General features: G+C 58.9%; 52 protein-coding genes and 1 pseudogene (2 of these 53 running past the window's edge). 39 read left to right on the top strand and 14 right to left on the bottom strand.

Annotation, left to right across the window (positions count from 1 at the left end):
- A protein-coding gene (locus ABD806_RS14390) for a patatin-like phospholipase family protein (protein WP_344959213.1) crosses the window boundary here: on the top strand, positions 1-991 show its end. It extends 1,253 nt beyond the left edge of the window; the window shows 991 of its 2,244 coding nt (coding positions 1,254-2,244); its start codon lies beyond the left edge, outside the window; the stop codon is at positions 989-991.
- A 407-nt stretch (positions 992-1,398) separates the two neighbouring features.
- Positions 1,399-3,996 carry a bifunctional aconitate hydratase 2/2-methylisocitrate dehydratase gene (gene acnB / locus ABD806_RS14395; RefSeq protein WP_344959215.1) on the top strand — a complete coding sequence of 866 codons (2,598 nt, stop codon included), beginning with the start codon at positions 1,399-1,401 and terminating at the stop codon, positions 3,994-3,996.
- A gap of 153 nt (positions 3,997-4,149) precedes the next feature.
- Here acnB and ABD806_RS14400 read toward each other — a convergent pair.
- Positions 4,150-4,950 (bottom strand): annotated as a pseudogene (locus ABD806_RS14400) (solute carrier family 23 protein); the annotation flags it as partial.
- 454 nt (positions 4,951-5,404) lie between these two features.
- Here ABD806_RS14400 and ABD806_RS14405 point away from each other — a divergent pair.
- Together ABD806_RS14405 and ABD806_RS14410 are read left to right on the top strand one after the other, a co-directional pair.
- Complete coding sequence (locus tag ABD806_RS14405) at positions 5,405-6,433, top strand: sterol desaturase family protein (protein WP_344959396.1); 1,029 nt, start codon at positions 5,405-5,407, stop codon at positions 6,431-6,433.
- A 59-nt stretch (positions 6,434-6,492) separates the two neighbouring features.
- Complete coding sequence (locus tag ABD806_RS14410; protein ID WP_344959217.1) at positions 6,493-6,852, top strand: YacL family protein; 360 nt, start codon at positions 6,493-6,495, stop codon at positions 6,850-6,852.
- Between the two features lie 53 nt (positions 6,853-6,905).
- Here ABD806_RS14410 and arfB read toward each other — a convergent pair whose 3' ends face one another.
- Positions 6,906-7,322 (bottom strand): alternative ribosome rescue aminoacyl-tRNA hydrolase ArfB, encoded by a 417-nt coding sequence (gene arfB / locus ABD806_RS14415; RefSeq protein WP_344959219.1) that lies wholly within the window; start codon positions 7,320-7,322, stop codon positions 6,906-6,908.
- Between the two features lie 177 nt (positions 7,323-7,499).
- Here arfB and ABD806_RS14420 point away from each other — a divergent pair, with 177 nt between their 5' ends.
- The 6 genes from ABD806_RS14420 (at position 7,500) to ABD806_RS14445 (ending at position 14,121) form a co-directional block, all read left to right on the top strand.
- On the top strand, positions 7,500-7,838 hold the full coding sequence (locus ABD806_RS14420) for a P-II family nitrogen regulator (RefSeq protein ID WP_344959221.1): 339 nt from the start codon (positions 7,500-7,502) through the stop codon (positions 7,836-7,838).
- 15 nt (positions 7,839-7,853) lie between these two features.
- The gene (locus tag ABD806_RS14425) at positions 7,854-9,080 is read left to right on the top strand and encodes an ammonium transporter (RefSeq protein ID WP_344959223.1); all 1,227 of its coding nucleotides are present in this window, start codon (positions 7,854-7,856) and stop codon (positions 9,078-9,080) included.
- Positions 9,081-9,389: 309 nt separating this feature from the next.
- On the top strand, positions 9,390-10,403 hold the full coding sequence (locus tag ABD806_RS14430) for a Fe(3+) ABC transporter substrate-binding protein (protein ID WP_344959225.1): 1,014 nt from the start codon (positions 9,390-9,392) through the stop codon (positions 10,401-10,403).
- A gap of 34 nt (positions 10,404-10,437) precedes the next feature.
- On the top strand, positions 10,438-12,060 hold the full coding sequence (locus ABD806_RS14435) for an ABC transporter permease (RefSeq protein ID WP_344959227.1): 1,623 nt from the start codon (positions 10,438-10,440) through the stop codon (positions 12,058-12,060).
- Positions 12,060-13,142, top strand: a complete 1,083-nt coding sequence (locus tag ABD806_RS14440; RefSeq protein WP_344959231.1) for an ABC transporter ATP-binding protein — start codon at positions 12,060-12,062, stop codon at positions 13,140-13,142. Before ABD806_RS14435 ends, ABD806_RS14440 begins: the two co-directional genes overlap by 1 nt.
- Before the next feature lie 64 nt (positions 13,143-13,206).
- The gene (locus tag ABD806_RS14445; protein WP_344959234.1) at positions 13,207-14,121 is read left to right on the top strand and encodes a Dyp-type peroxidase; all 915 of its coding nucleotides are present in this window, start codon (positions 13,207-13,209) and stop codon (positions 14,119-14,121) included.
- Positions 14,122-14,195: 74 nt separating this feature from the next.
- Here ABD806_RS14445 and argR read toward each other — a convergent pair whose 3' ends face one another.
- Complete coding sequence (gene argR / locus ABD806_RS14450) at positions 14,196-14,696, bottom strand: transcriptional regulator ArgR (protein ID WP_425583146.1); 501 nt, start codon at positions 14,694-14,696, stop codon at positions 14,196-14,198.
- Positions 14,697-14,829: 133 nt separating this feature from the next.
- On the opposite strand from argR, the gene ABD806_RS14455 reads away from it, so the two are divergent.
- The 6 genes from ABD806_RS14455 (at position 14,830) to pgi (ending at position 20,576) form a co-directional block, all read left to right on the top strand.
- Entirely contained in the window at positions 14,830-15,567 is a 738-nt protein-coding gene (locus ABD806_RS14455) for an ATP-binding cassette domain-containing protein (protein WP_344959238.1), read from the top strand.
- 20 nt (positions 15,568-15,587) lie between these two features.
- Complete coding sequence (locus ABD806_RS14460) at positions 15,588-16,325, top strand: transporter substrate-binding domain-containing protein (protein ID WP_344959241.1); 738 nt, start codon at positions 15,588-15,590, stop codon at positions 16,323-16,325.
- Position 16,326: 1 nt separating this feature from the next.
- Positions 16,327-16,974 carry an arginine ABC transporter permease ArtQ gene (gene artQ / locus ABD806_RS14465; RefSeq protein ID WP_344959243.1) on the top strand — a complete coding sequence of 216 codons (648 nt, stop codon included), beginning with the start codon at positions 16,327-16,329 and terminating at the stop codon, positions 16,972-16,974.
- On the top strand, positions 16,967-17,644 hold the full coding sequence (artM, locus tag ABD806_RS14470) for an arginine ABC transporter permease ArtM (RefSeq protein WP_344959245.1): 678 nt from the start codon (positions 16,967-16,969) through the stop codon (positions 17,642-17,644). The genes artQ and artM overlap by 8 nt, the downstream gene beginning before the upstream one ends.
- A gap of 124 nt (positions 17,645-17,768) precedes the next feature.
- A complete protein-coding gene (mdh, locus tag ABD806_RS14475) occupies positions 17,769-18,707 on the top strand; it encodes a malate dehydrogenase (RefSeq protein ID WP_344959247.1) in 939 nt (312 codons plus the stop codon).
- 249 nt (positions 18,708-18,956) lie between these two features.
- Positions 18,957-20,576, top strand: a complete 1,620-nt coding sequence (gene pgi / locus ABD806_RS14480; RefSeq protein WP_344959249.1) for a glucose-6-phosphate isomerase — start codon at positions 18,957-18,959, stop codon at positions 20,574-20,576.
- 51 nt (positions 20,577-20,627) lie between these two features.
- Here the strand turns inward: pgi and ABD806_RS14485 are convergent, their stop codons facing one another.
- From ABD806_RS14485 to ABD806_RS14510, 6 genes are all read right to left on the bottom strand, one after another.
- On the bottom strand, positions 20,628-21,527 hold the full coding sequence (locus tag ABD806_RS14485) for a hydroxymethylglutaryl-CoA lyase (RefSeq protein WP_344959251.1): 900 nt from the start codon (positions 21,525-21,527) through the stop codon (positions 20,628-20,630).
- On the bottom strand, positions 21,524-23,521 hold the full coding sequence (locus ABD806_RS14490; RefSeq protein WP_344959253.1) for an acetyl/propionyl/methylcrotonyl-CoA carboxylase subunit alpha: 1,998 nt from the start codon (positions 23,519-23,521) through the stop codon (positions 21,524-21,526). The genes ABD806_RS14485 and ABD806_RS14490 overlap by 4 nt, the downstream gene beginning before the upstream one ends.
- Positions 23,487-24,326 (bottom strand): enoyl-CoA hydratase/isomerase family protein, encoded by an 840-nt coding sequence (locus ABD806_RS14495; RefSeq protein WP_344959255.1) that lies wholly within the window; start codon positions 24,324-24,326, stop codon positions 23,487-23,489. The genes ABD806_RS14490 and ABD806_RS14495 overlap by 35 nt, the downstream gene beginning before the upstream one ends.
- Before the next feature lie 9 nt (positions 24,327-24,335).
- Positions 24,336-25,943, bottom strand: coding sequence for a carboxyl transferase domain-containing protein (locus ABD806_RS14500; RefSeq protein ID WP_344959257.1), 1,608 nt, complete (start codon positions 25,941-25,943; stop codon positions 24,336-24,338).
- 200 nt (positions 25,944-26,143) lie between these two features.
- Positions 26,144-27,310, bottom strand: a complete 1,167-nt coding sequence (locus ABD806_RS14505; RefSeq protein WP_344959259.1) for an isovaleryl-CoA dehydrogenase — start codon at positions 27,308-27,310, stop codon at positions 26,144-26,146.
- Between the two features lies 1 nt (position 27,311).
- Positions 27,312-27,761, bottom strand: coding sequence for a MerR family transcriptional regulator (locus tag ABD806_RS14510; protein WP_344959261.1), 450 nt, complete (start codon positions 27,759-27,761; stop codon positions 27,312-27,314).
- 231 nt (positions 27,762-27,992) lie between these two features.
- On the opposite strand from ABD806_RS14510, the gene ABD806_RS14515 reads away from it, so the two are divergent.
- From ABD806_RS14515 to ABD806_RS14545, 7 genes are all read left to right on the top strand, one after another.
- Positions 27,993-29,174, top strand: a complete 1,182-nt coding sequence (locus tag ABD806_RS14515) for a thiolase family protein (RefSeq protein WP_344959263.1) — start codon at positions 27,993-27,995, stop codon at positions 29,172-29,174.
- Between the two features lie 138 nt (positions 29,175-29,312).
- Complete coding sequence (locus tag ABD806_RS14520) at positions 29,313-30,806, top strand: CoA-acylating methylmalonate-semialdehyde dehydrogenase (RefSeq protein ID WP_344959265.1); 1,494 nt, start codon at positions 29,313-29,315, stop codon at positions 30,804-30,806.
- A 50-nt stretch (positions 30,807-30,856) separates the two neighbouring features.
- A complete protein-coding gene (locus ABD806_RS14525; protein ID WP_344959268.1) occupies positions 30,857-32,011 on the top strand; it encodes an acyl-CoA dehydrogenase family protein in 1,155 nt (384 codons plus the stop codon).
- Positions 32,012-32,121: 110 nt separating this feature from the next.
- Positions 32,122-32,898, top strand: coding sequence for an enoyl-CoA hydratase (locus tag ABD806_RS14530; RefSeq protein WP_344959269.1), 777 nt, complete (start codon positions 32,122-32,124; stop codon positions 32,896-32,898).
- Positions 32,899-32,911: 13 nt separating this feature from the next.
- Positions 32,912-34,015: an enoyl-CoA hydratase/isomerase family protein gene (locus ABD806_RS14535; protein ID WP_344959271.1), complete on the top strand. Its 1,104-nt coding sequence runs from the start codon at positions 32,912-32,914 to the stop codon at positions 34,013-34,015.
- 58 nt (positions 34,016-34,073) lie between these two features.
- Positions 34,074-34,967, top strand: a complete 894-nt coding sequence (gene mmsB / locus ABD806_RS14540; RefSeq protein WP_344959398.1) for a 3-hydroxyisobutyrate dehydrogenase — start codon at positions 34,074-34,076, stop codon at positions 34,965-34,967.
- A 4-nt stretch (positions 34,968-34,971) separates the two neighbouring features.
- Positions 34,972-35,733, top strand: coding sequence for an SDR family NAD(P)-dependent oxidoreductase (locus ABD806_RS14545; protein WP_344959273.1), 762 nt, complete (start codon positions 34,972-34,974; stop codon positions 35,731-35,733).
- A gap of 318 nt (positions 35,734-36,051) precedes the next feature.
- Here ABD806_RS14545 and ABD806_RS14550 read toward each other — a convergent pair whose 3' ends face one another.
- Positions 36,052-37,701 carry an electron transfer flavoprotein-ubiquinone oxidoreductase gene (locus ABD806_RS14550; protein ID WP_344959275.1) on the bottom strand — a complete coding sequence of 550 codons (1,650 nt, stop codon included), beginning with the start codon at positions 37,699-37,701 and terminating at the stop codon, positions 36,052-36,054.
- 534 nt (positions 37,702-38,235) lie between these two features.
- Between ABD806_RS14550 and ABD806_RS14555 the strand changes: the two genes are divergently transcribed.
- From ABD806_RS14555 to nsrR, 3 genes are all read left to right on the top strand, one after another.
- Positions 38,236-38,985: an electron transfer flavoprotein subunit beta/FixA family protein gene (locus ABD806_RS14555; RefSeq protein WP_344959277.1), complete on the top strand. Its 750-nt coding sequence runs from the start codon at positions 38,236-38,238 to the stop codon at positions 38,983-38,985.
- Positions 38,985-39,914 (top strand): electron transfer flavoprotein subunit alpha/FixB family protein, encoded by a 930-nt coding sequence (locus ABD806_RS14560; RefSeq protein WP_344959279.1) that lies wholly within the window; start codon positions 38,985-38,987, stop codon positions 39,912-39,914. Before ABD806_RS14555 ends, ABD806_RS14560 begins: the two co-directional genes overlap by 1 nt.
- Before the next feature lie 417 nt (positions 39,915-40,331).
- Positions 40,332-40,793, top strand: a complete 462-nt coding sequence (gene nsrR, locus ABD806_RS14565; protein WP_344959281.1) for a nitric oxide-sensing transcriptional repressor NsrR — start codon at positions 40,332-40,334, stop codon at positions 40,791-40,793.
- A 50-nt stretch (positions 40,794-40,843) separates the two neighbouring features.
- Here the strand turns inward: nsrR and ABD806_RS14570 are convergent, their stop codons facing one another.
- Positions 40,844-42,115, bottom strand: coding sequence for an HlyC/CorC family transporter (locus tag ABD806_RS14570; RefSeq protein ID WP_344959283.1), 1,272 nt, complete (start codon positions 42,113-42,115; stop codon positions 40,844-40,846).
- 81 nt (positions 42,116-42,196) lie between these two features.
- Positions 42,197-42,985, bottom strand: coding sequence for a cytochrome C assembly family protein (locus tag ABD806_RS14575; RefSeq protein ID WP_344959285.1), 789 nt, complete (start codon positions 42,983-42,985; stop codon positions 42,197-42,199).
- A gap of 144 nt (positions 42,986-43,129) precedes the next feature.
- Here ABD806_RS14575 and ffh point away from each other — a divergent pair, with 144 nt between their 5' ends.
- From ffh to rplS, 5 genes are all read left to right on the top strand, one after another.
- On the top strand, positions 43,130-44,500 hold the full coding sequence (gene ffh, locus ABD806_RS14580; protein WP_344959287.1) for a signal recognition particle protein: 1,371 nt from the start codon (positions 43,130-43,132) through the stop codon (positions 44,498-44,500).
- Positions 44,501-44,690: 190 nt separating this feature from the next.
- A complete protein-coding gene (gene rpsP, locus ABD806_RS14585) occupies positions 44,691-44,939 on the top strand; it encodes a 30S ribosomal protein S16 (RefSeq protein ID WP_116475077.1) in 249 nt (82 codons plus the stop codon).
- Positions 44,940-44,962: 23 nt separating this feature from the next.
- Entirely contained in the window at positions 44,963-45,484 is a 522-nt protein-coding gene (gene rimM, locus ABD806_RS14590) for a ribosome maturation factor RimM (protein WP_344959290.1), read from the top strand.
- A 29-nt stretch (positions 45,485-45,513) separates the two neighbouring features.
- Entirely contained in the window at positions 45,514-46,263 is a 750-nt protein-coding gene (trmD, locus tag ABD806_RS14595) for a tRNA (guanosine(37)-N1)-methyltransferase TrmD (RefSeq protein WP_344959292.1), read from the top strand.
- A 32-nt stretch (positions 46,264-46,295) separates the two neighbouring features.
- Positions 46,296-46,658 (top strand): 50S ribosomal protein L19, encoded by a 363-nt coding sequence (gene rplS, locus ABD806_RS14600; protein ID WP_344959294.1) that lies wholly within the window; start codon positions 46,296-46,298, stop codon positions 46,656-46,658.
- Between the two features lie 68 nt (positions 46,659-46,726).
- Here the strand turns inward: rplS and mutH are convergent, their stop codons facing one another.
- Entirely contained in the window at positions 46,727-47,404 is a 678-nt protein-coding gene (gene mutH, locus ABD806_RS14605) for a DNA mismatch repair endonuclease MutH (RefSeq protein WP_344959296.1), read from the bottom strand.
- 674 nt (positions 47,405-48,078) lie between these two features.
- Here mutH and rppH point away from each other — a divergent pair.
- From rppH to ABD806_RS14640, 7 genes are all read left to right on the top strand, one after another.
- Positions 48,079-48,591 (top strand): RNA pyrophosphohydrolase, encoded by a 513-nt coding sequence (rppH, locus tag ABD806_RS14610; RefSeq protein ID WP_344959298.1) that lies wholly within the window; start codon positions 48,079-48,081, stop codon positions 48,589-48,591.
- Positions 48,592-48,607: 16 nt separating this feature from the next.
- Positions 48,608-50,866 (top strand): phosphoenolpyruvate--protein phosphotransferase, encoded by a 2,259-nt coding sequence (gene ptsP / locus ABD806_RS14615; protein WP_344959300.1) that lies wholly within the window; start codon positions 48,608-48,610, stop codon positions 50,864-50,866.
- Positions 50,867-50,987: 121 nt separating this feature from the next.
- The gene (lgt, locus tag ABD806_RS14620; protein WP_344959302.1) at positions 50,988-51,806 is read left to right on the top strand and encodes a prolipoprotein diacylglyceryl transferase; all 819 of its coding nucleotides are present in this window, start codon (positions 50,988-50,990) and stop codon (positions 51,804-51,806) included.
- Positions 51,803-52,597: a thymidylate synthase gene (thyA, locus tag ABD806_RS14625; RefSeq protein ID WP_344959304.1), complete on the top strand. Its 795-nt coding sequence runs from the start codon at positions 51,803-51,805 to the stop codon at positions 52,595-52,597. The genes lgt and thyA overlap by 4 nt, the downstream gene beginning before the upstream one ends.
- 185 nt (positions 52,598-52,782) lie before the next feature.
- Positions 52,783-53,973: a Na+/H+ antiporter NhaA gene (nhaA, locus tag ABD806_RS14630; protein ID WP_344959306.1), complete on the top strand. Its 1,191-nt coding sequence runs from the start codon at positions 52,783-52,785 to the stop codon at positions 53,971-53,973.
- 112 nt (positions 53,974-54,085) lie between these two features.
- The gene (gene nhaR, locus ABD806_RS14635; protein ID WP_344959308.1) at positions 54,086-55,030 is read left to right on the top strand and encodes a transcriptional activator NhaR; all 945 of its coding nucleotides are present in this window, start codon (positions 54,086-54,088) and stop codon (positions 55,028-55,030) included.
- Between the two features lie 10 nt (positions 55,031-55,040).
- On the top strand, positions 55,041-55,355 hold the full coding sequence (locus ABD806_RS14640; protein ID WP_344959310.1) for an ArsR/SmtB family transcription factor: 315 nt from the start codon (positions 55,041-55,043) through the stop codon (positions 55,353-55,355).
- 68 nt (positions 55,356-55,423) lie between these two features.
- Here ABD806_RS14640 and rpsT read toward each other — a convergent pair whose 3' ends face one another.
- Positions 55,424-55,684 (bottom strand): 30S ribosomal protein S20, encoded by a 261-nt coding sequence (rpsT, locus tag ABD806_RS14645; RefSeq protein ID WP_116475065.1) that lies wholly within the window; start codon positions 55,682-55,684, stop codon positions 55,424-55,426.
- A 195-nt stretch (positions 55,685-55,879) separates the two neighbouring features.
- Here rpsT and murJ point away from each other — a divergent pair, with 195 nt between their 5' ends.
- A protein-coding gene (gene murJ, locus ABD806_RS14650; protein ID WP_344959313.1) for a murein biosynthesis integral membrane protein MurJ crosses the window boundary here: on the top strand, positions 55,880-57,248 show its 5' portion. 188 nt of this gene lie beyond the right edge of the window; the window shows 1,369 of its 1,557 coding nt (coding positions 1-1,369); its start codon is at positions 55,880-55,882; its stop codon lies off the right edge, out of view.

Genomic DNA, 57,248 nt, shown 5'->3' on the forward strand with positions numbered 1-57,248 from the left:
GTTTGCCCTGGAAGACGACTTTTCCACCCGCTCCAACTATGAGATAGGGGCCCAGTTCCGGCGGGCCAATATCAATATGCTGGGTGGGGAGTGGCTGGTGGAGGGCACCTTCGGCAGCAACAAGCAGTTGGCCACCGAGTTCTATACCCCCCTGGATACCGGTTATGCCCTGTTCTGGAAGGCGCGGGGCGAATATGAAAAACGTCGCCGTACCTTTTTCTTTAACGATGACCGGGCGGACGACAGCCCCCTTGCCCCCCTGACCACCCTGGACTTTGACTACAGCTCCTGGACCCTGTCCAGCGAACTGGGGGTCAACCTGCGGCCCTGGAGCGAATTGGCCCTGGGCGCTCAGGGGCTGGTGGGGGATATTGCCACCCGCAATATCGCCATCCGTTTCGATATTGATTCATATGGACCTTATCTCAGGTTCAGCCATGACACCCTGGACAATGTATTCTTCCCCTCCCGGGGCACCGCCTTCGAAACCCGGGCCGGCTATTTCCGCAATGGCCTAGAGGTGTCGGGAGAGCGGAACGCGGTCACTGTTCTGGACTATACCTTGGACTGGCTGCAACCCTTTGCCCTGGATCGACACACCCTGATCGCCAAGCTGAGCTATGGGGGGTCCGATGCGGATCAGCCGATCCCCGTGTTTGCCCGTAGCCTGGGGGGCCTGTTCAACCTGTCCGGTTACCAGACCGATCAGCTGAGCGACCGCTATAGTGCCTTCGGCGGTTTGCTCTACCATTTCCGCTGGTTTGACAATGACTTCGGTGCCTTCCGTTCCCCTGTCTATGTCGGCGGCTCGCTGGAGCGGGGCGGGGTCTGGGGCTCGGGCAGCGACATCCGCTGGCAGACGGCGCTGAGCGCCGGCAGTGTTTTTATCGGTGTGGATACCAATTGGGGACCCTTATATCTGGCATACGGCGAGGGGGAAGGGGATAAAAGCAGCTTTTATCTCTATTTCGGCAACCTGTTCAGCTTTTGAATGTTAATAAGATGTTTGTTTTTTTGTGCTCGCTGTTGCCTTGATAAAGTTATTTAAAATCATTTACTTATACTTTGGTTAGACCAAAGTGATGGGGGCCCTGATTTTAATTGCTGGTCAAAACTTATATACTGCTGCGGCGTCCGCAAGGATGTTATACCAAGGTACCAGGGTGTGTCCCGTTACTGTTCGTGGTTTCGTCGCCGCCCAACAGGGTGCGATCGAGACAGCAGGCACAACGCATAGTGGGCCCATGGATCAGCCTGCTAACGCAGAGCCCGCCCTGTTGGGCCGTGACCTGAAGCGGCACAGGCTCAGCGACACTAATGCACAGTAACGGGACACACCCTGACCCTAACAAGGATATTCCCGCCCAAGGTGGCGAATGATAATAAGAGGATACAGTCGTGCTTGAAGCCTATCGTAAACACGTCGAAGAACGTGCCGTGGAGGGAGTGGTTGCCAAACCCCTCGACGCAGAGCAAGTTGCCGCCCTGGTTGAATTACTCAAAACCCCCCCTGCCGGCGAAGAATCCTTCCTTTATGAACTACTTTCTACCCGCATCCCCCCTGGAGTTGACGAAGCGGCCTACGTAAAGGCTGGTTTCCTGGCCGCCGTCGCCAAGGGTGACGTGAGCTCGCCCGTGGTGTCCCCCGCCCAGGCCACCGAACTGCTGGGTACCATGCAGGGTGGGTATAACATAGCGCCGCTGGTAAGCCTGCTGGAGGTCGCCGAGCTGGCACCGATCGCCGCCAAGGCCCTGAGCCATACCCTGCTGATGTTCGACGCCTTCCACGACGTGGACGAAAAGGCTAAAGCCGGCAATGTCTTCGCCAAGCAGGTGATGCAGTCCTGGGCCGAGGCCGAATGGTTCCTGGAGCGTCCCCCCCTGGCCGACAAGATCACCATGACGGTGTTCAAGGTGCCCGGCGAAACCAACACCGATGATCTGTCCCCGGCCCAGGACGCCTGGTCCCGCCCGGACATCCCACTGCATGCCCAGGCCATGCTCAAGAACGCCCGTCCCGGCATCGAACCGGACGAAGACGGCGTGATCGGCCCGATCAAGGCCATCGATGCCCTGAAGGAAAAAGGCTTCCCCCTGGTGTATGTGGGTGACGTGGTCGGTACCGGTTCCAGCCGCAAGTCCGCCACCAACTCGGTGCTGTGGCACATGGGCGACGATATTCCCTTCGTGCCCAACAAGCGTGCCGGCGGCATCTGCATCGGCAGCAAGATTGCCCCCATCTTCTTCAACACCATGGAAGATGCCGGCGCCCTGCCCATCGAGTGCGACGTCACCAAGCTGAACACCGGCGACGTGATCGACATCTATCCCTTCGAGGGCAAGATCTGCCGTCAGGGCACCGATGATGTCATCAGCACCTTCAAACTGAAGACCGACGTGCTGCTCGACGAAGTGCGTGCCGGTGGTCGTATTCCGCTGATCATCGGCCGCGGCCTGACCGACAAGGCCCGCAACGCTCTGGGTCTGGACGCCTCCGCCGTGTTCAAGCGCCCGGCCCCGGTGGCCGATTCCGGCAAGGGCTACACCCTGGCCCAGAAGATGGTCGGCAAGGCCTGCGGTGTGGCGGGCGTGCGCCCCAACCAGTACTGCGAGCCCAAGATGACCACCGTCGGCTCCCAGGACACCACCGGCCCGATGACCCGTGACGAGCTGAAGGACCTGGCCTGCCTGGGCTTCTCCGCCGATCTGACCATGCAGTCGTTCTGTCACACCGCCGCCTATCCCAAGCCGATAGACGTGACCACCCACCACACCCTGCCCGACTTCATCATGAACCGGGGCGGCGTGTCCCTGCGTCCGGGCGACGGAGTGATCCACTCCTGGCTGAACCGCATGCTACTGCCCGATACCGTGGGTACCGGCGGTGACTCCCACACCCGTTTCCCGATCGGTATCTCCTTCCCGGCCGGCTCCGGCCTGGTGGCCTTCGCCGCCGCCACCGGGGTGATGCCGCTGGACATGCCGGAATCGGTACTGGTGCGCTTCAAGGGCGAAATGCAGCCCGGCATCACCCTGCGTGATCTGGTGCACGCCATCCCCTACTACGGCATCAAGCACGGCCTGCTGACCGTGGCCAAGGAAGGCAAGATCAACGAATTCTCCGGCCGGGTCGTGGAAATCGAAGGTTTGCCCCAGCTGAAGGTAGAGCAGGCGTTCGAACTGGCCGATGCCACCGCCGAGCGCTCCGCCGCCGGTTGTACCATCAAGCTGGACCAGGAACCGATCGCCGAATATCTCAACTCCAACATAGTTATGCTGAAGTGGATGATCGCCGAAGGCTACGGTGACAAGCGCACCCTGGAACGTCGCATCAAGGGCATGGAAGAGTGGCTGGCCAACCCCGAGCTGATGGAAGCTGACGCCGATGCCGAGTACGCCCATGTGCTGGAAATCGACATGAGCGAGATCAAGGAGCCCATCCTGTGCGCGCCCAACGATCCGGACGACGCCCGTTTGCTGTCCGAGGTGACCGGCGAGCAGATCGATGAGGTGTTCATCGGCTCCTGCATGACCAACATCGGCCACTTCCGCGCCGCCGGCAAGCTGCTCGACAAATACAAGGGCCAGCTGCCGACCCGCCTGTGGGTGGCGCCGCCGACCAAGATGGACAAGGATCAGCTGACCGCCGAGGGCTACTACGGCATCTTCGGCCGGGTCGGTGCCCGCATCGAAATTCCGGGCTGCTCCCTGTGCATGGGTAACCAGGCGCGGGTCGGCGACAACACCACAGTGGTGTCCACCTCTACCCGCAACTTCCCCAACCGTCTGGGCAAGGGCGCCAACGTGTACCTGGCCTCTGCCGAGCTGGCCGCGGTGGCCGCCATCCACGGCAAGCTGCCGACCCCCGAGGAGTATCAGGAATACGCCAAGGCGCTCAACGCCACCGCGGCGGATACCTACCGATACCTGAACTTCGACGAGCTGGACAGCTACGTGGAAAAGGCGGATACGGTGATCTTCCAGCAGGCCATCTGAGCCTCTGAGCGGATAACGCGGTAAACAAAAGCCAGCCTTCGGGCTGGCTTTCTTATTTCCTGAATCCTGGTAGCGCCGGGCGATGTGATCAGCGGGGACTGGGGACTGTTTTTACGCCAGCTGAGCCTCGCCGGCCTCCTCTGCTTGCGGCATGATGAGGTTCATCAGGATGGCGGTGATGGATCCGAACATTACCAGGGTGGCGCCGCCCAGCACCGGCTCGGGAATGCGCTGGATCAGGGTACTGATGGCAGGGAACAGGCCATCAGTACCAGGATGGCGGCCACGAAGAAGCCCACATGGCGACTGGCGACGCCGGTCATCTGGATCACCCCGTTGTTCTGGCTGAAGATGAATACCGGGAAGGTATTGAACAGCGAGGCATCGAAGCCCAGGCCGTATTGCATGGGAATGGGCAGGGCCATGGCCGGCAGGCTGCCGTCCTGCATGGCGCCGAAACCGCCGCCGATAGACAGCAGCCCTAGCTGGGTCAGGGGCAGCCCGATCAGGGTGACGATAATGCCGCTGACCAGGGGCGAGATGATGCGCCGGGCCAGATGCAGGAAGCGGGACAGTATCATTTCGGTCGGCGCGGCGAGCATGGCTTCGGTGCCGACACCGCCCTCTTTCATTGCCAGGCCGCTGGCGATGATGGGGCCCAGGAAGTTAAAGCTGGTGCCCTGGATCTACAGCAGGCCGGTTCCCACGGGACCGAACCGCTTCATCTGGATGAAGGAGGCCACACCGGTGATAAACAGCGACATGCTGATGATATGGGCGGTATCGGCGGCGGGAATACCCAGGATCTGGCAGATGATCAGCGGCGGAGTAACAACGACCACGAACAAGGCCAGCAGATGCTGGATGGCGGCGAACAGGGACTGTACAAAGGGGGGGAGCGTACAGCTGGTAGACCAATTCCGATTGGCTGGCCTGAGGTTGGTTGCGGGTGATGGTTCATATGTATGCACTCCGGGTATGTGTACAATTTGTTGAGGATTCGGCCGTTATTTTTGTCGTTGTCAGCCCGGACCTGAGGGCTGTCTCTCTTTATGTTAAGAGTTTTTATCTATGATTACCGAGATTTGTCGATATTTTCACCTAATTTAAGGCGGCCGTACAGGACGATGGAGATTAATACGACGAGCCAGACGTTCGGGGGAAGAATTAATATAATTTAAATTGTATTTATTTTTGTAATTTATTGTGTTCAATAATTTTGATCTCATGTCCGTCATTGTCTTAGCAGCGGCTTTATCCTGTTTTGTAATAGAGTTGCGAATGGTTTTCTTTTAGAATCCGGCCCTGGTAGTGTGGAGCCCGAATTGATGGGCGGTAACTATGACTGGTCGGCTTTCGTGGATATCCGTACCGGGAATGGATGACCACGTGGGGATGTGAAGTGGAAATGTTTTATGCGTTGTTTGATCGGCTGCAACTGTTGCTGATCGATCCTATGGTCGACAAGCTGGTCGGGGTCTTCGATCTCAATGGCCGCTTCTCGGTGGTGTTCCTGGCGATATCCTATCTGGCGGCCCTAGGGCTCTACCTGCAGCGCAAGCGAGAGGGCGCCCCGGGCACCGCCAGTTACTGGACCTTTATCGGCGGTCGCGATGTGCTGTTTCATCCCTCGGCGCTGCTGGACTATCAGTATTATCTGCTCCGTGGGGTGCTTAAGGTGCTCTTCGTGCTGCCGGTGGTCGGACTGGTGGAGCCCCATATCTGGGAGTCCCGGGACTATATGGGCTTCTTCACCCGGGTCTGGGGGGAACGGCCGCGCCTGGGAGAAAACATGGGGTTGATGATGCTCTATGGTCTGGGCCTGTTCCTGGTGGCCGATTGCGTGCATTACTGGGTGCACCGGGTTTTTCATTGTCGCTGGCTGTGGGAATTTCACAAGGTGCACCATTCGGCGGAAGTGCTGGTGCCAGCCACCGCCAGCCGTATCCATGTGGTGGAAAAGGTGGCGGAGAAGCTCGCCAAGGGCCTGTTTATCGGTGCCTATGCGGGGGGCTTCTATTACCTGTGCGGTGGCAGCGTGAGCAAGTATACCCTGTTCGGATCCAGCTACCTGGTGCTGCTCTTCAACTCGCTGGCCGCTAACCTCAGACACACCCATATCTGGCTGTCGTTCGGTCCGGTGATCGAGCATGTGATCAACAGCCCGGCTCAGCACCAGATCCACCACAGCAACGATCCCAAGCATTTCAACAGGAACTTCGGCACCAATTTGTCGGTGTGGGACTGGATGTTCGGCACTCTGTATGTCACCGGCTGGCAGCCGGAGCCGCTCACCTTCGGCGCGGGCAGGCCGGAAAACAACAGGTACCGCAGCCTGTGGGCGCTGATCTTCCTGCCCTTTATCCTTACCATCAGCCGGCTGCATGTTCGGCTCCGCCTTGCCGGCCGGCGGCCGGCAACGGGACCCGATCGCTGAGACCTTTGTCCTGCTCCGGCCCGCGGGGTAGAATCGCCGTTTTAACGCAGGAGGTATGGGTGGAGTTTGAATTTCTTCGGGATCTGGATGGGCGTCACCGGGCCCGTTTTACCATGGGCCATGAAGCCCTGGGCCAGTGGTTGACCGATGAGGTGGATCCTGCCGAGGCGAGCGAGCTGTTGCGGGTCATCGGCATCATCGAGGCGTGTGAACAGCAGGAGTTCAGGAAAACCTACCCCGAGTTTACCCTGCTGCTGACCAGGGAAGAGGCTGAGTTGAGTGCCCATGCCCTGGCGTTCGATACCGATCAGATGGAAGACGGCATGGCCTATTACGATGACGAGCTGTACGCCGGTTGCGGCCTGGACGACTTGGCCCGGGTGCTGGAACAATGGCGGGATTTTCTTACTGGCCGGTGAGCGGTGACCCGGGATCAGGGACTGGACTGCATACTCGAGTCCCTAGTCCCCAATCACAGCTTGATCTTCCCCCGTCCGCTCTTGATTTTTCCCCTGTGGATCTTGCTGTCCGTGCGTTTGCGCTTGGCGGCCTTGCTCGGTTTGGTCGCCCGGCGCACCTTTACCGGCCGGGTGGCCTGTTGCAGCAGGGCGAGCAGCGCCTCCCTGGCGGTTTCCTTGTTTTGCAGCTGGCTGCGGTAGCTCTCGCAGCGGATCAGGATCCAACCCGACTCTAGCACCCGATGATCCTGCAACGTGCTCAATGCCACCTTGTAGGAATCTGGCAGGCTGGGGCTGTTGGCATAGTCGAAGCGCAGCTGCACCGCCGAGTCGGTCTTGTTCACATGCTGGCCACCCGGGCCGCTGGCCCGCATGGTTAAAAACTCCAGCTCCTGCTCGGGGATATGCACCCGGGCCGATAGGGATAACATGGTCTGACTCCCTTGCACCATCTCGGTGCGATCATTGTTTAACCTGCACCAAAATCATATCACAGCGGACGGGCTCATCCGTCACTTATAGTTAAGCTATTGAAAATTAACAAATAAAAAGTTGGCACGAAGATTGTTTGTATTTGGTTAACCCAGGCTTAAACAACGGAGCTAGCCATGAAAATGATCTGCGCCATTATCAAACCGTTCAAACTGGACGATGTGCGTTCGGCCCTCGCCGAGGTCGGCATCGAGGGGATGACGGTATCTGAAGTAAAGGGATTCGGACGGCAGAAAGGTCATACCGAACTGTATCGGGGCGCCGAGTACACGGTGGACTTTTTACCCAAAATCAAACTGGAAATTGCCACTCAGACCGAGCAGGTCGAGCGCGTGCTGGAGGCGATTTGCGAAACCGCCTATACCGGCAAGATAGGCGACGGCAAGATCTTTGTTTACGAGCTGCAGCAAACCGTGCGCATCCGCACCGGTGAGCGGGATATTGAAGCGATTTAAGCGAGGGAATGCATGATGGATGCACTAACTGAAATGAAGTTTGCCCTGGACACCTTTTACTTCCTGATGTCCGGTGTACTGGTGATGTGGATGGCGGCAGGCTTTGCCATGCTGGAGGCCGGCCTGGTACGGGCCAAGAACACCACCGAAATCCTGACTAAGAATATTCTGCTGTTTGCCATCGCCTGCACCATGTATCTGCTGGTGGGCTACCACATCATGTATGTGGACAATGCCGAAGGCGGCTGGTTGCCCAGCCTGGGCGGCCTGATCGGCAGCCAGGCGGAAGGCGCCGACCATGCCCTGGAATCCGATTTCTTCTTCCAGGTGGTGTTTGTGGCGACAGCCATGTCCATCGTCTCCGGTGCCGTGGCCGAGCGGATGAAACTGTGGGCGTTTCTGGCCTTTGCGGTGGTCTTGACCGCCTTTATCTATCCGTTGGAAGGCTATTGGACCTGGGGCGGTGGCTTCCTGTCAGAGTGGGGCTTCTTTGACTTTGCCGGCTCGGGCATAGTGCATATGGCCGGTGCCGCTGCCGCCCTGGCGGGTGTGCTGCTGCTGGGTGCCCGCAAGGGGAAATACGGCAAAAACGGCGCCATCCATCCGATCCCCGGCTCCAATATGCCGCTGGCGACCCTGGGTACCTTTATCCTGTGGATGGGCTGGTTCGGTTTTAACGGGGGCTCCCAACTGCTGCTGTCCGATGTGGAGAACTCCACCGCGGTAGCCAAGATTTTCGTCAACACCAACGCCGCCGCCGCCGCCGGCGCCATCGGTGCCTTGCTGGTGACCAAGCTGACCTGGGGCAAGGCCGACCTGACCATGATCCTCAATGGTGCGCTGGCCGGACTGGTGGCCATTACCGCCGACCCCCTGTCGCCCGGCCATCTGTGGGGCGCCACCATCGGCCTGCTGGCAGGGGTGCTGGTGGTTTACGCCATCATCAGCCTGGACAAACTGCGCATCGATGATCCGGTCGGCGCCATCTCGGTACATGGCGTCTGCGGTATCTTCGGCCTGCTGATGGTGCCGGTCGCCAATGACGACGCCTCGCTGTGGGCCCAGATGGCCGGTATCCTGGTGATCGGTGCCTGGGTATTCTGCGCCAGCCTGCTGCTCTGGTATGTGCTCAAGCAGGTGATGGGTATCCGGGTGACCGAAGAGGAAGAAATGTCCGGTATGGATATGATCGACTGCGGTATCGATGCCTACCCCGAGTTCGTGACCGTGAAGCAAAATTGATAAGGTATTTACGAGGCTGCCGAGCCTGGTTCTTTGGGGGACTCTGAGTCCCCCTTTTTTCGTTTGGAGTTTGAATGCCGGGCAATGGCCGTTAACCAACCGGGTCCTGGAACACTCCTGTTTCGGAGCAAAATATCGCCGTTCGGCCGATGTTTGATTCGGCGAAAGAAGGGAGACGGACGAATAGGTAGAGCGAGTGCGGATGAAAATTTTTCTTATTCAGTCATAGCCTGGCTATTGATTACGTTAGCTACAAATGTATACTTCTAAACGCTAATTATTCTCACTCAACCAAATGGAACCTGGATAATGCACCATAAACACCTGTTGTCCGCTGCCGCTGTGTTGGTAAGCAGTTTGTCCGCCAATGCCTTTGCCGAAGAGGTGAATGTCTATTCCAACCGTCAGGACTTCCTGATCGCGCCTATCGTTGAGGCCTTTACCAAGGACACCGGCATCGATGTCAACGTGGTGTTTATCAAGGATGGCATGGGTGAGCGTCTGGAGCGGGAAGGGCGCCTGTCACCGGCCGATCTGGTGCTGACCGTCGATGTCAGCCGCTTGATGGACGTGGTCGATAAGGATCTGACCCAGCCGCTGGACAACAAGGTGCTGGAGGAAAATATCCCGGCCCAGTACCGCGATGCCGATGGCCGCTGGTTCGCCCTGACCACCCGCGCCCGTGCCGTGTATTCTTCGGTGGAGCGAGTTGGCAAGCGTGACGACATCACTTATGAAGAGCTGGCCGATCCCAAATACAAGGGCAAGCTGTGTACCCGCAGCGGCAAGCACCCCTACAATGTGGCGCTGACCGCCTCCATGATTGCCGAGCACGGCAGTGAATACACCAAAACCTGGCTGGAAGGCCTGAAGGCCAACCTGGCGCAGAAGCCCCAGGGCGGCGACCGGGATCAGGTCAAGGCCATCAAGGACGGCGTCTGTGATTATTCCCTGGGCAACAGCTACTACTACGGCGTGATGCTGAGCAACGACAAGCAGCGTGAGTGGGCAGAAGCCGTCCATATCAACTTCCCCAACCAGGCGGATCGTGGCACCCATGTGAATATTTCCGCCATGGCCCTGACCAAGCATGCCAAGAACAAGGATGCGGCGGTCAAGCTGATGGAGTTCCTGAGCAACGATCAGGCTCAGCACCTGTATGCCTCCGCCAACCACGAATATCCGGTCAAACCGGACGTCGAACCTTCCGAGCTGGTCAAGGGCTGGGGCGAGTTCAAGTCCGACACCCTGCCGCTGACCGATGTGGCAAAACATGCCAAGGAAGCGCTGCAATTGCTGGACGAGGTTCAATACGATCTGTAAAAAGACGGGGGTGCGCCCCCGTGTAGAGTAATAGATGAAAAGACTTGGTTGGACAGTCAGCAGCTGGGGCCTGGCCCTGGTGCTGACTTTGCCTGTTTTGGCACTGGTCTATGAGGCCTTGCTACCCACAGAGGATATCTTCCATCATCTGTGGAGCACTGTGTTGCCCGTCTATATCGGCAACACCTTCTGGCTGGTGTTGGCGGTGATGGGTTTCAGCCTGTTGTGCGGCCTGCCCGCCGCCTGGTTGATGGCGATGTGCGAACTGCCGGGCAAGCGCTGGCTGCAATGGGCGCTGATCCTGCCGTTGGCCATGCCCTCCTATATAGTGGCCTTCGTCTATACGGATCTGCTCGATTATTCCGGACCCGTGCAGGCTGCCTTGCGTGGCTGGTTCGGCTGGCAGTCCTCGACGGAGTATTATTTCCCGCCGATCCGCACCCTGGGCGGTGCCGCCATCGTGCTGGGACTGGTGCTCTACCCCTATGTCTACCTGCTGGCCCGCACCGCCTTCCTGGAGCAATCCACCAACCTGATCCAGTCCAGCCGCCTGTTGGGCTGTACTCCCTGGCAAAGCTTCAAGCGGGTGAGCCTGCCCCTGGCGCGGCCGTCCATAGCCGTCGGCCTGTCGCTGGTGGCGATGGAAACCCTGGCTGATTTCGGCACAGTCCACTTTTTTGCGGTCAGCACCCTGACCACGGCGGTCTACGATACCTGGCTGGGCTACGGTAGCCTGAATGCCGCCGCCAAGATTGCCGCCATCATGCTGCTGGTGGTAACCCTGCTGCTGAGCATGGAACGGATGAGCCGCAAGCGTCAGCAGGTATTCCAGAAAACCATGGAGCATGAGCAGGAAACCGGCTACCGGCTGACCGGCCTGACCCGCTTGGCTGCCCTGGGCTATTGCTGGGGACTGGTGACCATAGGTTTCCTGCTGCCCTTTGCCATCCTCTGCTATCACGCGGTGTACTATTTCGATCAGGCCTGGAACGCCAAATTTTTCCAGTACAGCGCCAACAGCCTGCTACTGTCTACCCTGGTGGCTCTGCTGGCGATATTGCTGGCGGTGATGCTGGGCATGAGTCATCGGTTGAAGGGAAGAGCCTATACGGCACTACCCATGCGGCTGGCGTCCATGGGCTATGCCCTGCCGGGCACAGTGCTGGCGATTGGCGTGTTGATCCCTCTGACCGGCATGGACTTTGCCATTAACGATCTGGCCCTGTGGCTAGGCCTGCGCGAACCTGGGCTGGTGCTGACCGGCACCATGACCGCCATTGCCTTCGGTTACCTGGTGCGCTTTGCCGCCATGGCGGTGGGGGCGGTGGAGAGCAGCATCAACAAAGTATCGCCGTCGCTGGATATGGTCACCCAGACCCTCGGCTACGGCCCGGGCGCGATGATCGCCCGGGTGCATATTCCCTTGATCCGAAAGGGAATTTTGGCCGGGGCCCTGTTGGTGTTTATCGAATGTATGAAGGAGCTGCCGGCTGCCCTGTTGCTGCGTCCCTTCAACTTTCATACCCTGGCGACCTATGTGTATCAATTCGTGTCTGACGAGCAGCTGGAATTGGGCGCCCTGCCCGCCATCGTCATCGTGTTGGTCGGTTTGATCCCGCTGATATTTCTGAATCGTTCTCTGGAGCAGCATCACTGATGGCCGCCTTGGATATAAAGGGTATTTGTTGCAGTTATAACGGCAAGCCCATCTTGGATAATCTCTCCCTGTCGGTGGCGGAGAATGAAATTATGTGCCTGCTGGGGGCCAGCGGCTGCGGAAAGACCACGCTGCTAAAAGCGGTGGCGGGCTTGCTGCCGGTGTCCCGGGGCGAGATTTGCATCCATGACCGTCAGGTGAACGGCCCCGGTGTGGCGCTGGTGCCCGAGCTGCGCAATATCGGCATGATCTTCCAGGACTATGCGCTGTTTCCGCATCTGACGGTGGCGGACAATGTCGCCTTCGGCCTGGCGAACAAGGAAAAGAACAAGACCAGGATCAGGGCCCGGATCGCCGAAGCCCTGGAACTGGTCAACCTGGCGGAGCTGGGCGGCCGCTATCCGCACCAGCTGTCTGGCGGCCAGCAGCAGCGGGTGGCGATCGCCCGGGCGCTGATTTGCCAGCCCAGGCTGATGCTGCTGGACGAGCCCTTTTCCAATATCGACACCCAGGTACGGATGCGGCTGATCGGCGAGATCCGGGCCTTGTTGAAAGGGCAGGGGATCAGCGCCATCTTCGTCACCCACAGTAAGGAAGAGGCCTTTGCCTTCTCCGACAAGCTGGCCCTGTTCCGGGCCGGGCAGATCGAACAGGTGGGCCGGCCGCAGACCCTGTATCAGTATCCGGACAGCCGTTTCGTAGCCGATTTTCTGGGGCTGGCCAATTATGTGTCGGGGCAGGTGCTGGACAGCCACAGTGTCAGCACCCCCTTTGGTCGCGTCGACAGTGTGTCCGCGTTGGGCCAGGCCGCCGGTACCCATGGCCAGCTGTTGCTCAGGCCCAGGCAAATTCAGCTAACCCTGGCGGAGCAGGGCAATGGCCGGGTGCTGGAGCAGCAGTTCCTCGGCAGCCATACCCGCTGCTTGGTTGAATGCCAGGGGGTACGCCTCGAGGTCAGCATCAATGAGCCGTTGCCGGCGGTCAGCCAGGTAAATGTCAGTGTCGCTCCCCACACCCTGACGTTTTTTCCCGACGCAGAGGTAAGCAGCCGTCAGACGGAGCCGATGCGCAAGTTGGGCTGAGGGCTTGCCTGTTGCCGTATGGCACACGTTATACTGGGTCGTTACCATAGAGGAGAGCAGGCTAATGACACCACAAGCAGGCATCTGTGCCGAGCCCAACCTTCATGCCTTTTACCTGATGTTCAACCTGGTTCCAGGCAAGCGGGAGCAGGTGCGGCAAGCCCTGGCGGAACTGCCGGTCTTCTGGCAGCACACCGTCGAGCAATACCCGGAGGCCACCTTTTCCGGCCTGGTGGCCATCGGCAACAACGCCTGGGACGAGATCTATCCCCATGCCAGGCCCGCCGGGCTGACTGCCTTTCCGGCCCAGGAGGAGGGCGCGCGCCAGGCCCCGGAGACCCCCTATGATCTCTTCTTCCAGTTCAGGGCCGATCGGCTGGATGTGGCCTATATCGCCAGCCAGCAGGTGATGGCGTTGCTTGCCGGCCTGGCAGAGCTGGCCTATGAGCAGCAGGGGTTCCGTTACCTGGACAGCCGTGATTTCACCGGTTTTGTCGACGGCACCGAGAACCCCCAGGATGAGCACAGGGCGGAAGTGGCACTGGTGGCCGAGGGACGTTTTGCCGGTGGCAGCTATCTTCATGTGCAGCATTATCGCCATCGCATGGCCAAGTGGCGGAAGCTGCCGGTCAGGCAGCAGGAAGACGTCTATGGCCGCACCAAGCTGGAGAATATCGAGTATGAGTCGGCGCACAAGCCTCCGACCGCCCATACCAAACGCACCAGTCTGAAAGACAAACAGGGGCAAAGCATGGAAATATTGCGCCAGAGCATGCCCTGGGGCAACGCCACCGGCCAGGGACTGGTGTTTATTTCCTGTTGCAATACCCCGCTGCATTTCACCCGCATGCTGGAAAGCATGTTTCAGGTTGATGGTGCGGGTCACTTCGATCATCTCACCCTCTTTACCCAGGCGGAAACCGGCAGTGCGTTTTTTGCGCCTTCGCTGGAGTGGCTGGCTAAGGGGGGGGAAGGCTGACTAGAGGTTGGGGATTGGGGAACAGGGGTCAGTGACGGCTTGCCAATCCCGGATCCCTAATCTCCCGCCTGCCCTCAGACGTATTGCTCAAACAAGTCCAGCACGCTCTGATAAAGCTCTTCGATCGGGGTATGATGGGTGGGGGTAATAAAGATGGTATCGTCCCCGGCTATGGTGCCCAGTATGCCTTCGGCCTTGCCAAGTGAGTCGAGCATGCGGGCAATCAGCTGGGCCGCGCCCGGGCTGGTATGGATAACGATCAGGGCGTTGTTGTGGCCCACATCCAGTACCAGGTTCTTCAACTGACTGCTGCTGGTGGGCACGCCCAGTTCGACGGGTAGGCAATAGACCATTTCCATCTTGGCGTTACGGGTACGCACGGCACCGAACTTGCTCAGCATGCGTGACACCTTGGACTGGTTGATATTGTCAAACCCCTGCTCCTGAAGGGCATTGACAATTTCAGCCTGGGAGCCGAACCTTTCCTCCTTGAGCAGAGCCTTGAAGGCCTTAATCAGTTGTTCTTGCTTCTCGTTCATTTTTTGGAGCCGGCTGAGGGTGGTTGAATAAGGCATATTGTCTATCCATAAGGCAGTATTATCAAGGATTAGTCATTTGTATTGCATAAAGATGCAGAATTAGCTTGCAATCGGCTGAATGTAAAATAGAATCAGCGGAAGTCTCTAACAGACAATGTGAAAGTAGCACATGGGCATAGAGTTCAGCGATATTTGTAAGTCCTGGTCGGGCCAGGAAATCCTCAGCCGGGTGTCCCTGAAATGTGACGCCGGCGAGACCCTGGTACTGCTCGGCCCCAGCGGCGCCGGCAAGAGTTCGCTGTTGCGGCTGCTAAATCTGTTGGATATTCCCGACACCGGCGAACTGACCATCGCCGGCCAGCATTTCAGTTTTCCCTCCGCCAATTCCAGAACCTTGCATAAGCAGGCCCAGCTGCTGAGGTGCAAGGTCGGCATGGTGTTTCAGCAATACCACCTGTGGCCGCACCTGACGGTGGAGCAGAATCTGCTGGAAGCGCCGCTCAAGGTGCTGGGCATGGATAAGAGCGAGGCGAAAGACAAGGCGGGCGAGCTGTTGGCCCAGCTTAAGCTGGCGGATAAGCGGCAGGCCTGGCCCGGCGCCCTGTCCGGCGGCCAGCAGCAGCGGGTGGCCATCGCCCGGGCGCTGATGATGAATCCCTCCGTGCTGCTGTTCGACGAACCGACGGCGGCACTGGATCCCGAAATCACCAAAGAGGTGGCGGAGATCATACTGCAACTGGGACAAACCGGAATCACCCAGGTGGTGGTAACCCACGAGGTCGGCTTTGCCCGCCGGGTAGCGACCAAGGTGGCCTATCTGGAGCAGGGGCGTTTGGTGGAGTACGGTGATGCCGAGCGGCTCAATCAGCCGCAAACCCGGCGCCTGGCCGAATTTCTTACTCATTGATTGGTATTAAGGATGTGACCATGAACAAAACCTTGTTGTCCCTGGCATTGTTGGCGGCGTCCGTGACGGCCGCCCAGGCGGAAGAAGTGAAGTTTGTCACCAACGCCGCTTATCCCCCCTTTGAATACGTCGACGATAACAACGAAATGCAGGGCTTCGATATCGATCTGGCCAAGGCCCTGTGTGCCCAGGCCGAGCTCGAGTGCAGCTTTCACAACCAGGCCTTCGACAGCCTGATCCCCAGCCTCAAGTTCCGCCGCTACCATGCCGCCATCGCCGCCATGGATGTGACCCCCGAGCGTGCCGAACAGGTGGACTTCAGCGATATCTACTACGAAAATTCGGCGGTGTTCGTCGCCCCGGCCGGCAAGTACGACAGCCTGGACGCCCTGCTCAAGCAAACCGTGGGTGTGCAGAACGGCACTTCCCATCAGAAATATATCCAGGACAAGCTGGAAGCCAAGGGCCTGCAGTCCCGTCCTTATCAGAGCGTCCAGGATGCCCTGCTGGATATGACCAACGGCCGCTTGGACGGGGTGTTTGCCGATACCGCCGTGGTCGGTGAGTGGCTGGCCAAGCAACCCGGTTATACGGTGGTGGGTGAAGCCATTACCGATGAAGGTTATTTCGGCACCGGCTTCGGCATCGCCGTGACCAAGGGCAACCAGGCGCTGCTCGATCAGCTGAACGAGGCGTTGGCCGAACTCAAGGCCGACGGCCGCTACGACAGCCTGTACCAAAAGTATTTCCCGCACTGAGATGCTGACCCATCTGTTGAATGCCGCCCTGATGACCTTGGGGCTGGCATTGGTATCGCTGGCGTTCGGCCTGGTGTTGGCGGTATTGTTCAGCGCCGCTGAAATGAGCCGCCAAGCCTGGCTGCGCTGGCCGGCGGTGACCCTGACCACCACCCTGCGTGGCCTGCCGGAAATCCTGGTGGTGTTCTTTATCTATTTTGGCTCCACCCATCTGCTGTTTTTGCTGACTGGCGAGTACCTGGAGTTCAGCCCCTTTTGGTGCGGGGTAACGGCCCTGTCTTTGTTGTTTGCCGCCTATGCCGCCCAGACCCTGCGCGGTGCCCTGAATGCGGTGCCCAGAGGCCAGCGACAGGCCGCGCAGGCCCTGGGCCTGCCGCCCTTGTATACCTTTTTCCATATTGTGCTGCCGCAAACCTGGCGCCATGCCCTGCCGGGGCTGGGCAACCAATGGCTGATCCTGCTCAAGGACACGGCGTTGGTGTCGCTGATTGGGGTACACGATCTGATGCATCAGGCCAAGATGATCTCCGCCAGCAGCTATCAGCCTTTTACCTGGTACGGCACGGCGGCCCTGATCTACCTGGCCATCACCATCATCAGCCAGCATGGGGTTCGGCGTTTGCAAGCGAGGGTGACGCGCTATGACTGATTGGCTTGAATACCTGCCCACCCTGCTGCAGGGGGTCGGGGTCACCCTGTGGATTACCTGCTCCGGCCTGCTGCTGGGGCTGCTCATTGCCCTGGTACTGACCTGGATACTGGAGCAGGAAGTGCCGGTGCTGACTCAGCTGGCCGAAGGGTATCTGCTGTTGCTTACCGGCACCCCCCTGCTGGTGCAGATCTTCCTGATTTATTACGGTCCGGCCCAGTTTGACTGGCTGAAGGCCAGCTGGGCCTGGCAATACCTGCGGGAGCCCGGTTTTTGCATCGTGCTGGCCCTCGGGCTCAATGCCGGCGCCTATACCTGCCGGCTGTTCAAGGGGGCGTTGGATGCGGTACCCAAGGGGGAAACACTGGCCTGTCGGGCGCTGGGCATGAATGCCTGGCAGACCCTGAATGTCAAGCTGCGCCACGCGGGGAGGAGGGTGATACCGGCCTATTCCAACGAGGTGATCCTGGTACTCAAGGGCAGTTCCCTGGCGAGTACCATCACCATCATGGACATCATGGGGCTGGCCCAGCGACTCAACGCCCAGACCTATGACACCCTGGTGGTGTTTGCCCTGGCGGGCGTCATCTACCTGGCTTTAAATGGAACCTTAACCCTGCTGTTTCGACTGCTGGAGCGCAGGGCCCTGATATTCCAGACCCAGGGATGAAGCGACTCCTGGCTCACATAAACCGATTTCGATGCGGTTAAGGCATTGTCTTTCCCGGGCTCTTTAGTTATGTTGCTAGAGCCTAGGAAACGTATAACTATTCAATAATAAACGGAGTTCAGCTATGAAAGTTGCCGTACTCGGAGCTGCCGGTGGTATCGGTCAGGCTCTGGCCCTGCTGTTAAAAAACCACCTGCCCGCCGGTTCTGAATTAAGCCTGTATGATATCGCTCCCGTCACCCCCGGCGTTGCCGCGGATCTGAGCCATATTCCCACTCCGGTCAGTATCGTTGGCTTCAGCGGCGAAGATCCTACTCCCGCCCTGGTCGGTGCCGATCTGGTACTGATCTCCGCCGGTGTGGCGCGTAAGCCGGGTATGGATCGTGCCGATCTGTTCAATGTGAACGCAGGCATCGTCAAGAACCTGATCGAAAAATGTGCCGCCGCCGCGCCCAAGGCTTGTATCGGCATCATCACCAACCCGGTGAACACCACTGTGCCGATTGCCGCCGAAGTGCTGAAGAAAGCCGGCGTGTACGACAAGAACAAGCTGTTCGGCATCACCACCCTGGACGTGATCCGTGCCGAGACCTTCGTCGCCGAAGCCAAGGGCCTGGACGTGACCCAGGTAAAAGTACCGGTCATCGGCGGCCACAGCGGCGTGACCATACTGCCGTTGCTGTCCCAGGTTGAGGGTGCGTCTTTCTCCGATGAAGAGATCGAGAAGCTGACCTACCGCATCCAGAACGCCGGCACCGAAGTGGTCGAAGCCAAGGCCGGTGGTGGTTCCGCCACCCTGTCCATGGGCCAGGCTGCCTGCCGTTTTGCCCTGTCGCTGGTCAAGGCCATGCAGGGTGAAGCCGATGTGGTGGAATGCACCTATGTGGACGGTGGCAGCGAGCATGCCCAGTTCTTCGCCCAACCCGTGTTGCTGGGTAAAAACGGCGTAGAGAAAGTACTGCCTTACGGCGTCGTCAGTGCCTTCGAGCAGGCCGCTATGGACGGTATGCTGGAAACCCTGAAAGGCGATATCGCCAAGGGCGTCGAATTTGTAAATCAGTAAATTGCAGATTCTGACCGTTTAAAGGGAGCCTTGGCTCCCTTTTTGTTTCCTGTCTTAATAAATTAGCACAAGGGAATTGCAATCAGGCGCATTGCTTCTTATTGTTGCTGCCACGATTCAGCAGCGATGGCCGTTGCCAATATTGACCCTTTTATTTGCCGGCGTTTTAGCTTGGGGTCATTATTTGAAACCGCCATTTAATTTTTTCATTTTCGTCGGCTGACGATTCATTTCTATATCGGGCACATAATGAACAGAATTAACCCGGCGCAGACCCAAGCCTGGCAACAGCTGCTTGAGTTGGCCGCACAGCCTCTCGAGCTGGCGCGATTGTTCGCGGAAGACAGCACCCGGTCCCGGCGTTACAGCCTGGGGTTGGGCCAAAGCCTGAAACTGGATTATTCCAAAAACCTGATCGATGACAGGGTGCTGGAGACCCTGCTGATGCTGGCGGAGCAGACCGGCCTCAGGGGCAATATCGAATCCTTGTTTAACGGCGAAGCCATCAACAGCACCGAACAGCGCGCGGTCTTCCATATGGCGCTGCGTCATCGGGGCGACGAGCCCATGACCCTGGCCGACGGCACAGACGTCATGCCTCAGGTCAAGGCCGTGCTGGGGCAGATGAAGTGCTTCTGCGAGGCGGTGCGTGGCGGCCGCTGGACCGGCTTCGAGGGCGGGGCCATCACCGATGTGGTCAACATCGGTATCGGTGGCTCGGATCTCGGCTCCTATATGGTGACCGAAGCGCTCAAGCCCTATCAGGGTAGGGTGAGGGTGCATTTTGTCTCCAACGTGGATGGTGCCCACCTGACTCAGACCCTGGCGGAGCTGAGCCCGGCCACCACCCTGTTTATCGTGGCCTCTAAAACCTTCACCTCCCAGGAAACCATGACCAACGCTTTCGCCGCCCGGGAGTGGCTGGTGGCGGCGGCGGGGCATGAGGGTGCCATCGCCAAACACTTCGTGGCCCTATCCACCAATAGCGCCAAGGTGGCCGAGTTCGGCATCGATACCGACAATATGTTCGCCTTCTGGGATTGGGTGGGAGGTCGCTTCTCGCTGTGGTCGGCCATCGGCCTGCCGATCGCCTTGAGTATCGGCTTCGAGCGTTTCGAGCAGCTGCTGTCCGGGGCCTGGGAGATGGATCAGCATTTCAGGAACGCGCCCTTCGAGGCCAACATGCCGGTGCTGCTGGCTCTGATCGGCATCTGGTATCGCAACTTTCTGGGCTCGGCCTCCGAGGCGGTGTTGCCCTATGATCAGGGCCTGCACCGGCTGCCGGCCTATCTGCAGCAGGCGGTGATGGAGTCCAACGGCAAGTCGGTGGATCGCAACGGCCAACCGGTGAACTATGACACCTCTGGCATTGTCTGGGGCGAGTCGGGCACCAACGGTCAGCATTCTTTCTATCAGCTCATCCATCAGGGCACCCAACTCATACCCTGCGATTTTATCCTGCCGGCGCAAAGCCACTATCCGTTGGGGGATCAGCATGCCAAGCTGATGGCCAACTGCTTGGCCCAGAGCCGGGCCCTGGCCTTTGGCCAGTCGGAGCAGGAATTACGCGCGCAGGGCGAGCTGGAGGCGCTGCTCCCCTTCAAGATGCACAAAGGTAATAACCCCAGCAACACCCTGTTGCTGCCCAAGGTAACACCCCATACCCTGGGGGCGCTGCTTGCCCTCTATGAGCACAAGGTGTTCGTGCAGGGTGCCATCTGGAATATTTTCAGCTTCGACCAGTGGGGGGTGGAGCTGGGCAAGAAACAGGCAAATGTACTGTTGCCCTGCCTTACCGGCGGGCAGGATGCTGCCGGGCTGGATGCCTCAACCCGCGCCTTGCTGGCCCAGCTGAAGGACTGGGCCTGATCCGAGCGAAAGTTTGAAGCCGGAGACTGGAAGTAAAAAACAGCTTCCCGCTTACTCCCCCATTGCCCTGGCCACCTTGGAGCCGTTTTCCCGGCCCAGCTTGCGGCTTATCCACCAGCCGGTTTCGATGAGTCGCGTCAGATCGATACCGGTTTCTATGCCCAGCCCCTGCAGCAGATAGAGCACATCCTCGCTGGCCACATTACCCGAGGCGCCCCTGGCATAGGGACAACCGCCGAGTCCGGCGACCGAGGCATCGATCACCGCGACACCTTCCTCCAGCACCGCATACAGATTGGCCAGGGCCTGGCCGTAGCTGTCATGAAAGTGCGCCGCCAGCCGCCCGACCGGCACTTCCCGCAGCACCACCGCCAGCATGCGCTTGGCCTTGAGCGGTGTGCCGACCCCTATGGTGTCGCCCAGGGATATTTCATAACAGCCCATCTGATACAGCTCCCGGGCGACCAGCGCGACCTGGTTTGGCGCTATCTCGCCCTCGTAGGGACAACCGAGCACGGTGGATACATATCCCCGAACCCGCAGGCCATGGGCGCGAGCACGTTCCACCAGGGGGGCGAATCGGGCCAGACTTTCGCCGATGGAGCAATTGATGTTTTTCTGGCTAAACACTTCGGAGGCGGCGGCAAACACCGCCACTTCATCGACACCGGCGCTGATGGCGGCGGCAAGCCCTGTCAGGTTGGGGGTCAGGGCCGAGTAGGCCACGCCAGGGACTCGATCGATACCGGCCAGCACCGCCGCGCCGTCGGCCATTTGCGGTACCCATTTGGGCGAGACGAAACTGGCCGCCTCGATATGGCGCAGGCCGCAGCCGCTCAGCCGGTCGATCAGTTCAATCTTGATGTCGGTGGCGATGGCGGGACCCGGCTCGTTCTGCAGGCCATCCCGCGGGCTCACCTCCACCAACCTTACCCGGCTTGGCAGGCTCATCGGCTGATCTCCTCTGCGGTACTTTCCAGCACGATCAGTTCGGCACCCTCGGCCACCTGCTCTCCTTCCCGGTAGTAGATGTCGCCGACCATACCGTCTCTGGGCGCCTTGATGGCATGCTCCATTTTCATGGCCTCCATCACCACCAGGGTCTGACCGGCGGACACGGTTTCACCTTCCTTGACCAGCACGGCCACCATGACCCCGTTCATCGGTGCCAGCAGGCCGCCTGAGGTGTCGCCTTGTTGCGGTTCGAAGTGCTCTTCATGCCGGCGGCATGCGAAGCTTTCGCCCTGGTAAAACAGCGTCAGGCGGTTATCCCGCAGCCAGCCGTGGACACTCAGGGTGTGGCCGTCGACCACGGCCGACAACTGGTCATCCTGCAGCCGGGTTTGCAGGTAATAGCGGCCGCCATCGATGCCGATCTCATGGCCGGGCGGTCGCTCCACTATGGTCAGCTGGTGCAGCGTCTCGCCCACCAACAGCTGCAGGGGACGGGCATATTCTGAATTCAACCGCCAGCCGTTCTGCCGGCCGAACGGCGACCAGGGATCCCCGGCACAGCGGTTGCCTGCCCGGGTGGTTTCCAGCCAGAAACCGGCGGCCAGCACCAGGGCCCGCTGGCCGTCGAGCCGGGCGGGCGGGAACAGCAGCTGCCGGTGTTGTTCGATAAAACCGGTATCCAGCTCGGCACGACGGAACGGTTGGGTATCGGCCAGGGTATGCAGGAAGCGCACATTGTTTTTCACGCCGCCGATGCGGTATTGCTCCAGGGCCTGTACCAGGCGGTTGATAGCCTGCTCCCGGTTGTCATCCCAGACGATCAGCTTGGCTATCATGGGATCGTAATGGATGCCGATCTCATCGCCTTCCACCACGCCGGTATCCACCCGGACATGGTCACTTTCGGCGGGCGTGCGCAGGTAGTGCAGCCGGCCGGTGGCCGGCAGAAAGTCATGCTCGGGATCTTCGGCGTAGATACGCGCTTCCAGGGCATGGCCGCGTACCCGGACCTGCTGCTGGGTGAGCGGCAGTGGTTCGCCGTCGGCCACGCGCAGCTGCCATTCCACCAGGTCCAGGCCGGTGATCATTTCGGTGACCGGATGTTCGACCTGCAGCCGGGTATTCATTTCCATAAAGTAAAAGTCGCCGTCTCCCTGGTAGAGGAACTCGACCGTGCCGGCGCCCACATAGTCGATGGCCTGGGCCGCCCTGACCGCCGCCTCGCCCATGGCCTGACGGGTGGCTGCCGACAAGCCGGGGGCGGGTGCTTCTTCCAGCACCTTCTGGTGACGACGCTGCACCGAGCAATCCCGCTCCGCCAGATAGAGGCCGTTGCCATGGCTGTCGCAAAACACCTGGATTTCCACATGGCGTGCTTGGTGCAGATAGCGTTCGAGCAGCATGTCCGGGTTGCCGAAGGCATTCTTGGCCTCCCGCCGGGCCGCGGCCAGGGCGTCGTCAAATTCATCGATATGGTTGACCACCCGCATGCCTTTGCCACCGCCGCCGGCCACGGCCTTCAGCAGCAGGGGAAAACCGCATTTTGCCGCTTCGTCGCGCAGCAGCTCCGGGCTTTGCCCGGCCCCGTGGTAGCCGGGCAGCAGGGGCACACCCGCCTGCTGCATGATGGCCTTGGCCGCGGACTTGGAGCCCATGGCGGCGATGGCGGCGGCGGGGGGGCCGATAAATACCAGGCCGTGGCGCGCGCAGCTGTCGGCGAATTCGGTATTCTCCGACAGGAAGCCATAACCCGGGTGGATGGCCTGGGCGCCGCTTTGTCTGGCGATTTCGATGATTTTATCGGCCTGCAGGTAGCTTTCTGCGCTGGGCGCCGGTCCCAGCAGGAAGGCCTCGTCGGCCATGGCCACATGGCGGGCCCGGCTGTCGGCTTCGGAATACACGGCAACGCAGCGGATGCCGAGGCGATGAGCCGTCTGTATTACCCGGCAGGCGATTTCACCCCGGTTGGCAATCAGAATCTTGCTGAACATCGTCATTCTCCTGAATCCAGCTGGGCTTGCGCTTGTCGAGGAAGGCGCTCAGGCCTTCCTGGCCTTCGGCACTGACCCTGATATCGGCGATCCGGCGGGCGGTGTCGGCGATGATGGCATTGTCAATCGGTTTCTGGCTGACCGCGAAGATCAGCGACTTGGCAGCCTGCATCGCCTGCGGGCTGTTGTTGGCGAGCCTTTGCAGCAGTGACTGGCAGGACGCTGCCAGCTGCTCTGCGTCGTCTACCAGCTGATGGACCAGGCCAAATTCCAGCGCCTGCTCGGCGCCGAAGGATTCGGCGGTAAGGAAATAGCGACGAGCCTGACGTTCGCCGATGGCGCGCAGCACATAGGGGCTGATCACCGCCGGGATCAGGCCGATGCTGACTTCACTCAAGCAGAACCTGCTCTGGCGGGTGGCGATCACCAGGTCACAGCAGGCGGCCAGGCCCACAGCCCCCCCGAAGGCGGCGCCCTGCACCAGGGCGATGGTGGGTTTGCTGTGGTGGTTCAGCAGCCGCATCAGGCGGGCCAACCGGTGGGCGTCCTCGATATTGTCCTGACGGCTGTTGCGGGCCATGCGTTTCATCCAGGCCAGATCGGCACCGGCAGAAAAATGCGGGCCCTGGGATCTCAGCACCAGGGCGCGTACCTGGGGATCCTTGTCTGTCTGCTCCAGCATTTCGATCAGCGCGAGGATCATATGATCGTCGAAGGCGTTGTGTTTGTCCGGTCGGTTAAGGATCAGCTCCGCTACCCCCTGATCCTGGTAACGTAACAACACCGGATTGCTATGGTCGCTCATATGTCCTCCTTACATGCGGAATACGCCGAACCGGGTATCGGCCGCCGGCCTGTTGAGGGCCGCCGACAGGCTCATGGCGACCACGGTCCGGGTCTGGGCCGGGTCTATTACGCCGTCATCCCACAGTCGGGCGCTGGCATAAAAGGGATGGCCCTGGTGTTCATAGCTGTCGATGATCGGCCGCTTGAAGTCGGCCTCCTGGGCCGCCGACCAGGGGGTGCCGACCCGCGCCAGGGATTCCCGCCTGACGGTGGCGAGCACGCCGGCGGCCTGCTCGCCACCCATCACCGAGATGCGGGCGTTGGGCCACATCCACAGGAAATCGGGATTGTAGGCGCGCCCGCACATGCCGTAGTTACCCGCGCCGAAGCTGCCGCCGATCAACACTGTTATCTTGGGTACCCTGGCACAGGCCACCGCCATCACCATCTTGGCCCCGTGCTTGGCGATGCCGTCCGCCTCGTACTTACGGCCGACCATAAAGCCGGTGATGTTCTGCAGGAACAGCAGGGGGATGTTGCGCTGGCAGCAGAGCTCGATAAAGTGGGTGCCTTTTTGTGCCGATTCCCCGAACAGAATGCCGTTGTTGGCGACGATGCCCACCGGGTAGCCGTGGATACGGGCGAAGCCGGTGACCAGGGTCTGGCCGTAATAGCGCTTGAACTCATCAAACTCGGAGCCGTCCACCAGCCGTGCGATGACCTCGCGCACCTCGAAGGATTTGCGCAGATCCGTGCCCACAATGCCGTACAGTTCTTCTATGGGATACCTGGGCTCGGCGGGGGGAGCAAGGGGCATATCCAGCTGTTTGCGCCGGTTGAGGTTGGCGACGCAGCGGCGGGCGATGTGCAGGGCGTGCACATCATTTTCCGCATAGTGGTCGGCCACCCCCGACACCTTGCAGTGCACATCTGCCCCGCCCAGCTCTTCGGCGCTGACCACTTCGCCGGTGGCGGCTTTGACCAGCGGCGGTCCGGCCAGGAAGATGGTGCCCTGGTTGCGCACTATGATGGACTCGTCGGCCATGGCTGGCACGTAGGCGCCACCGGCGGTGCACAGGCCCATGACCAGGGCTATTTGGGGGATGCCCTGGGCGGACATGCGGGCCTGGTTGTAGAAGATGCGCCCGAAGTGATCCCGATCCGGAAACACTTCGTCCTGACGGGGCAGGTTGGCGCCGCCCGAGTCGACCAGGTAGAGGCAGGGCAGGCGGTTCTGCTCGGCAATCTCCTGAGCGCGCAGGTGTTTTTTCACGGTCAGCGGATAATAGGTTCCGCCTTTTACCGTGGCGTCGTTGGCCACTATCATGCACTCGATGCCGCTGACCCGGCCGATACCGGTGATAATGCCGGCGGCGGGCACCTCTTCATCGTAAACCTGGTAGGCGGCCAACTGAGATAACTCAAGGAAGGGCGAGCCCTCGTCCAGCAGGCGGTTGATGCGCTCGCGGGGCAGCAGCTTGCCACGGGCCTGATGGCGTTGCTGGTACGACTCGCCGCCGCCCCGCTCAATATCGGCCACACGTTCACGCAGTTCATGCACGGCCTCGCTCATGGCCTGGTGATTGGCAGCAAATTCGTCCGACCTGGGCTGTATCTGGCTGATAAGTAGGGTCATGGCTGGCTCCAGAACAGACGATACAGAGATTGAAAGGAGGTAAAAGGGAACGGCTCAGCCGACCGTTGGCGCCAGGGATGGCGCCGTCGAGCCCCCATGGATGGGTTTACGACGAGTCGGCGGAGTTGGCCTTTTTGCCGACTCGCCTTACGGCTGCGGTATGAATTGATAAGCGATTGTTTAACCTGCATATCACAACCTCACCGGTTCTGAAACAGTTCACGGCCGATCAGCATGCGGCGAATTTCTGAGGTGCCGGCGCCAATTTCATAGAGCTTGGCATCCCGCAGCAGCCGACCGGTGGGGTATTCGTTGATGTAACCGTTGCCGCCCAGCAACTGGATGGCGTCCAGGGCCAGCCGGGTGGCCGTTTCGGCGGCATAGAGGATGGTGCCGGCGGTATCCTTGCGGCTGATCTGGTCCCGATCGGCGGCCATGGCCACCATATAGACGTAGGATTTGGCGGCGTTCATGCGGCTGTACATGTCGGCCAGCTTGCCCTGGACCAGCTCGAACTCGCCGATGGCCTGGCCGAACTGCTTGCGGTCGCGCACATAGGGCACCACCACATCCATGGCCGCCTGCATGATCCCCAGGGGGCCGCCGGCCAGCACCAGGCGCTCCAGGTCCAGGCCGCTCATCAATACCCTCACTCCGCCGCCCAGCTCACCCAGGATATTGTCTTTGGGCACCTTGCAGTCCTGAAACACCAGCTCGCAGGTATTGGAGCCGCGCATGCCCAGTTTGTCCAGTTTCTGCGCCTGGCCGAAGCCCTCAAAGTCCCGCTCCACGATAAAGGCGGTGATGCCGCGGGAACCGGCGTTGGCATCGGTCTTGGCGTATACCACATAGACGTGGGCATCCGGGCCGTTGGTGATCCACATCTTGTTGCCGTTCAGCACAAAGTGATCGCCGGCGTCGCGGGCGTGCAGTTTCATCGACACCACGTCGGAGCCGGCATTGGGCTCGGACATGGCCAGCGCGCCTATATGCTCGCCGCTGAGCAGCCCGGGCAGATAGGTTTGCTTCTGCGCCTCGGTACCGTTCTTGTGGATCTGGTTGACGCACAGGTTGGAGTGGGCGCCATAAGACAGGGCCACCGAGGCAGAGGCGCGGCTGATTTCCTCCATCGCCACCACATGGGCCAGATAGCCCATATCGACGCCGCCGTACAGCTCCTTTACGGTGATGCCGAGCAGGCCCATATCGCCGAATTTGCGCCAGAGATCGGCCGGAAACAGGTTGTCCCGGTCGATGGCGGCGGCCCGGGGGGCGATTTCCCGGGCGGCGAAGCCATTGACCTGTTCACGTAGCATGTCGATGGTTTCACCCAGGCCAAAATTCAATTCCGAGTATTGAGCAATCATCTTAGCTTACCTTCCTGTTGGTGGCCGAGCCCTTGGCCGGAGTGGGCACCCGGCCTTCGCTCATTTCCTGGCGCAGCTTGGCCAATGCCTCGGTGCAGCGCTGTTCGGCAATATCCAGTTCCTGTTGCACCATGGCGATATCCTTGATCTGCTGTTCAAGATGGGCCCGTCTCGATGCTATGGTAGCCAGCATCAACAGTAGCTGTTTTTCGCTGCCGCTGGGGGTCTGGTCCCACAGGGCAAACAGCTCCCGGATCTCGGCCAGGGATAAACCCAGTCGTTTGCCGCGCAGGATAAGCTTAAGCCGCACCCTGTCCTGGTTGCCGTAAATACGGGTGGTACCCCGGTGTTCCGGGCGCAACAGCCCCTGATCTTCATAGAAGCGGATGCTGCGCGTGGTGAGCTCAAACTCGTGGGAAAGCTCGCTGATCGAGTAGGTTTTTTTGGTCATCGTGGCAACTCCCTCGCATCTCCTTGTTAAGATTATTTAATTCTTACGTAAACGTAAAGTTTATTTTATGTTTCGTTGTCGATTTTCTTATCTTTTTGATAAATAATAATTTTATTTATTTTGTGAAAGGTGCTTACGGTTGTTTGTTAAATAATATCTGGTTGTTAATTAGCTAGATGCTTGCTAGCTTTTAATCAACTCTTTACGTAAAGGTTATATCGAGGGTTTGTCATGAGCAGCAAATCAGTGGTGATAGTGGGCGCCGCCAGGACTCCCATGGGGGGGATGATGGGGGGCCTGAGCGGGGTGCGTGCGCCTGAGCTGGGGGCGGTCGCCATACGGGCCGCCCTGGCGCGGGCCGGCGTCGCGCCCGAGGCGGTGGATGAAGTCATCATGGGCTGCGTGCTGCCGGCGGGCCTGGGTCAGGCACCGGCCCGACAGGCGGCCCTGGCGGCCGGGATCCCGGTGGCCACCGGTTGCACCACTGTCAATAAGATGTGCGGGTCGGGCATGAAGGCGGTAATGCTGGCGTATGATCAAATCCTCGCCGGCAGTGCCGGCCTGCTGGTGGCCGGCGGCATGGAGAACATGAGCCAGGCGCCCTATCTGCTGCCCAAGGCGCGCCAGGGTCTGCGTATGGGCCATGGTCAGCTGCTCGATCATATGTTCTGTGATGGCCTGGAAGACGCCTACCAGGGGGGGCTGATGGGCAGCTTCGCCCAGCAGGCCGCCGACCGTTTCGCTATCGGCCGGGAAGCGATGGATGACTTCGCCCTCCAGTCCCTGAACCGTGCCCTGCGGGCGATCGAAGCCGGGGATTTCAAGGCGGAAATCGCCCCGGTCGAGCTCAACGGCCGTACCGGAGTGACCCTGATGGACACGGATGAGCAGCCGGGTAACGCCAGGCCGGACAAGATCCGCAGCCTCAAACCCGCCTTCGCCAAAGAAGGCACTGTTACCGCCGCCAACTCCAGCTCTATCTCCGACGGGGCATCGGCTTTGGTGTTGATGAGCGAGGCCGACGCCCGGGCCCGGGGGCTGAAGCCGCTGGCGCGGATCCTGGCTCATGCCACCCATGCCCAACTGCCGGAAGAATTCACCCTGGCGCCGATTGGCGCACTGGAAAAAGTATTGGATAAGGCGGGCTGGTCCAAGGACGAGGTGGATCTGTTCGAGATCAACGAAGCCTTTGCCGTGGTCACCATGCTGGCCCAGCAGCAGCTCGGGCTGGATCCGGCCAGGGTCAATGTCAACGGCGGCGCCTGCGCCCTCGGCCATCCCATTGGCTCGAGCGGCGCGCGGATCCTGGTTACCCTGCTCCATGCCCTGGACAGGCGGGGTCTGCGGCGCGGGGTCGCGGCGCTGTGCATAGGGGGGGGGGAGGCCACGGCGGTGGCCATAGAGCGGCTTTAGCAGCTCCGCCCGGAGGACGGTTCAGGCATCTTCAGCAGACTGCGGTAATGAATTTTATAGGTCTTGAAGGTTCCTATTAGTAGTGGGTATGGCTGACCAGCCATCGGATGATATCGATTCGGCTCAAAGGTAACTCATATGACACATCAAGTTCCCCTCCTGATCGGAGGCCAGATGATCCACAGCGAAACCAGCCAGTGGATCCCGGTGACCAATCCGGCAACTCAGGAGCTCATCGCCCAGCTGCCCTGTGCCACCGAAGCGGAGGTCAATCGGGCCGTGGCCGCGGCGAAAGCGGCCTTCGACAGTTGGAAAGAGGTCCCCGTTGGCGAACGGGCCCGACTGATGCTGCGCTACCAGGCGCTGCTGAAAGAGCATCATGACGATATCGCTACTTTACTGTCCCGGGATACCGGCAAAACGTTTGAAGATGCCAAGGGCGATGTCTGGCGCGGCATCGAAGTGGTGGAGCATGCCTGCAATATCGCCTCGCTCAGCATGGGCGAAACGGTCGAGAACGTGGCCCGCAAGGTGGACTGCTACAGCTACAGCCAGCCCCTGGGCGTCTGCGTGGGGATCACCCCCTTCAATTTTCCGGCGATGATCCCCTTGTGGATGTTCCCCATGGCCATCGCCTGCGGCAATACCTTTGTGCTCAAACCGTCCGAGCAGGATCCGCTGACGCCCATGCGTCTGGCCGAATTGTTCAAGGAGGCCGGTGCACCCGATGGCTTGTTGCAGGTGGTACACGGTGGTAAGGAGGTGGTGGATCAGTTGCTGGTGCATCCGGATACCCCGGCCATTTCGTTTGTCGGCTCGGTCGCCGTCGCCCAACATATCTACCGGACGGGCACACATCATATGAAGCGGGTTCAGGCCTTTGCCGGTGCCAAGAACCACATGGTGATCATGCCCGATGCCCAGAAACAGCAGGTGATCAGCAACCTGGTTGGCTCGTCGGTGGGCGCCTGCGGTCAGCGCTGCATGGCGATCTCGGTGGCGGTGTTCGTGGGCAGCGCCAATGAATGGATCCCCGAGCTGCGTGATGCCATGGCCAAGGTACAGCCGGGAGCCTGGGATGATGCCAACGCCGGTTTCGGGCCGCTGATCAATCCCCAGGCCAGGGAGCGGGTGCTGCGTTTGATCGAGGAAGGCAAGGCGGCGGGCGCCGAGTGTCTCCTTGATGGCAGCCATTGCCGGGTCGATGGCTACCCCGATGGCAACTGGCTCGGCCCCACCCTGTTCCGCAAGGTCACCACCGAGATGTCTATCTACAGGGAAGAGATCTTCGGCCCCGTGCTGGTCACCCTGGAGGTCGGTAGCCTGGAAGAGGCGATCGGGCTGGTCAACGCCAATCCCTACGGTAACGGCACCTCTATCTTTACCGCCTCGGGGGCGGCGGCGCGCAAGTATCAGCATGAAATCCAGGTGGGTAATGTGGGCATCAATGTGCCCATCCCCGTGCCCCTGCCGTTCTTTTCCTTTACCGGTTGGCGCAAGTCCTTTTGCGGTGATCAGCATGCCTACGGCAAGCAGGCGGTACGTTTCTATACCGAGACCAAGACCATTACCGCCCGCTGGTTCGAGGACGATATCGCCGCCGGCCCCAATATGAGTATTCATCTGAAATAACACCAGGGTGGCTCGGCCACCCTGCTCTGTCCCATTGCAGCGGGGGAACTATGGATTTCGAATTAACGGACGAGCAAATGGCCTTTGCCGATATGGCGACGGCGTTTGCCCAGAATGAGCTGGCGCCTTTCGCCGCCGACTGGGATCGGCAACAGCATTTCCCGGTAGAGATCTTGCGCAAGGCCGGCGAACTGGGCTTTTGTTCCCTCTATGCCCCGGAAAACACGGGCGGCTTGGGACTGAGCCGGCTGGATGCCTGCATTATCTTCGAACGGCTGGCGATGGGTTGTACTTCCACCACCGCCTTCCTCACCATCCACAACATGGTGACCTGGATGCTGTCTAGCTTCGGCACCGACGAAGCCAAGGCTCGTTGGGCCGAAGGCCTGGTCAGTGGCCGGCTGCTGGGCTCTTACTGTCTGACCGAGCCCAATGCCGGTTCGGATGCGGCGGCGCTCAAGACCAGCGCCCGTCGTGACGGGGATGACTATGTACTCAATGGCAGCAAGATTTTTATCTCCGGAGCCGGCAGCACCCAATTGCTGGTGGTGATGGCCCGTACCGGCGAGGCCGGACCCAAGGGCATTTCCTCTTTCGCGGTGGATGCCCAGTCCCCCGGTATCGGCTACGGCCGCAAGGAAGACAAGATGGGCTGGAACAGCCAGCCGACGCGGACCGTCAGTTTTGAAGAGGTTAGGGTGCCGGCTCATGCCTTGCTGGGGCAGGAAGGCGAGGGCTTCAAGCTGGCCATGAAAGGGCTGGATGGCGGGCGCATCAATATTGCCACCTGCTCGGTAGGCACGGCCCAGCAGGCGCTGAACTTGGCACAGCAGTATCTGCTGGAGCGCCAGCAGTTCGGCAGACCCTTGGCCGAGTTCCAGGGGCTGCAGTTCCGGCTTGCCGACATGGTCACCGAACTGGTTGCGGCCCGGCAGCTGGTGCGGCTGGCGGCGAGCAAGCTGGATGGGGCACACCCCGATGCTACCACCTACTGCGCCATGGCCAAGCGCTTTGCCACCGATGTGGGTTTCAAGGTGTGCGATGAGGCGCTGCAGCTGTTTGGCGGCAATGGTTATATCAAGGAATACCCGCTGGAGCGTTATGTACGGGATACCCGGGTGCACCGCATACTGGAAGGCACCAATGAGATCATGCGGGTACTGATCGCCCGCCGGGCGCTGGCGGAAGGGGCGGGGGAATTGTGAGCGGAGTTGAGGTGTAAGCGATAGCAGGGTCGGCTTAGCTGGTCCCTGCTATCGCTGCAGCCACTTGGCATAGTGCTAACAATTAAAGTCGTGCTTGAGGGAGAGCAGTCATGTCCGATGCCATTCGCGTAAACAAACGCGGTCATGTGGCCGTGTTGACCATGAACAACCCGCCGGCCAACACCTGGACCGCGGACAGCCTGTCAGCCCTGGCCGAGACGGTCACCCGGCTGAATGACGACCGGGACATCTGGAGCCTGGTGCTGACCGGAGGTGGAGACAAGTTTTTCTCCGCAGGCGCCGATTTAAAGCTGTTTGCCGACGGCGACCGCAGCGTGGCCCGGGATATGGCCCGGCAGTTTGGCCAGGCGTTCGAAACCTTAAGCGCATTCAGGGGCGTGTCCATCGCCGCCATCAACGGCTATGCCATGGGAGGCGGCCTGGAAGTGGCGCTGGCCTGCGATCTGCGTATCGCCGAACAGCAGGCGGTGCTGGCCTTGCCGGAGGCCAGGGTGGGCCTGCTGCCCTGTGCCGGCGGCACCCAGAATTTGACCTGGCTGGTGGGCGAAGGCTGGGCCAAGCGCATGATCCTGTGCGGTGAACGGCTCAATGCGGAGCAGGCGCTGAACATCGGCCTGGTGGAAGAAGTAGTCCCCAGGGGGCAGGCCGGTGAGCGGGCCTTGGCCCTGGCCGAGCAGGTCGCGGAGCAGAGTCCGACTTCGGTGGCGGCCTGCAAGCGGCTTATCCAGTCCGCCCGCAGCCGCCCTCTGCAGCAGGGCTATATCCTCGAGCGGGAGCTGTTTGTGGATCTGTTTCATAGCGAGGATCAGAAGGAAGGGGTCAATGCCTTCCTAGAAAAACGCAAAGCCGAATGGAAAAACCGCTGACCGGGAGGCCGCCATGAGTTGCGTTATCTTTAGCGAACATCAGGGCCACGATGGCAAGCGTATTGCCGAGATCAGGCTGAACGCGGAACGTACCCTCAATGCCCTGACCCTGGAGATGATCGAGCTGATCCAGCCCAGGCTGGAGGCCTGGCGCGAGGATCCACGGGTGGTTGCCATCCTGCTCGACAGCGCCGGCCGGAAAGCCTTCTGCGCCGGCGGCGATATCGTCCGGCTGTATCAAAGCATGCAGGGCGAAGGCGAGCGCGACTTCCCAATGCGCTATTTCATGCACGAATACCAACTGGACTACAGCTTTCATACCTACCCAAAACCGGTGATCTGCTGGGGCAGCGGCATAGTGATGGGGGGGGGCATGGGGCTGCTGAGCGGCTGCGGCCATCGCATCGTCACCGAAAGTTCCCACCTGGCGATGCCGGAAGTCAGCATCGGCCTGTATCCGGATGTGGGGGCCAGCTGGTTTTTAAACCGTTTGCCCAGGGGGCTGGGGGACTTTATCGCCCTGACCGGTTGCGCAATTAATGCTCCCGATGCCCTTTACCTTGGGCTGGCGGACCGGGCGTTGCGGACGGAGCTGCACGATGAACTGCTGCCGCGGCTGCTGGCGCAGGACTGGCAAGGAGGGGATGCCGGCCGGGTGGTGAGCCAAGTGCTGCGCGAGCTGGAGCAGGAATCAAGCCCCCGGTTTGCGGAGCTGGATTCGCCGCTGCGTCGCCATCGGGAGCTTATCCGGCAACTGATGGACAGGGACGGCCTGGCCGCTCAGGTGGCGGCGATCCTGTCCCTGGAACTGGACGACGGCTGGTTTCAGCGGGCCCAAAAAAACCTGGCCAATGGCAGCCCGCTGGCGATGGCCATGACCCATGAACAACTCAGGCGGGGCCGGCACTGGTCGTTGAAAGAGGCGTTCCAGCATGAGCTGGTGCTGTCGGTGCAGAGCTGCCGCCAGCGAGAGTTTCCCGAAGGGATCCGGGCCCGGTTGATCGACAAGGACAACCGACCCGAGTGGATGTTCGGCTCCCTGGCCGAGGTCGACCCGAGCTTGCTGGCTTCGCTGTTCGAAGCTCCCTGGGCCGAGCATCCGTTAAAGGAGCTGTAAGCGTTTCCCGAACACCGCCAACCAGTTGGCCAAGACGGATTTAAAGGTGGGTAGCATGATGTCAACAATCGCATTTATCGGTTTAGGAAACATGGGCGGCCCGATGGCGGCCAACTTGGTCAAGGCGGGCCACAGGGTGCAGGCGTTTGATCTGTCCGAGGCTGCGCTGAGTCACGCGGTGGAGGTCGGTTGCCAGCGGGCCGCCAGTGCCGTCGCGGCGGTGCAGGGGGCGGAAGTGGTGATTTCCATGCTGCAGACCGGTCGCCAGGTCGACAGCCTCTATATCGGTGGCGACGTGCCTCTGTTCAAGCATATCGACGGCAAGGCCCTGGTGATCGACTGTTCCACCATAGATGCGGCCACGGCGCGCAACACCGCCGTCACCGCCGCCCGTTCGGGGCTGGACTTCATCGATGCGCCCGTCTCCGGCGGGGTAGCCGGCGCCCAGGCCGGGACCCTGACCTTTATCGTGGGCGCCTCCGATGCCCAGTTTGCCCGGGCCGAGCCTGTGCTCAAGTTGATGGGCAAAAATGTTCTCCATGCGGGTGACCATGGTGCCGGCCAGATAGCCAAGGCATGCAACAACATGCTGCTGGCGGTGTTGATGGCCGGCACTTGCGAGGCGCTCAACATGGGTATCAAGAGCGGCCTGGATGCCAAGGTCTTGTCGGACATCATCAAGCGGAGCTCGGGCAATAACTGGGCATTACAGGTCTATAACCCGGTGCCCGGGGTAATGGAAGGGGTGCCTGCCGCGCGCAACTATCAGGGCGGCTTTCAGGTGAACCTGATGTGCAAGGATCTGGGGCTGGCGATGGAGGTCAGCCAGCAAAGCGGTTCACCCGTTCCCATGGGCTCGGCCGCCAAGGCGTTGTTTAACCTGCACCAGGTGGCGGGTAACGGCAGCCTGGATTTCTCCAGCTTGTTGCAACTGTTCAGGGATGCGGAGTAAAGCCATGCAGATTAAAGACAGGGTGTTTGTGATTACCGGCGGCGGCCGTGGCCTGGGGCTGGGGATGGCGTTGCACCTGGCCCGGCAGGGGGCTCGGCTGGCCTTGATCGACAATAATGAAAAGGTGCTGGCCGAAGCCGGTGAAAAGGTCGCGGCCACTGGTGCCCGGGTGGGCGTCTATGCCTGTGATATCAGCCGGGAAGATCAGGTCGAGGACGCCTTTACCCATATTCGTGCCGGGCTGGGCGGCGTGCATTGCCTGGTGAACAATGCCGGCCTGATGCGCGATGCCCTGCTGATCAAGCTGCAGGACGGCAAGCTCAGCCAGAAAATGAGCCTGCAGCAATGGCAGTCGGTGGTGGACGTCAACCTGACCGGTTCTTTCCTGTGTGGCCGGGAGGCGGCGGCGGTGATGGCCGAGCAGGGCGAGGGCGGCCTGATCGTGAATATTTCTTCCGTTTCCCGGGCCGGCAACCGGGGGCAGACTAACTATTCGGCGACCAAGGCCGGGGTGGCGGCCATGATAGTGGGCTGGGCCGGTGAGCTGAGCCGCTATGGCATCCGGGTGGCGGGCATCGCCCCCGGGGTGGTGGCCACCGACATGACGGCGCAAATGAAGCCGGAGGCTATCGAGCGGCTGATTGCCGCCGTACCCATGGGGCGCCTAGGCGACATCGGCGAGATAGCCCACAGCCTGCAATATATCATTGAAAATGATTTTTTTAACGGCCGGATTATAGAAATAGACGGCGGTTTGCGGGTCTGACAAGCACAGGGTATTCGGCTCAGGGTGAGGGAGCTTAAACTAAAGTCTATCTTGTTATTCGTTAATAGAAGGATGATGATTATCCGGCGGTTATTAATAATTAATGTAGCCTTTAAAATCAAATCGTATCAATAGTGTTTACTTAGGTACGAGTTGTTTAAATTTCTGCAGTGCTTTCAGGGCGAGCGATAAAATTATAAAAAATCCACTCACGGATAACCTGTGGAGTTTCCGTCTACTCAACAGGTTATTTTTTTGAGAGAGAAATACTGTTATTTGAATGTCGCCTGAGCAAGCGGCGTTCAATGGCCTGGCCGTCTACATATTGGGGTAGTTGGGACCGCCGCCGCCTTCCGGCACCACCCAGGTGATATTCTGGGCCGGGTCCTTGATATCACAGGTTTTGCAGTGCACGCAGTTGGCGGCGTTGATCTGGAAACGGGGGCCGGTCGTTTCTTCCACCACCTCATAGACTCCCGCCGGACAATAACGCTGGGCGGGCTCAGCATAGCGGGGCAGGTTCTGGCTGATGGGGATGTCGGGGTCGGTCAATTGCAGGTGACAGGGCTGATCCTCCTCGTGGAGGGTATTCGATAGAAAAACCGAAGACAGCTTGTCGAAGGACAGCTTGCCGTCCGGCTTGGGATAATGGATGGGGGAGCACTCACCGGCCGGCTTGAGGCTCTGGTGATCCTGGCGGCTATCGTGCAGGGTAAATGACAGCCTGCCGGCCAGCCAGTTTTGTTCCAGATAGTTGAAGGCGCCGCCCAGCCAGGGACCAAACTTGTGCAGGGCGGGCCCGAAGTTACGGCTGTGGTACAGTTCATCATACAGCCAGGACTCTTTAAAAGCCTGGGTGTATCCGGTCAGCTCCCCACCGCCCTTATCTCCCCGGGCCAGGGCCTGGACCAGGGTATCGGCCGCCAGCATGCCGGACTTCATGGCGGTGTGGGTCCCCTTGATCTTGGCAAAATTCAGGGTGCCGGCATCACAGCCCAGCAGCAGGGCGCCGGGCATGGTCATCTTGGGCAGGGCATTGAAACCGCCCTTGGTGATGGCCCGGGCCCCATAGGCCACCCGCTTTCCCCCTTGCAGATAGCGGGCCAATACCGGATGGTGCTTGAGGCGCTGGAATTCGTCGAAGGGGCTCAGATAAGGGTTGCGGTAGTTAAGGTCGACGATGAGCCCTACCACCACCTGGTTGTGCTCGTCATGGTAGAGGAAAAAGCCGCCGCTGCTGTCACCGCCCAGGGGCCAGCCCGTACCATGGACCACCAGTCCGGGCTCATGCCTGGCCGGATCAATATCCCATAGTTCCTTGATACCAAGGCCGTAATGCTGTGGATCCCGGTCTTGGTCGAGCCGATAGCGGGCGATCAGCTGTTTGCCCAGATGGCCGCGGCTGCCTTCGGTGAACAGGGTGTATTTGGCGTGCAGTTCTATCCCCTGGGTGTAGCCGTCTTTGTGTTCACCATTAGCGGCTATGCCCATGTCGCCGGTGGCGATGCCCCTGACGCTGCCGTCCGGATGATAGAGGATCTCGGCGGCGGCAAATCCCGGGAAGATTTCCACCCCCAGTTGCTCGGCTTGCCCGGCCAGCCAGCGGCAGACATTGCCCAGGCTGGCGATATAATTACCCTGGTTTCGCATGGAGTTGGGAGCGATAGCCTCGGGGAGCTGGATAGCCCCCTGGTCGCTGGTCAGCATAAAGATCTTGTCTTCCTTGACCCGGGTGTGCAGGGGGGTATCTCGTTCGCGCCAGTCCGGGAACAGTTCGTCCAGGGCGCGGGTTTCTATCACGGCCCCGGAGAGGATGTGCGCGCCCACCTCCGAGCCTTTTTCAACCAGGCAGACGCTGAGTTCCAGGCCGTTCGCCTGAGCCTGTTGCATCAGCCGACAGGCGGCCGACAGGCCGGCGGGGCCGGCCCCGACAATAACGACATCAAATTCCATTGACTCTCGACTCACGGCCCGGCTCCTTCAACAGCAAATCTTCAGTAGTGTTAAATAACGGTTCCCAATATTGCTACATCGACCGGGTAGCGCACGCAGACAAGCCATGCCTAAGGTCACCGGTGCTTTACGCCTGCTGCGAACACTCACTGGATATTCGGTCAGCCGTAAAGCTCGCTGCAGGCAGCAAGCTGCCCCCTGGGGCTCCGCTTGCCATCTGACCGCCAGGGAGGGTGGAAATGTCGGAACGGCAGGAGCATTTCCGGCCCTGGCCCAGAGGCTTTGCTTAGCGGCCGGTCGCTGCCTCGAGTGACCTGCTATTCGGAACAGCTATTTAATTTATCGTCATGCTTTTATGTGTTTGTTACCTGATATTAGGTTATTCATTTAGCGGCACAAGCCGTCAGCTCACACTTTCTGCAGTAAAAGGGCCGCCAAATACTTTTGGCAGGAAATGATTTTTGAGAGCTCGGCCATATTGAAGGGCAGCAATAGTGATTATGATGATTTGGTATCTTTGCCCACAGATAGCAATAAAAGGAATGACCTATGAAGGTGCTGGTAACGGTCAAGCGTGTGATTGATTACAACGTCAAGGTCAGGGTGCTGCCAGATCACTCGGATGTGGATTTAAAGAATGTCAAAATGGCAGTCAATCCCTTCTGTGAAATCGCGGTGGAAGAAGCTGTGCGTCTGAAAGAAGCGGGAATAGCCAGCGAGATCATCGCCGTTTCCATGGGGCCGGCGAGCGCCCAGGAACAACTGCGTACCGCCTTGGCGATAGGGGCGGATCGGGCGATTCTGGTGCAGACGGAAGCAACCCTGGAGCCGTTGTCGGTGGCCAAGCTGTTGGCCAAAATCGTCGAGCAGGAGCGGCCCGGCCTGGTATTGATGGGCAAGCAGTCCATCGATACCGACAACAACCAGGCCGGCCAGATGCTCTCTGCCCTGACCGGCATGGCCCAGGCGACCTTTGCCTCCAAGGTCGAGAAAAACGGTGATGAACTCAATGTCACCCGGGAGGTGGACGGTGGCCTGCAGACCCTGGCACTCACGCTGCCTGCGGTGGTGACGGTCGATCTGCGGCTGAATGAACCCCGCTATGCCTCCCTGCCCAACATCATGAAAGCCAAGAAAAAACCGTTGGATACCAAGACACCGGACGATTACGGGGTCGAGGTCAGGGCGTACAGCAAGTTGCTGAAGGTGGAGCCGCCGCCTGTCCGTCAGGCCGGAGTCAAGGTGGCTGGAGTCGCCGAGCTGGTCGATAAACTCAAGAATGAAGCTAAGGTGATCTGATGGCTATTCTGGTAATCGCGGAACATGATAATCAGGCTTTAAAGCCGGCTACCCTTTGTGCCGTTTCCGCCGCACAGCAAATCGGGGGCGAGCTGGATCTGCTGGTGATGGGGCAGGACTGCGGGGTGGTTGCCGAGACTGCCGCCAAGGTGCCCGGGGTGCGCAAGGTACTGCTGGCCGACCACCAGGCCTATGGGCATCAACTGGCGGAAAACGGCTCGGGCCTGGTGGCCGGGCTGGCGGAGGGGTACAGCCATTTGCTGATGCCGTCGACCAGCAACGGCAAGAACCTGATGCCGCGGGTGGCGGCCCTGCTCGATGTGGGGCAGATCTCCGATATTATCCGGGTGGAGTCAGCCGATACCTTTGCCCGTCCCATTTACGCGGGCAATGCCATCGCCACGGTGCAGTCCCTGGACGCAGTCAAGGTGATTACCGTCCGTACCACAGGTTTCGATGCCGCCGCCGCCGAAGGTGGCGATGCCGTGGTCGAAACCATAGGGCAGGTGTTTGAGGCGGGCACTTCCCGTTTTGTGTCCGAGCAATTGGCGCGCTCTGAACGGCCTGAGCTGACCTCGGCCCGGGTGGTGATCTCCGGCGGTCGCGGGCTGGGCTCAAAAGAGAACTTTCAGCTGATCGAGCGGCTGGCCGACAAGTTGGGCGCGGCGATCGGCGCCAGCCGGGCGGCGGTGGATGCGGGCTATGCCGCCAACGATATGCAGGTGGGTCAGACCGGCAAGATAGTGGCCCCCGAGCTGTATATCGCTGTGGGTTTGTCGGGGGCCATCCAGCACCTGGCGGGGATGAAGGACGCCAAGGTGATCGTCGCCATTAACAAGGATGAAGAGGCGCCTATCTTCCAGGTGGCGGACTATGGCCTGGTGGCCGATTTGTTCGAGGTGTTGCCCGAACTGGAAAAGGCGCTTTAATCACCAACAGCAAGGCTGGCTAACCGGGAGGGCCTGCAGGTTTTGTCATCATAGAAGAAGGTGTGGTAAGGCCAGTGTATATTCCGCCCGGATGCTCTGCCTCACTGCCGCCTCCTCTTTTCCCCTGGTGTCCGGCGGTGCTCGCCGGCGTTGTTTTCTCCATTTGCCATATCTTCAGCCGTCTATGCTCACCAAGACGCCGCCCGGTGGTGGCATTAGGGCGCGAGTTCAGTTGTTCTTGAACCACCACCCGAACCCGGTTGCTCGATTACCGGCTCGGGCCGAAAACGGAAGGCACGCCGGCCTGCATTGCTCAACGCTTGCTTTGCCCTTGAGTCCAGATAGAATTCATACCACTTTAGCCATGAATGTGTATTATGTATGTATATTAGTTGCCTGAATCCAGGATTTAGCTAGATGAAACTGACCACATATACTGATTTTGGGCTGAGAGCCATGATGTATCTGGCAACCCTGCCGGCGACAGAGTTGACCAGCGTGGCCCATGTTTCCACACTCTATGGCGTGTCCCGCAACCATATGGTGAAGGTAGTGAACCAGCTGGCCCGGTTGGGCTATATCCATGCGGTTCGTGGTAAAAACGGCGGTATTCGTCTGGCCAAGCCGGCGGAACAGATCAATGTCGGACAGGTGATCCGTGCCCTGGAACATAATCTCAACGGCATCGACTGCGGTAGCCCTGCCTGCCATCTGGTGACTGTCTGCCGGTTAAAGGATGCGCTTAAGCTGGCGATGGACGCCTTCCTGAGGGTGATGGAAAGCTACACGCTGGCCGATTTAGTGGGTAACAGGGATGAGCTGATGGTGATCTTCGAACAGTTGGAGCCAGTCAAGCAACGGGCGGTCAGCCATAACTAATAAGCGCCAAACGGAACCGTAAACGATAAGCAGGCACGGCTGTGCTTTGCTCAACTCGCCTTGTAATAGTGCGGCAACACCCTGACCTGTTTGACCATATTGTTTTCTACTTCGAGAATTTCCATCGGGTAGCCCGCCAGCCGCAGGCCGATATTGGCCTGGGGAATTTCTTCCAGATACTCCAAGATCAGGCCATTCAGTGAACGGGGGCCGTCGGTTGGCAGTTGCCAGCCCAGCTCCTTGTTGATATCCCGGATACTGGCAGAACCTTCGATCAGGTAGCTGCCATCGTCCTGGGGCTTGATCTCATCGCTGAGGGTCGGAGTGATGGTGGTGGTAAAGTCGCCCACTATTTCTTCGAGAATATCATCCAGGGTTACCAGGCCCTGGATATCACCGTATTCGTCGACGATCAGGCCGATGCGCTCTTTATTGCGCTGGAATTTGAGTAACTGTACGTTCAGCGGGGTGGCTTCGGGAATATAGTATAGCTCCCGCACCGCCCGCATCAGGCTGGACTTGCTGAATTCATCCTTGGCCAGCAGTCGCAGGGCGTCCCGGGCATGAATAAAACCCAGGGCATCGTCTATGCTATCGCGATACAGCAGCACCTTGGTGTGGGGGCTTTGCAACAGGCGCCGGTTGATGGTTTTCCAGTCCTGGGTAACGTCGATACCGTAAATTTCATTACGCGGTACCATGATGTCATCCACCGTGACCTTCTCCAGATCCAGGATGGACAGCAGCATATCCTGGTGGCGACGGGGGATCAGGGTGCCGGCCTCGTTGACTATGGTTCTCAGCTCATCCGAGCTGATGGCGGTGTCTTCCCGGCTCTTGGTATTGATGCGCAGCATGGCCAGCAAGCCATTGGAAATGGCATTGATCATCCACACAAAAGGATAGAGCAAGACCATCAGCGGCTTGAGGATAAAGGACGCGGGAAAGGCCACCCGCTCCGGATAAAGGGCCGCCAGGGTCTTGGGGGTGACCTCGGCAAAGATCAACACCACCAGGGTCAGGCTCATGGTGGCGATGGCCACGCCGTAATCACCGAACAGGCGGATGGCAATCAGGGTAGCAATGGCCGAGGCCATGATATTGACCAGGTTGTTGCCGATCAGGATAAGGCCAATCAGGCGGTCGGGACGAGCCAGCAGTCTTTCCACCCGGATGGCCCCTTTATGGCGACTCTGCGCCAGGTGACGTAACCGGTAACGGTTCAGCGACATCATGCCGGTTTCAGAGCTGGAGAAAAAGGCAGAAACAAAGAGTAAGGCTATCAGGATACCGGTTAAGGTACCCGTGGATATGTCGTCCAAGCAGACCGTCCTGTGTGTAAAAGCTGATTCAATTTCTAAGGCTTTAAGGGATGAGTGTCAAGTTACGACATGGGCCCAAGGTCAACGCAACAGGATTTCGCTGACAAAACGGCTGCCGAAATAGGCCAGGGTAAGCAGCACGCTGCCGGCCAGGGTGGCCCAGATCACCTTGCGGCCGCGCCAGCCCAGGCGGTGATGACCCCACAGCAGGGTTACGTATAAACACCAGGCGATAATGCTGAGCACGGCCTTGTGGGCCTTACCCGGGCTGAACATTTCCTGCAGGAAAAACAGACCACTGGAAATCGACAGGGTCAGCAGCACCACACCGGCAAAAATCAACCGGAACAGGTATCGCTCTATGGTCATCAGCGGCGGCATGGTGGGCAGGTTGGTCAGCTTGTGCTTTTTCAACCGGTGATCGAGAAAGCCCAGCAGTATGGCCAGCAGGCAGGCAATGGTCAGCAATGAGTAAGAGATAAGGGCGAGTCCGATATGCAGCAATATTTCCGGCCGGGTTTCCAAGTGCATGCTGTAACTGCCGGGCAGCAGGAAGTCGGTCACCAGCAACAAACCGGCGAAGCCATAGACCACAGGCATCAGCAGCCAGACGTTGAAACGGCTGACCAGCACCGTCATCAGCAGGCAGATGATCAGGCTGATCAGGGAGGCCACATTCAGCATACTCAGGTTTTGACCGGGCACCAGGATCACCGCATCGAACAGCCATAAGCCGTGGAGGAAGAGGGCGCAGAGGGCGGCAATCAACCCGTATTGACGCCCCTTGTGATGGGGGTGAAGCAAGTTATGCACACAGGCGACGGCCGCCAACAGATAAAATGCCATCGCCAAAACAGCAAGCAATTCCATAATGAACGTCAGCCATTAACCAAGAATCTGAATAAGAACGGCCAGTATACCCCCAAGCTCACGGATCTCGCCAGCGAAGGTGTCTTAAGTTCGGGGCGCGACTTGGGTATACTGGTCGCAATTTTCGCCAATTGCGGACCTGTTATGTTTGAGAACCTCACAGAAAGATTGTCCAGGACCCTGAAGAACGTCAGTGGCCGTGGCCGTCTGACCGAAGACAATATCAAGGAAACACTGCGCGAAGTGCGCATGGCGCTGCTGGAGGCCGACGTCGCCCTGCCGGTGGTGCGTGACTTCGTCAATCGGGTCAAGGAGCGGGCGGTGGGCCAGGAAGTGGCCAAGTCCCTGAGCCCGGGTCAGGCCTTTATCAAGATCGTCAATGCCGAACTGGTGTCGGTGATGGGCGAGGCCAACGAGGCGCTGGATCTGGCGGCGCAGCCTCCGGCGGTGATCCTGATGGCGGGTCTGCAGGGGGCGGGTAAAACCACCTCGGTGGGCAAGCTGGCCAAGTTCCTGAAAGAACGCCATAAAAAGAAGGTGCTGGTGGTCAGTGCCGACGTCTATCGGCCGGCGGCGATCAAGCAGCTGGAAACCCTGGCAGCGGATCTGGAGGTCGAGTGTTTCCCCAGTAATGCCCAGCAAAAGCCGGTGGATATCGCCACCAATGCGGTGGCCCATGCCCGCAAGCAGTTTTTCGATGTGGTGCTGGTGGATACCGCCGGCCGGCTGCATATCGATGCCGACATGATGGGGGAGATCCAGCAACTGCATGGCGCCCTTAATCCGGTCGAAACCCTGTTTGTGGTGGATGCCATGACCGGTCAGGATGCGGCCAATACCGCCAAGGCCTTTAACGAGGCCTTGCCGCTGACCGGGGTGATCCTGACCAAGGCGGACGGGGATGCCCGTGGCGGGGCGGCGCTGTCGGTACGTCAGCTCACCGGCAAGCCGATCAAGTTTATCGGTGTCGGTGAAAAAACCGATGCCCTCGAACCTTTCCATCCGGACCGGGTCGCCTCCCGGATCCTCGGCATGGGCGATATGCTGTCGTTGATCGACCAGATGGAGCGCACGGTCGACAAGGGCAAGGCCGCGGAAATGGCCCAGAAGCTCAAGAAGGGCAAGGGCTTCGATCTGGAAGATTTCCGCGATCAGCTGGCCCAGATGCGCAATATGGGCGGCATGATGAGCTTGATGGACAAGATGCCGGGTATGTCCCAGCTGCCGGACAATGTCAAAGATCAGGTGAACGACAAGCTGACGGTGCGCATGGAGGCTATCATCAACTCCATGACTCCCAAAGAGCGTCAGCATCCGGATCTGATCAAGGGCTCGCGCAAGCGCCGCATCGCCATGGGCGCGGGCACCGAGGTGCAGGAAGTGAACAAGCTGCTCAAGCAATTCACCCAGATGCAGAAAATGATGAAAAAGATGTCCGGCAAGGGCGGCATGCGCAAGATGATGAGCCAGATGAAGGGCATGATGGGCCCCGGCGGGCGGCGGGGGCCCTTCTGATACAGGAGAGAATTGGGAGCGGGGAGTAGGGGGGCGACCCCCAGTTGTGGGTCAACGATCCTGAAGGGGCGCGCAAAAATACAGCTTTGGTTGCATTCGATACGGATCAGAGTACAATTGCGCGGCTTATTTTAAGCCAGGGTTCGCATTGTCTGCGGACCTTGTTTGTTTCAAGTATATAGAGGACGGTATGGTAACCATTCGTTTACAACGTGGTGGCGCGAAAAAGCGTCCGTTCTACCAGGTAGTAGTTGCTGACAGCCGCTATGCTCGCGATGGTCGTTTCATCGAGAAAGTAGGCTTCTTCAACCCGATCGCCGCAGGCCAGGCAGAGAAACTGCGTCTGGACCTGGAGCGCATCAACCACTGGGTAGGCCAGGGTGCGAGCGTTTCCGAGCGCGTAGCCAAGCTTATCAAAGACGCGGCCAAAGCGGCCTAAGTCTTGAAAGGTAGGGAGTTAAGGTGAGCGACCCTGTAGTAGTAGGCCAACTGGGTGCCGTTTACGGTATCAAGGGTTGGTTGAAGGTCAACTCCTTTACCGACCAGCCAGAAGGCATTTTCGATTATCAACCCTGGTTGATAAAAGACGGCAAAGGCTGGCGTGAAATCCAGGTGGCTGGGTGGAAGCGTCACAGTAACGGCCTTATCTGCAAGCTGGCCGATATCGATCAACGGGAAGAGGCCCAGGCACTGACCGGTACCGATATCGCGGTGGGTGCGGATGTATTTCCTGCTCTGCCGGAAGACCAGTTTTACTGGCGCGATCTGATCGGTTGTCAGGTGAACAACACCAGGGGATACCACCTGGGTGAAGTGACTCAGCTGATGGAAACCGGCTCCAACGACGTGCTGGTGGTCAAAGCCAATGCCAATGATGCGTTTGGTCAAAGAGAGCGGTTGATTCCGTTTTTAGAAGAACAGGTGGTTAAGTCCGTCAATCTGACGGATAAGATCATCGAAGTTGATTGGGATCCGGATTTTTAATTCCAGTCGTCCGGTGCGCGGAGAAAATCATGTGGATAGGGGTTGTCAGCCTCTTCCCGGAGATGTTCCGGGCAGTAAGCGACTTTGGAGTGACCGGTCGGGCCGTAACAGATGGCCTGCTCCAGCTGGAAAGCTGGAATCCGCGAGACTTCACCCGGGATCGGCATCGTACCGTCGATGACAGGCCCTACGGGGGCGGACCGGGTATGCTGATGATGGTGCAACCATTGCGTGATGCCATAGCGGCGGCACGGGCAGCGGCGGGCGAAGGGGCCAGGGTCATTTATCTGTCTCCCCAGGGCCGTAAGCTGGATCAGCAAGGTGTAGCCGAACTGGCCAAGCAGGATAAGCTTATCCTGGTTGCCGGGCGCTACGAGGGCGTAGATGAGCGTGTAATTCAGGCCGATGTCGACGAAGAGTGGTCGGTTGGGGATTATGTACTCAGTGGTGGTGAATTACCCGCCATGGTACTGATCGATGCGGTGGCCCGTCTGGTGCCCGGTGTCCTCGGTGACATGGCCAGTGCCGAGCAGGACTCCTTTACCGAAGGCCTGCTGGATCATCCCCACTACACGCGTCCTGAAGACTTGTCGGGACTAACCGTACCCAAGGTGCTGCTAAGCGGCAATCATGGTGAGGTCGCCCGCTGGCGGTTGAAGCAGTCATTGGGCCGGACCTGGTTAAGAAGGCCGGAACTCTTGAATAACCTAGCTCTGACTGACGAGCAAGAGCAGCTTCTTGCCGAGTTTGTTCGCGAATATCGCGAGCCAAAGCAGTAGAGTTTTCAGTTTACCCTAGGTAAGGAAATATCATGAGCAATATCATTAAGCAGCTTGAAGACGAACAATTGCGTACCGATATCCCGGAATTTGGTCCCGGTGATACCGTGCGTGTGATGGTACGCGTTGCCGAAGGTGGCAAAGAGCGTCTGCAGGCCTACGAAGGCGTTGTTATCGCCAAGCGTAACCGCGGCCTGCACTCTGCTTTCACCGTGCGTAAGATCTCCAACGGTGAAGGCGTAGAGCGTTCCTTCCAGACTCACAGCCCGCTGATCGGCAGCGTAGAAGTTAAGCGTCGTGGCGCCGTGCGTCGTGCCAAGCTTTACTATCTGCGTGATCGTGCCGGTAAGTCTGCTCGTATCAGAGAGCGTCTGACCAGCAAAAACGGCAAATAAGCCGATCCGGTTGTAGAAAAGGCCCGCAGTTGCGGGCCTTTTTGTTGTGGGCGGCGAAAACCGGCCGCTTACAACATAAAATGCCGGGCCAGCAGGGCCGCGGTGAAACCGATTTTCAGGTAGAAGCCCCGGGGCAGGGTCTGGATTGGCTCGCCATCCTTGCCGATGGCGGCGGTTTGCGCCCGGCTATTGGCGGCCTTGGGCCTCAGCTGCAACACTTGTCCATGGCGGGCGGTGATCTCCTGCACCCGTCCCAGGCTAATCAGCTCCATCAACTCTTCCCAATCCTGACGCAGTAGATGTTCTTCCTCTGCCGTGGGTTCCCACAGCAGCGGCTGCCCGATGCGCCGCTCGCCCGGGGGAATTTCTCGCTCCCCCAGCACCGGGATCCAGAGTACCCGGGATAGTTTGTTACGCACATTGGAGTTTTCCCAACGGATGCCGGCGGTATCGGTAAGCGGAGCCACGCAGACAAAGGTGGTCTCCAATGGCCGGCCATGTCTGTCCACCGGGATGGTTTTCAGCTCTACTCCCAGTTCGGGAAAATCCTGCTCGGGTTTGGAGCCGGCACTGGCGCCGAGTGCCAGTTCGAGCAACTGACCCACCCAACCCTTGTCCCGCCGCAGATCCCGTGGTACTTCCAGGCCCTGTTGCTGTGCCAGCTCAGCCAATGACCAACCGGCCAGCTGTTCGGCCCGGGACAGTAACATGGCGACGGAATGGGGACGGGAATCCGATTTGTTCATTTTTCGTTCACCAGTGTCGCTTGACACAGCATGATATCTTGAACCCCATAGTGAATGTAACTATATGATTATTAATGATTTAAATGCTTATGCGCCGGTCTTTTTCTGCTGGATAAATGATATACCGGTTTTCCCTGTCTATAAACATGCCATTGCACAGCCTTATCCACAGAAAAATGGGATAACTCATCATGCGCGTATAAGGCAAGCGGACAAAAGCGCCTAAAGATGAAAAATCAGGATTTTTCAGCTGGCTGACACCCGGGAATCACGGACTATTTGTGGATAAGTTGCTGTTGGTGGATCTTTGTGCTATCGGACTTATTAACATTATCCTGGCCGCCTGTGATACTGGTGAAAGATCCAGTTTTGCTTGCGGTTTGTTTTTTATATATTTGATAAATATGTATTTTTATTTATCTTTGAAACGAAATCATAAAACCGTCAGCCATCATGTACTAACAGGGTAAATAAGCTATACAGGCTTTATCACAAAATTATCCACATATTTTGGGGGAAAGGATCGGCAATAGATCCTTTTTCTGTTTATAACTATTGACAATGAGCTAAGTTATTCAGTGCAGACTGTCCCCATGAGTTAACAGCATGATTTGCCGGGAATAGGGGAATGTGGAACAATCATGGCAATGTGAGCTTTTTAGTCTGGTGATTGCGTGATAGATGGTGACGGTTTTCGTCCCAATGTAGGCATCGTGATCTGCAATCGCAACGGTCAGGTGTTATGGGCCAGACGCTATGGACAACACTCCTGGCAGTTTCCACAGGGTGGAGTGGATGACGGTGAAACGCCGGAACAGTCCATGTATCGGGAGTTGTATGAGGAAATAGGCCTTAAGCCGGAAGATGTGACCCTGCTGGCGGTGACCCGTCACTGGCTTAAGTACAAGTTACCCAAGCGTTTGGTCCGGTGGGAGAGTAATCCCGTATGCATCGGTCAAAAGCAGAAATGGTTTCTGCTGCGATTGGATTCGGATCATGAATCGAACATTCAGTTCGGGTGTCATGGGCATCCCGAGTTTGATGACTGGCGCTGGGTAAGCTATTGGTACCCGGTACGGCAGGTGGTGTCTTTTAAACGGGAAGTTTATCGGCGGGTGTTAAGGGAATTTGCTCCCATAGTGATGGCGGAGCAAAGCCGCAAAGATGGGCGTAAACGATATAGATAAATAAGGAGAGCGCGGCGTGTTAAAGGAATTACGAGAGATAGTCGAGCGGGTTACCGCCTCTTCCGATTTGAACGAGGCCATGTCCGAGCTGGTCAAACAGACCCGTGACGCGATGCAGGTCGACTGTTGCTCTATTTATTTGCGCCGTGATCTCGACCAGGCCTATCTGCTGGCGGCCACGGATGGTCTGGCTCCGGAGGCGGTGGGCCACGCTCAGATCCCCTTCGGCGAAGGCATTGTCGGGTTAATCGGTGAAAAAGAAGAGCTGATCAACCTGGCGGATGCCCAGCATCATCCCCGTTTCAAATACCTGCCCGAAGCTCAGGAAGACGCCTTCAAGTCCTTCCTCGGCTCGCCGATCATTCACCAGCGCAAGACCCTGGGCGTGCTGGTGGTCCAGCAAAAACAGGTACGCCTGTTTGAGGAAAAGGAAGAATCTTTCCTGGTTACCCTGGCGTCCCAGCTGGCGACCGTGATTGCCCACGCCGAGGCCAAGGGCAACCTTAAATCTCCCAACTGGCACGGAGTGTTGCGCGGCTTGGCCGGCTCGCCGGGTGTGGCCATCGGCAAGGCCTGGGTCTGGCAACCCAGGGTTGAGCTGGGCCAGGTCAAGCCACGTAAATCAGATGATCCGCACCAACAGCAGGCCCGGCTCGACAAGGCTCTGCAGCAGGTGGATGAAGAGCTGGACAGCATGGCGCTTCGCTTCAAGGAGTCCTCCTCCGGGGAGTCGGTGGCCATTTTCGAGGTTTACCAATATATCCTGAAAGATCCCGTGTTCATGGGCTTGATCCGTGAAGATATCGAGCGGGGCTGGACGGCCGGCAGCGCCATCAAACGGGTCTGCGAAAAACAGATTACCCAGTTTACCGCCATGTCCGACCCCTATCTGCGGGAGCGGGCCGCCGATGTGCGGGATCTGGGGCAGCGGCTGTTGACCCGCCTGATCCATGAGGATGACGGCCCGTTGGCGCTCAGTGAGCCGGTGATCCTGGTGGCCGACGAGATCAGTGCCACCCTGATTGCCGAAATCCCCAGGGGCAAGCTGAAGGCCCTGGTGGCGGCCAAGGGCTCCATCAACTCCCATGCCACTATCCTGGCCCGGGCCATGGGCATACCGGCGGTGATCGGCATCGATCATTCGTTCGAGCTGCTGGAAGACAAGACCCTGATCGTCGATGGCTACAGCGGTGAGCTGCTGGTGGAGCCAATCAAGTCGGTGCTGCGGGAGTACAAACGCCTCATCGCCGAAGAAGAGCAGATGAGCGAGCTGTTCGCCACCGTGCGTCGAGAGCGTTCGGAAACTCTGGATGGCGTTAAAATCTCGTTGCTGCTCAATGCTGGCCTCAGCGCCGACACCGAGATCGCCATGAACGATGCAGCCGATGGCGTGGGGCTGTTCCGCACCGAAATTCCCTTTATGATGCGCGACCGTTTTCCGTCCGAACTGGAGCAGGCCGCTAATTATCGTCGGATCCTGACCAGCTATGCCGGCAAACCCGTGTGCATGCGCACCCTGGACGTGGGCGGAGACAAACAACTTCCCTATTTTCCCATCGTGGAAGAAAACCCTTTCCTGGGTTGGCGGGGCATTCGGTTGACCCTGGATCACCCGGAGATTTTTCTGGTGCAGCTCAAGGCCATGCTGAGGGCCAGCGAAGGCATCGACAACCTGTCGGTCATGCTGCCGATGGTGGGCAACCTGGATGAAGTCAGGGCCGCGCGTCGCTTGTTGGACAGGGCCTGGCGCGAGGTGTCGGCAGAACCGGGCATCGCCCCCGATGGTATTCGTTATCCCAGCCTGGGGGTCATGATAGAAGTGCCTTCATTGCTTTATCAGCTGCCCGAGCTGGCCCCCCTGGTGGACTTCTGGTCGGTGGGGACCAATGATCTGACCCAATATCTGCTGGCGGTGGATCGCAACAACGGTCGGGTGGCCGATATCTATGACGCCCTGCATCCTGCCGTGCTGCGAGCGCTGCAACAGATCATCGACAGTGCCCGGTTGTATGCCAAGCCGGTCTCCATTTGCGGCGAGTTGGCCGGGGAACCTATCGGTGTGCTGGTGTTGCTGGCGATGGGCTACCGGCGCTTCAGCATGAACAACAGCAATATCATGCGTATCAAATATATAGTGCGCCAGTCCCGAGTCGATGAATTGCAGAAGGTGTACCAGGAGGCGCTGAGCCACAAGCATACCGGCGCTTTTAAGGGGGTGTTTGGCCGCTACCTGGAAGAGCGGGGGCTGGGCGGGCTGTTGAGGGCGGGCAACTGAGCCTGCCGGCAACGGCTTTCCCCCATCCCGCCCGGGCACGAACGGCAGTATAAGCACACTTATATTTTCATTTTCCGCGCCGGCGTAGCACAATACCCTTTTTGTTTAATAGGGTATGTGCATGTCTACGAGCCATTGGGTATTTCCCCAATTTGATCCCATCGCCCTGCAAGTCGGCCCCTTGGCCATTCACTGGTATGGCCTGATGTATTTGCTGGGCTTTCTTTTTGCCTGGTGGTTGGGCAACCGACGGGCGAGTCAGCCAGGTTCCGAGTGGACCAAGGAACAGGTGTCCGATCTGCTGTTTTACGGCTTTTTAGGGGTGATCCTCGGCGGCCGCCTCGGCTATGTATTCTTCTATCAGCTCGATACCTTTCTCGCCGATCCCCTGTACCTGTTTAAAATCTGGACCGGGGGCATGTCCTTCCATGGCGGACTGCTCGGGGTGATCACCGCCATGCTGCTGTTTGCCCGCAAAGTCGGTAAGCGGTTCTTCGCCGTATCGGACTTTATTGCCCCGCTGATCCCCTTTGGCCTGGGCGCCGGGCGGCTGGGCAACTTTATCAACGGCGAGCTGTGGGGACGGGTAACGGATGTGCCCTGGGCCATTATCTTTCCGGCGGCGGGCGCCTTGCCTCGTCATCCTTCCCAGTTGTACCAGTTTGCCCTGGAAGGGGTATTGCTGTTGCTCATATTGAACCTGGCCTGGCGCGTCCGGCCTCCCAGAGGCACCATTTCCGGCCTGTTCCTGTTCGGTTATGGCCTGTTCCGTTTCCTGGTGGAGTTTGTGCGCGAGCCCGATGCCCAGTTAGGGCTTTATCTGAATATGTTCAGCATGGGGCAACTGTTATCCATGCCCATGATGCTGGCCGGTTTTATCATGATATGGGGGGCCTACCACAAGCCCCGCTGGTTTGGTAATGGAGAGAAAACAGCATGAAGGCCTATTTGGAGCTGATGCAGCATATTCTGGATAAGGGTGAACAGAAGGAAGATCGTACCGGTACCGGCACCTTGTCGGTGTTCGGCCACCAGATGCGCTTCGATTTGAGCCGGGGCTTTCCGCTGATCACCACTAAGAAATGCCACCTCAAGTCTATTATCCACGAGCTGTTATGGTTTCTGAACGGCGATACCAATATCGCCTACCTCAAGCGGCACGGCGTCAGTATCTGGGATGAATGGGCCGATGAGCACGGCGAACTGGGACCGGTTTACGGCCACCAATGGCGCAGTTGGCAGGGAGCCGATGGTCGGGTTATCGATCAGATCAGCCAAGCCCTGGAAACCATCAAGACCAATCCGGACTCCCGCCGTATCATCGTCTCGGCCTGGAATGTGGGGGAGCTGGACAAGATGGCGCTGGCACCCTGCCATGCCCTGTTCCAGTTCTATGTGGCGGGCGGCAGGCTTTCCTGCCAGTTGTATCAGCGCAGCTGTGATGTGTTCCTGGGGTTGCCCTTCAATATCGCCAGTTATGCCCTGCTGACCCATATGATGGCCCAGCAGGCCGGTCTGGAAGTCGGGGACTTTGTCTGGACCGGCGGCGATGTGCATCTGTACCTCAACCACCTGGAGCAGGCCCGTCTGCAACTGGGCCGGGAACCCAGAGCATTGCCCCATTTACGGCTGGCAAGGCAACCGGAGTCGCTGTTTGAGTATATGTTTGAGGATTTTGTGCTGGAAGACTACCATCCACACCCACATATTAAGGCACCGGTAGCTATTTAACCTATTTTCATATGTTAAATTTGCTGATAGGCAGGATAACATTTTAATATCATCGAGTATTCCAATGTTGAGCCGTTAATATATTCGCTTTTTCCGAGCAATTAATCAGAAACAACCGATTACTCGCGGAATCATGAGCTGATTACACTCGAATGAATGGATTCAAGTGTTATGGAGACTCATTGATGTCTGATGTGATGAAACGATTTCTGGCCATGGAATCGGCCAGCGGTATTCTGCTAATTCTGGCAGCAACGGCAGCCATACTGATCGCCAACAGTGGCTTTGGCGATCTCTATACAGCCTTCCTGAATACCGAGGTCCAGATCCGCATCAACAGCCTGAACCTGGACAAGTCTCTGCTGCTGTGGGTCAACGATGGCCTGATGGCGGTGTTCTTCCTGCTGATCGGCCTCGAGGTCAAACGGGAGCTGATCGAAGGGGCCCTGTCCCGCCGCGAGCACGCCATTTTCCCGGCCCTGGCTGCCCTGGGGGGGATGATCGTGCCGGCCCTGTGGTTCCTGGCCTTCAATGCCCTGGATCCTGAGGCGCGCGGCGGCTGGGCCATCCCTGCCGCTACCGATATTGCCTTTGCCCTGGGGGTCATGGCGTTGCTGGGCAAGCGGGTACCGATCAGCCTGAAAGTGTTTCTGCTGGCGCTGGCAATCATCGATGACCTGGGTGCCATCCTGATCATCGCGCTGTTCTACAACCATGGCCTGTCGCTTCCTCCCTTGGGGATTGCCCTGCTGGCGTTGATCGGCCTGCTGTTGTTGAACCGGGCGCGGATCGGCAGCCTGCAGCCCTACCTGGTGCTGGGGCTGATCATGTGGGTGGCGATCCTGAAATCCGGGGTGCATGCGACCCTGGCCGGGGTAATGCTGGGCTTCCTGATCCCCCTCTATAACGATAAGTGTTCCCCCCTGAAGAAGCTGGAGCATGCCCTGCATCCCGCCTGCGCCTTTATTATTTTGCCACTGTTTGCCTTCGTGAATGCCGGTGTCTCCCTGCAGGGGCTGTCGTTGAGCGATGTGACCTCGACTGTGCCGCTGGGGATCATGCTGGGATTGTTGCTTGGCAAGCCGATGGGTATCTTCCTGGCCAGCTGGCTGTCGGTAAAATACCGTGTTGCCCAGCTGCCGACCGGCGTTACCCTGTCGCAGATCTTTGCGGTCTCGGTGCTGTGCGGTATCGGCTTCACCATGTCGATCTTTATTGCCTCACTGGCCTTCGGGACCAATCCGGAGCTGGCCAACCTGTCACGCCTGGGGATCCTGCTCGGTTCTACCATGGCGGCGCTAATAGGTTACGGCATGCTGTACCTGGTCCTGCCCGGCGCTAAAAAGAGTAAACTGCAGATGCAGGCTGTTTACTGATTGCTCAGGGCGCCGGGACGGCGCCCCTTCATCGCCATACCAACCTAAGCCGGGTATTCAAACCCGGCTTGTTTCATTAAGATGGTGCTATCGCGGATTGGGAGAAGGTCTCTTGTCACACCTGAACTATAACCATCTCTATTATTTTTGGATGACCCAGAAGAAGGGTTCGGTGACCAAGGCCGCCGAAGCCCTGTTCCTGACGCCGCAAACGGTGACCGGCCAGATCCGCCAGCTGGAAGAACGGCTGGGCGGCAAGCTGTTTAAGCGCAAGGGACGCCAGCTGGAGGCCAGCGAACTGGGCCAGCTGGTATACCGCTATGCGGATCGCATGTTCAGCTTGTCCTATGAGATGCTGGATATCGTCAACTACCGCAAAGAAGATCACCTGTTGTTCGAAGTAGGCATCGCCGACGCCCTGTCCAAGCGGTTGGCCAGCCGGGTGCTGCTGTCGGTGATCCCCAACGACGGTTCTATCCACCTGCGCTGTTATGAATCCACCCACGAAATGCTGCTGGAACAGCTCAGCCAACACAAACTGGATATGATTTTGTCCGATTGCCCGGTGGACTCGGCCCAGCATGCGGGTTTGTTGTCCAAGAAACTGGGTGAGTGTGATATCGGTTTCTATTGCCGCGAGCCTTTGCCCACCAAGCCCTTTCCCGCCTGCCTGGAAGAGCGCCGCCTGTTGATCCCGGGGCGGCGCACCGCCATGGGCCGGCAGTTACATCATTGGCTGGAAGTACAGGGGCTCAAGCCCCAGATCCTGGGGGAGTTTGACGACGCGGCCCTGATGAAGGCGTTCGGCTTTTTCAACCAGGGTATTTTTGTGGCGCCGGCTATCTACCGGGATGCGATACTGCAGTACCAGCCGGTGGTGGAAATAGGCCGGGCGGAGGAGCTGAAGGAAGAGTATTATGTGATTTTTGCCGAGCGTATGATCCAGCATCCGGCGGTCAAGCGGCTCTGTGAAAGTGACTTTTCCACCCTGTTTTCGGGGCTGGATGACTTTTCGACGGTCACGGTGCCGCCCACCTTTGATAGTGAGTGGAGCTGACAGCAGCGCTATGAATAGGGTTATGGCGGTCGATATCGAGCAAATGGAAGCCAATGCGGCAGATGCTGTCCGGCTGCTGAAGGCCCTGGCCAACGAGCGGCGGCTGTTTATCCTGTGCCATCTGCTTGACAAAGAGCTGTCGGTCGGCGAAATGAACCTGCATCTGGGGTTGAGCCAGTCAGCCCTGTCACAGCACCTGGCCATCCTGCGCAACGAGCGGCTGGTGCGCACCCGCAAGGAGGCACAGACCGTCTATTATTCTCTGCAAAGCGATGAAGTACGGGAAGTGATCGCCCTGCTGCACAGGCTGTACTGCAAGTCGTAGCGGTAAATAACAGCCAATAAAAAACCGGCCAGAGCCGGTTTTTTTCGTTCGCAACCAATCAAGCGCTATTACAGGGCTTTGATCTGTGCGTTCAGACGGCTCTTGTGACGAGCAGCTTTATTCTTGTGGATCAGGCCTTTGGTAGCCATGCGATCCAGCAGAGGCTGAGCTGCATCGAAAGCTTTTTGAGCGTTTGCTTTGTCACCGCTGGCGATGGCAGCTACGACTTTCTTGACGTAGGTACGCACCATAGAGCGGCGGCTGGCGTTGTGCTTACGACGTTTCTCTGCTTGAAGCGCGCGTTTCTTAGCAGATTTAATGTTAGCCAAGGTAAAACTCCTAAAACTGTCTTAGCGAGTGTTCTTAAAAGGCCGAGGAATATGCCTTTTTCATCGCTGATTGTCAATTGATTTGTGCAAATAAACACCGCCCTGTGACAAGACACGGGGAGGGGGTTAAACTGTCGGCCGATTCTAGCAGCATTCGCCTGCTTTCAGCAATTTTCTTGCCGTGAGGTTTTCATTTTGAGTAAGGCGCTTTTGCGATCCGGGCTGATAGTGTCCGCCATGACGCTGGTTTCCCGGGTGCTGGGACTGGTACGGGATGTGGTGATTGCCAACCTGATGGGGGCCGGGGCGGCGGCGGATGTGTTCTTTTTTGCCAACCGCATTCCCAATTTTCTGCGTCGGTTGTTTGCCGAGGGGGCCTTCAACCAGGCATTCGTGCCGGTGATGACCGAGTACAAGCAGACCGGCTCGGTCAAGGACACCCAGGCCCTGCTGGCTGCCGTGTCCGGTACCCTGGGCCTGATCGTGACCCTGGTGACCCTGGTGGGGGTGCTGGGCTCGTCGGTGGTCACCATGATGTTCGGGGCCGGCTGGTTTATGGAGTGGCTGAACGATGGTCCGGAGGCGCACAAGTTCGAATTGGCGTCCCTGCTGCTGAAAATTACCTTTCCCTACCTGTGGTTTATCAGCTTTACCGCCATGGCCGGCGCCGTGCTCAACACCTTTGGCCGGTTTGCGGTGTCTTCCTTTACACCGGTATTTCTCAATGTGGCGCTGATTGCGGCGGCGCTCTGGCTGTCGCCGAACATGGCGCAGCCGGAGCTGGGTCTGGCCATCGGTGTCTTTGCCGGCGGGTTGATCCAGTTCCTGTTCCAGTTTCCCTTTCTTGCCCGGCTCAAGTTGCTGGTCCGTCCACGCTGGGCCTGGCATCACCCCGGGGTGGTGAAAATCCGAACCCTGATGATACCGGCGCTGTTCGGGGTCTCGGTCAGCCAGGTCAACCTGTTGTTCGATACCATGCTGGCTTCCTTCTTGGCCACCGGTGCCATCAGCTACCTGTATTATTCCGATCGGCTGCTGGAGTTCCCCCTGGGTTTGTTCGGCATCGCCATCGCCACCGTGATCTTGCCGGTGTTGTCCAAGCGCCACGTCGATGAGTCCCATGACGGCTTCGCCAGTACCATGGACTGGGGGGTGCGTATGGTGCTGCTGATGGGCTTTCCCGCCATGCTGGGGCTGCTGGTACTAAGCGAGCCCATGCTGCGGGTATTGTTTATGCGTGGGGAGTTTGGTATTACCGAGGTAGCGGCGGCGGGACGCAGCCTGCTGGCCTATGGCATAGGTTTGCAGGCCTTCATGCTGATCAAGGTGCTGGCGCCGGGGTATTATGCCCGCCAGGACACCCGAACTCCGGTCCGGTTCGGCATTATCGCCATGGTGGCCAATATGGTGCTTAACGCCATCTTGATCTTCCCCCTGGGCTACGTGGGCCTGGCGCTGGCCACCGCCCTGTCGGGAATATTGAATGCCGGCCTGCTGGCCTATGGCCTGCATCGGCGCAAGATATACAGCCCCAGCCGGCAAACCGGCCTGTTTACTCTGAAGG

Origin of the sequence: Zobellella aerophila (genome assembly GCF_039539325.1) — a bacterium.
GTDB lineage: Bacteria > Pseudomonadota > Gammaproteobacteria > Enterobacterales > Aeromonadaceae > Oceanimonas > Oceanimonas aerophila.

Coding starts and splice junctions, on each gene's coding strand:
- ABD806_RS14545 (WP_344959273.1), top strand. CDS start 34,972: ATGCAGATTAAAGACAGGGTGTTTGTGATTACCGGCGGCGGCCGTGGC.
- ABD806_RS14445 (WP_344959234.1), top strand. CDS start 13,207: ATGACACCACAAGCAGGCATCTGTGCCGAGCCCAACCTTCATGCCTTT.
- nhaA (WP_344959306.1), top strand. CDS start 52,783: ATGTCTGATGTGATGAAACGATTTCTGGCCATGGAATCGGCCAGCGGT.
- ABD806_RS14560 (WP_344959279.1), top strand. CDS start 38,985: ATGGCTATTCTGGTAATCGCGGAACATGATAATCAGGCTTTAAAGCCG.
- ABD806_RS14555 (WP_344959277.1), top strand. CDS start 38,236: ATGAAGGTGCTGGTAACGGTCAAGCGTGTGATTGATTACAACGTCAAG.
- ABD806_RS14535 (WP_344959271.1), top strand. CDS start 32,912: ATGAGTTGCGTTATCTTTAGCGAACATCAGGGCCACGATGGCAAGCGT.
- ABD806_RS14575 (WP_344959285.1), bottom strand. CDS start 42,985: ATGGAATTGCTTGCTGTTTTGGCGATGGCATTTTATCTGTTGGCGGCC.
- ABD806_RS14440 (WP_344959231.1), top strand. CDS start 12,060: ATGGCCGCCTTGGATATAAAGGGTATTTGTTGCAGTTATAACGGCAAG.
- ABD806_RS14425 (WP_344959223.1), top strand. CDS start 7,854: ATGGATGCACTAACTGAAATGAAGTTTGCCCTGGACACCTTTTACTTC.
- pgi (WP_344959249.1), top strand. CDS start 18,957: ATGAACAGAATTAACCCGGCGCAGACCCAAGCCTGGCAACAGCTGCTT.
- ABD806_RS14495 (WP_344959255.1), bottom strand. CDS start 24,326: ATGAGCGACCATAGCAATCCGGTGTTGTTACGTTACCAGGATCAGGGG.
- ABD806_RS14530 (WP_344959269.1), top strand. CDS start 32,122: ATGTCCGATGCCATTCGCGTAAACAAACGCGGTCATGTGGCCGTGTTG.
- mutH (WP_344959296.1), bottom strand. CDS start 47,404: ATGAACAAATCGGATTCCCGTCCCCATTCCGTCGCCATGTTACTGTCC.
- ABD806_RS14435 (WP_344959227.1), top strand. CDS start 10,438: ATGAAAAGACTTGGTTGGACAGTCAGCAGCTGGGGCCTGGCCCTGGTG.
- thyA (WP_344959304.1), top strand. CDS start 51,803: ATGAAGGCCTATTTGGAGCTGATGCAGCATATTCTGGATAAGGGTGAA.
- ABD806_RS14405 (WP_344959396.1), top strand. CDS start 5,405: ATGTTTTATGCGTTGTTTGATCGGCTGCAACTGTTGCTGATCGATCCT.
- ABD806_RS14500 (WP_344959257.1), bottom strand. CDS start 25,943: ATGACCCTACTTATCAGCCAGATACAGCCCAGGTCGGACGAATTTGCT.
- ABD806_RS14430 (WP_344959225.1), top strand. CDS start 9,390: ATGCACCATAAACACCTGTTGTCCGCTGCCGCTGTGTTGGTAAGCAGT.
- rpsP (WP_116475077.1), top strand. CDS start 44,691: ATGGTAACCATTCGTTTACAACGTGGTGGCGCGAAAAAGCGTCCGTTC.
- ABD806_RS14490 (WP_344959253.1), bottom strand. CDS start 23,521: ATGTTCAGCAAGATTCTGATTGCCAACCGGGGTGAAATCGCCTGCCGG.
- ABD806_RS14420 (WP_344959221.1), top strand. CDS start 7,500: ATGAAAATGATCTGCGCCATTATCAAACCGTTCAAACTGGACGATGTG.
- ABD806_RS14485 (WP_344959251.1), bottom strand. CDS start 21,527: ATGAGCCTGCCAAGCCGGGTAAGGTTGGTGGAGGTGAGCCCGCGGGAT.
- lgt (WP_344959302.1), top strand. CDS start 50,988: ATGTCTACGAGCCATTGGGTATTTCCCCAATTTGATCCCATCGCCCTG.
- mdh (WP_344959247.1), top strand. CDS start 17,769: ATGAAAGTTGCCGTACTCGGAGCTGCCGGTGGTATCGGTCAGGCTCTG.
- ABD806_RS14505 (WP_344959259.1), bottom strand. CDS start 27,310: ATGATTGCTCAATACTCGGAATTGAATTTTGGCCTGGGTGAAACCATC.
- mmsB (WP_344959398.1), top strand. CDS start 34,074: ATGTCAACAATCGCATTTATCGGTTTAGGAAACATGGGCGGCCCGATG.
- arfB (WP_344959219.1), bottom strand. CDS start 7,322: ATGTTATCCCTATCGGCCCGGGTGCATATCCCCGAGCAGGAGCTGGAG.
- trmD (WP_344959292.1), top strand. CDS start 45,514: ATGTGGATAGGGGTTGTCAGCCTCTTCCCGGAGATGTTCCGGGCAGTA.
- nsrR (WP_344959281.1), top strand. CDS start 40,332: ATGAAACTGACCACATATACTGATTTTGGGCTGAGAGCCATGATGTAT.
- artM (WP_344959245.1), top strand. CDS start 16,967: ATGACTGATTGGCTTGAATACCTGCCCACCCTGCTGCAGGGGGTCGGG.
- rplS (WP_344959294.1), top strand. CDS start 46,296: ATGAGCAATATCATTAAGCAGCTTGAAGACGAACAATTGCGTACCGAT.
- ffh (WP_344959287.1), top strand. CDS start 43,130: ATGTTTGAGAACCTCACAGAAAGATTGTCCAGGACCCTGAAGAACGTC.
- argR (WP_425583146.1), bottom strand. CDS start 14,696: ATGCCTTATTCAACCACCCTCAGCCGGCTCCAAAAAATGAACGAGAAG.
- ABD806_RS14460 (WP_344959241.1), top strand. CDS start 15,588: ATGAACAAAACCTTGTTGTCCCTGGCATTGTTGGCGGCGTCCGTGACG.
- artQ (WP_344959243.1), top strand. CDS start 16,327: ATGCTGACCCATCTGTTGAATGCCGCCCTGATGACCTTGGGGCTGGCA.
- ABD806_RS14520 (WP_344959265.1), top strand. CDS start 29,313: ATGACACATCAAGTTCCCCTCCTGATCGGAGGCCAGATGATCCACAGC.
- ABD806_RS14525 (WP_344959268.1), top strand. CDS start 30,857: ATGGATTTCGAATTAACGGACGAGCAAATGGCCTTTGCCGATATGGCG.
- ABD806_RS14510 (WP_344959261.1), bottom strand. CDS start 27,761: ATGACCAAAAAAACCTACTCGATCAGCGAGCTTTCCCACGAGTTTGAG.
- ABD806_RS14515 (WP_344959263.1), top strand. CDS start 27,993: ATGAGCAGCAAATCAGTGGTGATAGTGGGCGCCGCCAGGACTCCCATG.
- ABD806_RS14640 (WP_344959310.1), top strand. CDS start 55,041: ATGAATAGGGTTATGGCGGTCGATATCGAGCAAATGGAAGCCAATGCG.
- ABD806_RS14455 (WP_344959238.1), top strand. CDS start 14,830: ATGGGCATAGAGTTCAGCGATATTTGTAAGTCCTGGTCGGGCCAGGAA.